The organism is Moorena sp. SIO4G3 (assembly GCF_010692305.1).
Taxonomy (GTDB): domain Bacteria; phylum Cyanobacteriota; class Cyanobacteriia; order Cyanobacteriales; family Coleofasciculaceae; genus Moorena; species Moorena producens_A.
Map to the genome: position 1 here is coordinate 57,672 of NZ_JAAHIG010000007.1, position 57,671 is coordinate 115,342.

The following is a 57,671-nucleotide window of genomic DNA, read 5'->3' on the forward strand; positions in this document are numbered from 1 at the left end:
AGATATCCAGCAAATGATTGATGTCGTGGGGCAATCCACCGTGGATATTCACCGCCAAGAAATTTCTAAAGCGATGGGCGTTCGCGAAGCGTGGCCAAAGGCCTCAGCCCCGCTTTCAGCGAACGCTCTTCAGAGCGCGCCAAAGGCGAACGCGTCTGCGATAGAGCAATCAAAGGTAACCCTAGAATCCAACTCAGAAAGACAGCCCTGTTCCTATCCATCCAAAGGGTCAATGAATTTTCCGGTTGTTAAGGCATCTCCTGTTACAAACATTACAGCCATCTGTGGAGCTGTGGTTTTGTCATTGCTTTGTGGACTAGGAGCGGGTTGGGGGCTATCTGAGTTAAGTCAGCCAAAATTAGACCCCAATGGTTCTAGACAACTTACCCTAGACGAAGCATCTACCTTAAATTGGGCAATCAGTAAAGAGGGCAAATTAGCCAGAAATATAACCAAGTGGAATGCGGGCTATTTGGATAACTTAGAGTGTCAAAAGGATGCCATAGACGCAGGAATCCGGTTAAACTTTGGGGGCAAAAAAGCGACTAGCGGCTATTGTCTACTGTGGGTCGCCCCTCCGAGCCAGCGCAAGTATATAGAGGACAATAAGTGATACCAAGTCTGGTTGAATACCCATAATTAAGCGGAGTGTGGGGCGGGGGCGCGGGGAGTGTGGGGAGATGGGGAGATGGGGAGATGGGGAGATTGGGGAGGTTTTTATTAAGCGATGCAGCGCGGTCTTGGGAAGGCAGCGCGGTCTTGGGGGTCTCCCCCATGAGCGACTGCCGTGGTTTCCCCCATGAGCGACTGCATCAAGACAGGGTAATTATCCTGATATGATATGAACCCTATTTTATCGGTATTTTGATAGAGATCAGTGTCGGTGTTTTGGGAATGGCTAATAGGTAAGAGCCTTATCCCCACCAGAATTACCATTTCTCTTAGGGATTAGTCAGTGCTAAATTTTTATGATGGTACTCCATAGCTTTGGTGTAGTTTCCTTGAGAGTAATAAGCGGCTTTCAGACTAGCTATGGCTTTTTTTGCTGCCTTCCGGTCACCGATGGCTTGGGCAATACTCAAGCGTTGTTCATAGTATTCAACCGCTTGGCCATAATTGTCTAAGGCATCATAAGCCTTTCCCAAGCGACCTAAGGCTTGTTGTTCTAGACGGCGATTACCTATTTGTTGAGCTTTAAGCAATTGCTGCTGAATATAGTAAATCCCTTGAATATAATCTCCTAGTGCCAAGCAAGCATTACCCAGCTTGCCCAGAATCTGTCCTTGTAGGGGACGATCACCCATCTGCTGTGCGATCGCAAAACGCTGCTCGTAATAGTCAATAGCTTGAGCATAATCACCGATGGAGTAGCAGGAGTTACTGAGATTTCTCAGAATTCGCTCCTCTAGCTCAGGTAACCCAAGAGTCTGGGCAACATAGAGGCTCTGTTGCTGGCAAGCCATTGCTCGGGGGAAATCTCCTAGTGCCTTATGGGCCAATCCTAGATTGTTCAAGGCAGTGACCTCTCCCAGTCGGTCTTGGAGTTGCCGCATAATAGTTAGGCTTTTTTGACCATAGTCAATGGCCTTGAGGTGATTTCCTTGGTGACGGTAGGCATTTCCCAAAATTCCCAAAACCTGACCCTCAAGACGCTGGTCTTTGATGTCTTTTGCGATCGCAAGACTTTTGTTACTATATTTTATCGCTTGTGGAAAGTTGTCTAAGGAATAAGCAGTTAGTGCCATACCACTCAGAGCTTTTCCTTGACCCCGTCTATTTCCCAATTGCGCATATATTGCTAGTGCCTCTTGGAACGACTGTCTTGCTGCGAAGAATTGACATCGCTGGTGCTGCTCAATCCCTTTCTCTAAAAGTTGAGCAGCTTCACCGGCGCGAGGGAACCGCGCAAGGTCATCAACATTATCTGGAATGTTGTTTGGTAATGTAGGAACGAAAGTTTGGCGTGCTGCCTCTGCTAGACGCTCCCTATATTGGCTGTCATCACACGGCAACCGGCTCTCCATTCCTATTGCCTCTTACGGATCATCAAGAGTTTTGTAGTTTTCTAAGTTTGCGCAATCGAGTAAAATCCTTTGCCATATATTCCCTTGTTTTCAATTGCTCAAGGTGGTATCTCATCCTTTGAGTGAGATACCACGGGGCAAAATACGTATAAAGGCTTTTGGATTTAGCGCAGCTCGACCTAACAGTACGAGTGCGGGTACTTGACTACCATGATAACCGCATCAATGCTGGTTACGGCAACTTTACCCTTATCATAACAAATGATATACTAACTCTAACTTATGGATGATTTAATCTCAGCAAATAAAAATCCCTAGGTCAGCATTCAACCTAGGGCTAATGGGCGTAGCCCATGCTACGCTTGCCAGCTATTGAAAGCAGCCCACCGCCCATCAAAGATTTTTAGGTGGGGACTGGTGTGACATACTCCCACACTGACAAGCGCGGTTCAGTGTGGGCTTCTTACCAACTCCAGCTATTGCTTAGGATACACGGGTTACTTTATTAACGATACGGTCAGAAGTTACCGCAAGAAGAGTGGAGCCTTTATGGTTAGCAGGCTATGCATAACAGGGTTAAAACTTTATGATTAAGGCTCCACTCTTCTAAGGTTTCCTCTCCGGGATGCCCCGACCCACCGGAACAATACAAAAAGTTCTATTTTTAGACACGCAGGTGGCGGTTAGCTCTTAATTTGTCTTCCCTGCTATTTTTATTATAACGTTTTTCAGGCTGTTTATCAGAGTTACAGCTCCGCGATTCATCCCGGAGATGAAACCTGTTTATTAGGGCAGCCTTAATCATAAAGTTTTAACCCTTTTACCCATAGCCGACCAACCATAAAGGCTGCCCTATTCTTGCGGTAACTTCGTTCCCACACTCATGCTGCGCATTGAGGTGTGGGGCATAAGAGCGGAGGAAGCTAAATCAAGGTCAGCAGCGTTTCCCTAGATGATGTTGCTGCTGACTTGGTAGTGTCTGGTGTGCAGTAGACTTCGCAGGAGTTATTGGGACTTTCAATCAATTTCACCTTATGAAGTTGGACATCCAATTCTTGAATTGGTTGTTGCAACAACTGACAAATATAGATAGCAATATTTTCGGCAGTAGGAACAACCCGGGCAAAGTATGGAATGTCTTTATTGAGGAAAGTATGGTCAAAAGCTTCCAAAACATAATCATCCATGACTTGCTGCAAGGAGTCTAGATCAACAATCATGCCAGTGCGCGGATCCATTTCACCCTTAACCGTCACTTCTATGTGATAGTTATGTCCATGTCCGTTGGGACGAGCACACTTACCGTAAATCTGGTAGTTTTCCTGGTCACTGAGGTCAGGATGAGCTAGTCGGTGAGCAGCGCTAAAGTGGTTACTGATAGTCAGATATACTTCCATACCGTTTCCTTGATAGTCAGCCCAGAGTTTTGGATGTTCAAATAGCTGAATCTTCAGTAGTGGTAGGTAAGTAACCAAGTGCTGCCAAATTACTCGTGCTATGTTTTCGGTAGTAGGTAAGGTTTGCTGAAATTCTGACCAAACCTCATTGAGATAAGCGTAGTCAAGTTGGCTGGTGACCTCTCGTTGGATCACCGTTTTGACTTCAGAAAAGTTTTCCACCATGCCATACTTATCCAACTGAGCGGTCAGGAAAACGAACAGAACGTAGTTGTGTCCGTGTCCAGGAAATCTGCTCCCCAAACCAAACCGCTGAAGGTTCTCAGCTTCACTCAGTTCTGGTAACCAGTATCGGTGGCTGGCTGAAAACTCAGCACGGCGCTTAATCACGCATTCCATGTCAAGTTACGTCAACTAGACTTATGTTCAGCTTGACACTCCCCGGCCTAAAGGCGTGGGGATTCCTAGATCGACGAACCAGCCGTAAACCGACGTGTCCTCGGGAAGAGGCAATGCTTAACCAAAAAACCGGTAGTGACCTACCAAGTTCCCAGTCAATTCACGAAAGACCTAGAGGGCAGTTCTCCTTAGGCGTTCGGGTACTTGTTTGGAAGTGCCGAAGATTTTGTTTCCCAACATTCCCCCATGTTCCGGTGTGCCCCACCGTACATTGCAGTGCGACCCGTGGCGAATTTAATTCTTAATAGGTCAAGCGCACCGAGTGTTTTTCTCAAAAGTGTAACTTCAACGGTTCACACGCCAATTGTTGGTTGACGATTGGGTTTTTAGAGAGGACTTTCCCTACCCTCTGAGCATTACTACTTTATAGGCGGTCAGACATGGTTCCCTTCCAGCTGTCCTAACGGTTTTTCAGCCTGTACTCTATACTTGATTCTACATCTAGTTGCAACGACGATTCCGCAAACGCCAAAACTTTTTTAAAGCTGTCCTAGAAGGACGGGGTTTTAGACCCATTTTTTTCAACTAATTTGGATTAGTGGTCGTTGGTAAGCTATAAAAATCCTATTGCTTACCCATTACCAAAAATCTTTAACTGTGTCTTTAGCTTCCCAGAGCAGATGGGAAGCAATTCTGAACAGTTCTTGACCTGTGTGTAGGTGGTAGTCGTCGTAGTTAAGGGTAAACAGCTTTAATTCTTCTATTCCATCTGCTAACTGATTAAGACAGTAGTAGAGGTTAGCAGCAGCACTGGCAACGGTGGCAGGATTAGGTTGAGAATGAAACAGGCTCTGAGCTTGATGGAGATGATCACCACACTCTTCCAGATAAGCTTCAAACTCTGCCATGAGTTCATCATCAAACGGGTCAGCGGAGAGTTCATCGAGTTGAGCCTCTAGAGGCTCAAGGATATGACTAATCCGGTGGTTTACAGGTTGATAAATTTGCTGCAACCAGTACCCTAGCTGGGCATCAGTCTTTTTTCCCTTTTGCCGATGATGCTGGTAATGTCTTTGGGCATGAGCTGTTCGCTGTTGTCGATTCTGATGCTCTAATGAATCCTGAAAGTAATTCCTCTTTTGGTCATAGGAACGCCGTCGCTCAGGGTTACTGAGTACCTCATAAGCAGCATTAACTTGGATAATTTTTTCGGGATCAGCGGTGGGGCTGTTGCTATCTGGATGAAAGCGCTTGGCTAGCCGTCGGTAGGCTTGTTTAATTTCTAGGGTCGTAGCGTGGGGGTGAACATCCAGAGTCTGGTAGTGATTGGATTCTGACATGGGGTACACTAAACCTACTTAAACCGGCAGCGATAGTATAATTAAGGTACCAAGTAAGCTCAATCCAATATTTCCATAGATTTCCAGAGGTTTTAGGATAACTAGTGAATGGAAATGCCTTGCCCCATAACACTAATCCGTGGTGGCCGTCGGCTCTTGGAACAGGGGGGTGCTTAGGTAGCGTTCCCCAAAACTCGGTTGAATCATCACAATCAGGCATCCCTCATTTTCTGGACGTTTGCCAACTTGAATCGCTGCTGATAGTATGGCTCCAGTGGAAATTCCGGAAAGAATTCCTTCTTCACGGGCTAAACGACGACCGTATGCGATCGCATCATCATCCGTAACTGTAATCACCTCGTCAAGAACTTCAACCTTGAGTACTTCTGGAATAAAACCCGCACCGATACCCTGAATTTTGTGAGGTCCTGGAGACCCTCCAGAAAGTACAGAACTACCAGCTGGTTCAACTGCGATCGCTTTAAAACTGGGCTTGTGTTTTTTGATCGCTTCAGCCACCCCAGTAATTGTACCACCCGTACCAACTCCAGCCACCAGGAAATCCACCTGTCCTTCCGTATCCTGCCAAATTTCTTCAGCGGTGGTATAATGATGAATTTTTGGGTTAGCTGGATTACGAAACTGTTGCAGCATATAGGCATTGGATGTGGTTTCTACAATTTCCTGAGCTCGCCTAATACAGCCACCCATCCCTTCACTACCTGGTGTCAGTTCCAACTGAGCACCATAAGCTCGCAACATAGCCCGTCGCTCTATGCTCATTGTCTCTGGCATGGTTAGGATAAGTTGGTAACCCTTGGCTGCCGCTGCCATTGCTAGAGCAATACCTGTGTTTCCCGATGTCGGTTCCACCAAAATAGTTTTGCCGGGGGTAATCCACTGATTCTGCTCCGCTGCATTGATCATGCTAACACCAATCCGGTCTTTGACAGACGAAGATGGATTCATTCCCTCTAACTTGGCTACAATTCTAGCCACACAGCCTTCTGCTTGAGGAATACGGTTCAATTGTACTAGAGGCGTCCGACCAACCAGTTCTGTAATATTTGGAGCAATTCGCATAACTGTTGGAAATTCTGAGTTATTAGTTGTTCTCCATCATCCTAGTATTTTTTGACACTTTCACCCCTTCAAACAAAAATCCCCGCCTCGGGGCAGGGAAAAGTCAACTAACTAATGCTCAATACTCCTTGCGGTGCGACCCATGGGGAATTTAATTCTTAATGGATCAAGCGCACCAGGGGCAATTAGCCAAGGTCTCTAGAACGTGAATGTGGTTCTGATGGTACCAATCACAGCATCATCATTATCATCACTCTGCTCTGGATTAATCACCCAGATCACACCAGGAGTGATAGAGATATTATCGGATAGCTGATACTTGTAGAAGCCTTCTATGTGAATGGGGGTCTCAATCTCATTCAAATCCGAATAGGGCACTGCACCACCAAAGAAACCTAACACACTACCTTCTTTTCCAAAATCGGGGAAGGCTAAACCACCGCCGTAACTCCAAATTTCACCACCACCTTCACCAATGACAATCACATCGGTGTAGTTGAAAAATCCACTAAAGGAAATCTTGTCGGTGAGGCGAAAGGCTAATTCTGCTCCGTAGGAGTTGGTTACCTTGTCAGCTGAATCATTTAGACGACTAGCAAGAAGTGCTTCTTGATTTAAGTTGGCAGCACGGGTACCTACGATACCATCTGTTCCCGCGCCTTTGCTGAATATGGCACTATCCTCTTTATGGAAACCATGGACGTAAGTAAAGCCCACACCAATCCGGTCGTTGACATTGAAGTTCAACTGACCCAAGGCAGAATAATCACCATTAAACAGACCTGCCCCTTCATCAGGATCTGACGCATTCCCAGCTAGGTAACCCAGTGTGACAGTACTTGGTCCAATCACGCTCTCTAGTAAACCAAGTTGGAAGCTAACCCCTAAACCAGCACCACCACCAATCCGATAGATGGGGTTTTGTTGAGAAAACGTGGATAGAGAGCCACTACCACCATCGAAGTCTTGGAAATAGGGATTGAGTGTAGGAACGTAATCATCATGCCGACCACCAAAGGCAGCAATGTAAGTTGATACTTGACCAAACGGACCAATAGGAATGTCACCGTAATAGGCTAACCAGTCAACCCCTATATCGTTCCCGTCACCAGTACCATCAATCTCAGTGTTAAAGGTCTGGGTCAGTTCTGGGGTAATCTCACCCCCCGCTGTGAAGGCATTCAGGTTACCAGCACTCAGACGAGTTACCAAACTGTCTTCACCAGTGAAGCTGGTGTCGAGAACTAAACGAACCCGGTCACCAAAGACAACTTGGTTATTGTCATCTTCCCCAAAATCACCAAAGTTATTGGTCAGGGCGAATATCACTTCCCCTTCCAGTTTCGTAGTAGTGGAGAATTGGTGATCCTCTAGGAATGCGACTCGACCTTCGAGGTTATCGACCCGTGCTCCGAGGGTAGCCAGTTCTGCCTCAAACTCTTGAATCAGCCGTTGCAGCGTTTCTAAGTCTTCACGGGTAATAAAGTCAGCAGTACTAGCAGCAATTAAACGCTCAATCTGGTTCAAACAAGCGTTCAAGCCAGCCGCAAATTCATAACGGGTGGTAGCACGGTTGCCACGGAAGGTGCGGTTTGGGTAACCAGCGATACAACCGTAGCGCTCTACCAGACTACGCAGAGCTTCATAAGCCCAGTCTCCAGGGGAAACATCCCGCAGTTGGGAAACGCTAGTTACCTGATCTTGGCTGTTACTGCCTTCTTTTCCGTAGCGTTGAATTTGATTTAACAGCTGGCTGTTATCTGAGGCTGAGGGGACGGCTTGGGCTATTTTTGTTTCTGCCTCCGGTAAGTCTACCTTAGGAACTAGGGTATCGACTTTTAGGGTTGATGTTGCCTCACCAACGCTGGAGCCCATCTTCGTGGAAAAAACTGCCGTATCCTTTACTTCTGGGGCAGTGGGTGCCGCCGCGTTCGCTGAAAGCGGGGCTTGGCCCATCGCAAGTGTCTTTACTGGGACAGCTTGACGTGGGGCAGCTTCTGTGGTAATTTTACTCTCAGCTGTTAACGAGTTGGCATTGTTGGCTGCCTGTACCTGATTGGTACCAAAGGCGAGAGCAGCACCCACTACAGCAGGACTTATCAGTAGGGACTTCAACAGTAGTTTAGACATCTTCTCTTAATCCTCACACCTTTACAATTATTGTATTGAACTCTCCCCCGGATCAATCACGAAGGATGGTGACATACTCCCAACGCTGACAAGCACGGGACAGCGCGGGCTTCTTACCAACACCAGCTACTGCTATCGGGCTTTGCCCGACGCGGGGCGCGTATCGGCTTTCGCCGACGCTGCGCGAACGGTTACTCGGTAAGCTTTATTAACGACACGGGATGCCCCTCCGCACCGGAACAATACAAAAAAGTTCTATTTACTTTGTACTGCTGGAATTTTACCCATCCACAGATAACTCAAACTATCAAGTTTTTTCTGAAGGTCACCCCATAATATTCGGTGGTTGTCAAGGTTCAGGCGCGTAGGTCGCGGTTAGCTCTTAATTTGTTTTTCCCTACTATCCCTAGTACATCGCATCATGAAGCTCTGTTCCGACCCTTGTCCCGCGCTCCATCCCTACACTTACGCTATACGGTAAAGTACGGGGCTTCTCGCGGTTTAGATAAGAATCAGCGCCCGCAGCGATGAAACCTATTAACCTATTACAGGAACAATTTATTAGAGGAACAATTCTTATACTATAGCCTTTATGGACAAAGTGCTACACCAACTTTTTCGCCAATGCCTGTGAATGAACTTCTGCTGGGGAGCGGGTCTATTGCTAAAGCAATTGTCACTTACGCAAGAGTTATTGAAAGGATATTAACCCAGCTCTGAAATAACTTGCGCTAGGTCAAAATCTTTTGAGGTTAAGCCACCACTATCATGAGTAGTTAGAGTAATTGTTACCTTATTGTAGGAAATCTCTAGGTCAGGATGGTGTCCTGCAACTTCAGATGGTTCAACAAGTTTATTCACAAACGCGATCGCTTCTACAAAACCCTTGAATGTCTTTTTACTACGCAGGGTTTGCCCTTCCACACTCCAGTCTTTTAGCTGACTCGCCTTGGCTTGAATTTCTGCATCGCTTAGTAGTTGAGCCATGATTTTTAGATGCACTGATTAAACAATCCCATACAAAAAACTATCCGCTCTCACGGCTAGTGTTTTGGCTAATCCATAACACGTGGTGTGAGAGCGGTCTAGCGGGTCTTCTGATTGAAACCAGGCTGCCGAGAGGAACTCTTAGGTAGCCCTGCCGAAGCAGTCATATAGATTCTCCGTAGAGAATCCAGATAACTCCTAGAGAACAGCCCCGGCGCACAGCCGGCTAACTCCAACCAGATGACCCATGATTTTACTACTATCTTCCATGGGCATCACCTCCTTTAATCCCTAAGCGGTTTTTTGTACCTTTCCAGGATCATTACCTTTTCTTAGAATAACAGAGTATCCCTCAAATGGCAACCGATACTTTTTAGCTACCAAAGTCTACCAATATCAACTTTAGCCCGCCAATGCAAGCTGATTTATCAGCCAGGGGGTATCTCCGCGCTTCACGGATAAATATTCCTCGTGGGCCATTAAAGTTCTAGAACCAGATCCAATGTCACTACAAAACCCTTGGTTTTCGGGAAATTTATTTAATTGACACAAGGTCGTGGCACTAAAGTCATAGTTAAAGTATAGCAAATTACTTGAGGCAATGGCCAAGCTTTGTGATAATTTTGCCTACTGTCCACTAACCTCTGCAAACTAGCATGATGATAAATTCGCCTGTCTATTGCTCACAACATTCCAGTTTTTTGTTTCTAGAACTGCTCAAAGCCCCACCTTCTGGCGGGGCTTTGAGCAAATCCAAGCGCTAATTTTAATTCGGGATCAGCCTTGGAGTCTTACAGAGCGTTACCGCGAGGTAGTACTTCCTCAGGAAACTCAAAGTTTTGGTGAGGTTGGTCTGCTGGAGCCATCCAAGCCCGCAAACCCTCGTTCAGCAAAATGTTCTTAGTGTAGAAGGTTTCAAATTCTGGATCTTCTGCTGCCCGGATTTCCTGGGACACGAAGTCATAGGCTCGCAGGTTCAATGCTAAACCTACAATTCCTACTGCACTCATCCACAAGCCAGTTACTGGCACAAACAACATGAAGAAGTGTAACCAGCGCTTGTTAGAGAAAGCAATTCCGAAGATTTGAGACCAGAAGCGGTTGGCGGTGACCATGGAGTAGGTCTCTTCCGCTTGGGTCGGGTTGAACGCCCGGAAGGTGTTGGCTTTGTCCCCATCCTGGAACAGGGTATTTTCCACCGTTGCCCCATGAATGGCACACAGCAGAGCACCACCGAGTACCCCAGCTACCCCCATCATGTGGAAGGGATTCAGTGTCCAGTTGTGGAAGCCTTGCAGGAACAGGATGAAACGGAAGATACCCGCTACTCCGAAGCTAGGAGCAAAGAACCAGCTCGACTGTCCCAAAGGGTACATCAGGAACACGCTGACAAATACTGCAATCGGCGCACTGAATGCGATCGCGTTGTAGGGTCTGATGCCTACTAGACGAGCAATTTCAAATTGCCGCAGCATGAACCCAATTAGACCAAACGCTCCATGGAATGCCACAAAGCTCCACAACCCTCCTAGTTGGAACCAGCGAGTCAAGTCTCCTTGGGCTTCTGGACCCCACAACAGCAGCAGGGAGTGTCCCAGGCTGTTGGGAGGAGAGGATACTGCTACGGTCAGGAAGTTGCAGCCTTCTAGGTAGGAAGATGCTAAGCCGTGGGTGTACCAAGAGGTAACGAAGGTGGTACCAGTCAACCAGCCGCCCAAAGCCATGTAGGCACAGGGGAACAATAGAATGCCGGACCAGCCGACGAATACAAAGCGATCGCGCTTGAGCCAGTCATCGAGGATGTCAAACCATCCTCTGGTGCTGGGGGCGCGTCCTACTGCTACTGTCATAGCAAGGATCTCCAGATATATATAAGTACGGTAAGGCGACTTACTTTCTTTATTAAAGGCAGTCTAAGTAAAGAAAAGTAAACTTCGTCTAATATAACTATCATAATATGTCATAATTCTTAATTTTGCTACCCCTTAAAAAAAAATTAGGTAGTAACTGCACCCAAGATACTGCTCTTACGGTGCTTTGGGCTGGGGTCTAAGATAAGAAGAAGTACATTTATAGAACGCGCTACGGCTTGATACTCCATGTTCACCATTGACTTGATTCTAAGAAATACACCCATGCCACTGTCTGTCCAACGTAAGTCAGAAGAAGAGGCGCAAGCAACCTACCAGGAAATTTTGACAGCCATGCGCTCTGGGCATCCTCAGTTGTTAGAACTCAGCTGCGACCACCAGCCAGAGAAGAAAATTGGCGTTCTCAGTGATCAGATCAGTGCAGCAATGATTTCTCAAAAATCTGGAGCCACAGGCTCAGGACGTACTCCCGGCTTCTTTGCCATGGCTGAATAAATTCATCGAACAGCAAGATATATAATGACTCAACCAGCAATTCAAGTAAGAGAGGTTGGCTTCAACTGGCCTAAAGGGGGGACAGTTTTGCAATCTTGCTCCCTGGAAGTCCCTAAGGGAGAATTTTGGATGCTCTTGGGAACCAATGGCAGTGGTAAATCAACCTTACTTAGATTACTGGCTGGTTTATTGTCCCCCCAATCCGGTGAAATTTACCTGGCCGGTTCAGCAGGTTTTGTTTTCCAGAATCCTGATCATCAGCTAGTTATGCCTAGCGTAGGTGCTGATGTAGCCTTTGGACTGGTAGCCGAAAAGCTCGACCTAGCTCAAGTTCAAGCCCGGGTAAAAGAGGCTCTAGCTGCGGTGAATTTACTAGAGCTAGAGCGACGCCCGATCTATGCCCTCAGCGGTGGTCAGAAGCAGCGAATTGCGATCGCTGGTGCGATCGCAAGACAGTGCGAGATTTTATTGTTAGATGAACCCACTGCCCTACTGGATCCAGATACCCAGATGGATTTAGTGTCACAAGTACGAAATTTAGTCAAAAGTCGAGGATTGACAGCCATTTGGGTTACCCACCGTTTGGATGAGCTAGATTATTGCGATGGAGCATTTTTGTTAGACCAGGGTCGGGTGATTGATCAAGGTGAACCGGAACGCCTGAAGCAAAGACTGGTAAGTCCTAATCGCTGATTCTCGGGAAGTTTCCGGAAAGTAGTAGGGTTTGTAATCGGCGTAGTGTTAACTAATAATTGTTAATTATTACACTTAAAATGTGTTAATACAACATGAGATGTTTTAATAGCTAAAGGCTGAGTGTCATTTTTGCTCAATCCTTTTGCCTTTTTCTCAAGTGCAATTTACACTAGTATAAAGAAATGTTAAATTTATTGTGGGCGATATGAGCAGTCCATAGGGACTGTAAATAGTATAATCCCATGGAAAATGTCTTGTTCTTCACCGCTGGCTATTTTACTAGTTGATGGCTATAACGTCATTGGCTCTTGGTCTTTCCTGAAAAATACCCGTGATCGTGATGGTCTCCTGAGTTCTCGCCAAGAGTTAATTGAGACCCTAGCCAATTACAGTGCCTTTGTCGGTTATGACACTGAGATTGTCTTTGATGCTCACTCACTCAATACCCCTAACAGTCGTGAGGTGATAACTAATCACTTATCGGTTTACTACACAGATTTCGGGGAGACAGCAGACACTTATATCGAAAAATTTTGTGCCTCCTATAGAAACAAGCTTGTTCAACCAACTAAACGTCTGATCGTCGCTACCTCAGATCGGGCACAGCAATTGACAGTTGTGGGGTATGGTGCTCAGTGCATATCTTCCCAGCAGTTGCTCAGCGATGTTGAATGCACAGCTCGTCGAACCCGCCGCAAATATCGACCACAGAAATCCTCTCGTGGTCGTTTTTTAGTCAATTCCTTGGATGCCAAGGCTCAGCAGCGCCTAGAACAGTTGCGAAATAGTATCAAGTAAGGGGACTGGAAAAAAATTTCCTGATCAAACACTTGACACAAACCAAAATATCCACTATTATTATAAAAGTGAAATCAATAAGCCCCCATCGTCTAGAGGCCTAGGACACCTCCCTTTCACGGAGGCGACAGGGATTCGAATTCCCTTGGGGGTATCTAAACAAGCAAAAAATACAACAGAAAAAATTCAACAGCTTAAGGTAGGCGATTTCAGATAAGATTGCCTACCTTTGAGCTAATCTATCCAGTCTTTCTCTAATGGCTAAGTTAATCAGAGAACGCAGCAAAATCAAAAACCAGAATCCGGAAAAGGCAAAGGCGGCTATCGCCCATCCACTATGAGGACCTGACAGGAAAATAGTACCAGCTACCAGAGTAAATCCAGTTAAACTAGCATAAATTAGGCTTTTTAGAGCAAGGGTGATCTGCTTGAGAGTGCGATCGCTTTCTACAGAACGCACGCGCAATTGTAACTCTCCCAGCTCGAGCCGCTCTTCTAAGCGTCGAATTGCTAGTTCGGTAGCGCTAGCCTTACGTAAGTTATATTTCACAAAATCCCTAGCTTGTTTAGCTAGTTCCCCCACTATATTCCCCCGCCCTTGAAAAACAGCCAGGCTTTTAACAAAAGGCTCAGTAGCAGCTAACAAATTATACTGGGGATCTAGGCCACGAGCGATCCCATCAAGAGTTGTTAGTGACTTTAAAATAAATGTCAGTTGTGCTGGTAGGCGAAAAGGTTGCTGCTCAAACATTAAGTAAAGTTCGCTACTGATTTCCTCAAAAGCTTGTAATTCTATGGGCTTTTCGGTAAATTTTTCCAGTAGAAAAGCAACTAATCGCTTGACTGGCTTAAGATCTGACATGGGTTCAATTAACCCCATGTAAGTTAAACTATTAACGACCTGATCAGTGTCCTTACGGAGTACAGCAAAAAAAGTCTGGAGCATTTGGTCTTTAGTCATGGACTTGACCTCCAGCATTGTGCCAAAGTCATAGAAAATCAGACTGCCCTCTGCAGAGACTGCCATATTTCCAGGATGAGGGTCAGACTGAAAAAAGCCATCTTGTAATAACTGCTTGAGGTAGCAACAAATTCCCAGCTGAATAATTTCTTTAGGATTTATGCCGAGGGATTCTAGGGTCTGACGGTCATCAATTTTAATTCCCGGCATATACTCCATAGTCAAAACTTTTTTAGTTGTATATCGCCAGTAGACTTTCGGGACACTAATGCGAGGATAATTGCTGAAATTTTGACGAAAACTCTCAGCATTCTTCCCTTCATGGATGTAGTCAATTTCTTGATAGAGCAGGTTAAAAAACTCATGGGTTATGGAATCCAAATCATATTTTCTGGTTCCCGGAACAAATCGATTGGCAAAACGAATCAATCGATGGATAATCTCAAAATCTAGGTTAAATAGCTTTTCTAAGCCAGGACGCTGAACCTTAACGACTACATCCTCGCCGGTGTGCAATCGGGCTTTATGAACTTGTCCCAAACTGGCAGCGGCTATAGGAAAATGCTCAAAATCCCGATACAAACCATGAATATCTTCACCCAGTTCTGATTCAATTAGACTTATAGCATCGGTTACACTAAATTCTGGGATCCGATCTTGTAATTGCGCCAAGGCATTCACATATTCTAAGCTAAGTAAATCAGGGCGTGTGGATAGTGCTTGCCCAATCTTGATGAACGTTGGACCTAAGTCTAAGAGCTTTCTAACTAACCACTGGGCTCGACGATTTCTTTGCTTGGGGGAATTATTAGCCGATACCTTGTCCCACCATAAATAAACCATAAACTGCGCTGCCGCAGTAAAAATATCGATCTGGCGAGCCAGGGGGGAATAGTTAGGTTGTTGCCAACGTGGTGGCTTGGGCGCATCAGTTGTGAGCATACTCAGCTATTCATAGTTACTCCGATCCAATCCGGGAGTATAAATCAGATCATATCCGCTTTAATACCTATTCTTCCCAGTTAGTCTTCCGAGCTATTAGTCATTAGTTTTGCCTTCTTACTTACTAATGACTAAGTTTTACATAAAAGATTGAACCTGGGGCAGAGTAATTGTGAAAGATACCCGAGACGTACGAGGAGTGTCAGACGGGCCAGTGGAGACATCTACTGTGCCATTGAGATGCTGCACTAAGCATTTTACTAGCGCTAGACCCAAACCAGTACCCTGAACTGCCTTTTGGGTCATCCCCTGACCGCGATGGAATTTATCAAAAATATGTCTGAGGTCTTCTGGAGAAATCCCCTGACCAATATTGCTCAAACTCATCACAATCTGCTTAACCGATTGCTGGATTTGCTCAGTTACCTCGATCACCACTGTAGTATTTGGGTGAGAATACTTACCAGCATTGGTTAAAAGTTCCAGCAAGATACGGTTAAGGCTCTCAGCGTCGGTGTTGATAAAGAGCGATTTTAGTGAACTATTGATTGTTAAGGTTAAGCCTTTCTCCGCCCATCTGTACTCAAAGGATTTAGCCAAGTGCTTAATCATCGGCATCAGGTCAATTTTTTGCAGCTGCAATTGGGACTGGTCAGATTCCAGCTGCTGTAGACTCAACAGGTCGTTAATTAGCTCAATTTCTTGATTACACTGTTGCTCAAGGATTTCTAGATATTTGGCACGACGCTCAAGATCAAGTTTGGGTTGACGTAACATCCGAATCGCTAGACTCATTGCAGTCAAAGGTGTCCGCAATTCATGATTCATGCTACTGAGAAATTCGTCTTTGAGCCGATTTAATTCCTTTAACTGACCCATTTGCTGGCGAGTTCTTTCGTATAACTCTGCCTGAACTTTCAGACTATGTTGTAACTGAGCCGTGCGTTCTTCAACAAGGGATTGTACTTGCTGGAGAGTCTGATTTTGGATAATAGTGCTACTAACTTGTCTACTGACCCACTTGACCAAGTTGATTTCATTCTCTAGCCAAGGGCGAGGTTGACTATTTTGCAAGACCAAGAACCCCAAAACCTTAACGGATAGCAAACCATGATTATCTGCCCCAACCAGAGGACAGATCAGTAACCCTGGCAATAGGAGCTGATCTAGGAGTGAGATGCTCTGGTGGTCAGATTTACCAATCGGGTGATCTGGTCTATGGGTAATGACTATCGGTTCAGGGGCTTGCTTGAGAGCCTGTTGGTACCAAGAACACTCAGAAACTGGGAAGGATTTATTTAACAGTGCGTCTCCTGTTGAAAATAGATCAGTAGTCGAGGTTTCCTGTAACCATTCACAAACCACTGTCAGATCATGTTTTGGTGAATGCTGTCCTGGTAGAGAGCAACACAGGGGATTCGTTTCATCTAACAGTAGCAGTAGTGCCCGTGACACCTGAAGTGCTTCAGCAACAGCTGTGGTAGCTATCTGGAAAATCTCCAGGAGATTGAGAGAGCTATGCATCACTTGACTCAATTGGTTGAGCAGAGTTTGGTCTCGAGTAGCCGCCTTCACTTGGTGGGTTAGCTGAACTTGAGAAATTGCTACCGATACCCATTGGGAAACAACAATTAACTGTTCTTGCTCTGTCTTTGTCCATTGGTAAGGCTGGGCTTTTCCTAAAACAATTACCCCGTTGACTACAGACTGAAACTTTGTGGAGGTCTTCAGTATTGCCCTGGCAGATAGCACTTCTTCACCCAAATCTAAGTTAGACCAAGCATCGGATGTTTGCCAATCTGAAATTGCCAGTACTGGGCCACTGCCTAAGTCATCCTCTGTGGTTAAGAGTTCAAGCAGTTGCACTGGATTTTTATGGTATCGGTGTTCTGGGTCGAGGTGTTGATCAGCACGCCACCAGGCTAGTTGGGGTGTAGTGCTAGGGTTAGCCAGTGCCCCAATTAAACAGCTATCCACCTGAAAACTCTCTCCTATAGCCTTGGCGAGTATCGCCAACAGAGTTTGCGTGTCTGAGGTATTTAGTATCGTGTTAGCAATTTGTTGCCCGATCTGAGCTAACTCTGTCGGGTAAGGCATGAGTGAACCGTGATGCTCCTGGCTAAAGGTTGGTTCAAATGATGTACCTGAGAGACGGGACTTGATGGAATTTACTCTTGGGGCAAAAATCGCGCTTTCTGCATCCATTATGCTTGTTGCACAACTTGTGAATACTGGTCTTGACTAGAGCAACTGTTAAAACAGTAATCTCGCTAGGATTAGTGTTCCCGGCATCAGAGTGCTTTTGATCAAGAGATTGGAGTTTTTTACGACAACCGACCGACACACCCGTTCAATCATCACTCTGGTTAGGACTCGTGTCAAAATAACCATTACAGTTTTTTTTATAAAAGCTATATCTCACAATTTATTTCAGATAAAATTTGTACAACTTATTTTGACATGGCTCCTTAGAGGAGAAGCTGTGGGTCGGTGGCACAACTTCCATCATGTAATCGTCACAGTTGAGTTAAACTTTCCCCCGGTGCGCTTACAGTCGTCGAATTTAATTCCCGTGATTGTCGCGCCTCCAAGGCCGTGAGCAATCCCTCACGGCCTTGGGTCGCGCCTATCGGCTTTCGCCGACGCGGGGCGCGAACGGGCGCGCACCGCGATATCAAAATGGTTACTGCTCAAGATTCGTTTACCCAATTAATTGTGATCGGTAGATTGGGTGAGGGCTTTTTGGAGTTTCGACCTAAGCACAGAGCGTAAAAATCCCAATCAGTTGGGTAGACTACTAGTACCTGGAAACCCAGGAGAGAATTGAGAAACTCCAGATATCTCCCCTGGGATTGAAATCGATTCACTTTGAACACCTTAAACACCTTGAGCACCTTTTTATACCGTTTTTTAAACAAAACTGATTTAAAACTTCAATTCAACACCACTAGGAGCGCTTATTTCTAGCTTGTTTTTGAGCTTCCTCACTGTTTTTTCGATAAAGTATAACCCGATAACGAGCTATCTGGTAGCGTTGGTCATCAGGTTTTACCGTCTCCATTAGATTTGATGCCCGTTCCCACTTAGCTGCCACATCTAACCATTGAGCTGAGGTTTCGACACTTTCCCCTGCTGCGGCTGCTTCTTGAGCTAGGCGCATTGCCTCAGTAAAGGGGTCCCGAGTAAAGGGGGGGTCTGGATTACTAGAAGATCCCTCGGAAGAAGAATTGGCTGGGTCTTTTGCCCAATGGTCGGCTTGAGTTGGGTAATGGGATTCGATTTCCCTCCCAAACCAATCATTCAGTAACCAACCTACTAGGATCAGGAATAAACCCAAACCTAACCCAATCACAACACCTTGCCGCAATCGACCTTTTTTACGTAGTTGACCGTAAGAAGCTGGCGGTAAGACCAGTTGCTGAATCGGTAGTTTTTTTTGGCTCAGTTGACGGGAAAATCCTGGTGTTAGAGCCAGTTGCTGGCTTGGTAGGTTTTGCCGATTGTTGAAGGTTTGAGCCAGTTGCTTGAAGAAATTTGGCCTAGTAAGGGTGATGTCTTCGTACCACAACAGCTGATTGTCTGGGTCACGGCTAATTTCTTCTAACCAGAGTAATTGTTCCTCTCGCACGATGCGGCTGTTGATCCTGACACGACGAATGTTACGCGGTGAAATCTCTTCCAGAATTTCCTGGATTTGACTGACTAGAATCGATTGTTCCAGCTGTTCTGGTTTTGCTGCTTCACACAAAACTTGCAATACACCATCAGCCAGAATGGCTCTAGTTCTCACCCCAAAATCGGCTAATCGTTCATTCAGTGTTTGAATAATTGCCACCACGCTACCCTGGTGGGCTTGTCTAGCAATATCTTCCATGGTACCAGACATTTTTTTTAGCTATGACATTGGATTAGTGTGTTTGACTTTACTTAATATAGTTTTTCCCTTTAGAGTACCAGGATCTTCCATTAGTGCATGTATTGTTAATTTTTCTTCCCCCGTGGAGACCGCCGCTAAAACCCAGGTTGCTCTAGTAATTATCATAATCATGAGGTACATTTTTTGATTAACCCTACCAGTAACGGAAAACAATACTCGATTAACTATTATTAAAAACACTCCTGAATTCCGAAATAATTAGGTGCGCGTTCACGGTTAGCTTTGAAAAAGCGCGGGGTCGCACCGCTGCATACTCCGGAATAATTTGTACCTCACAAAAATGATAAAGACAGAGTTAAATCACATCGAGTAGGGCCAATGGCCCCCACAGTTCGAGTAAACAGCGGCTTCGGACTGCTGTCAAAGGTTGTAGGGAAACCTACTATGAAAGTAAGTGACTTTTTGGTAATGTCTGTAAAATCTCATGCACGTGGTTGTCAGACCATTATCTCCTTCAAAACTGACCGGTGCGCTTACAGTCGTCGAATTAAATTCCCGTGGCGGGGCGCGAACGGGCGCGCACCGCAAATCTTTGATGGGTTTGCCGGGAATTCACATGGTGACCATTGACTACTGCCTGAAAAGATGAAAAAATAAAGTCTGTGAGCAGGAGGTTTCTAGATGCTGTTAAAGTCCACCACTCGTCATATCCGAATCTATACAGCAGAGGTTAAAAACAACGAACTAGTCGGGAGTGATAACGTTTTAACCTTAGACATTGACCCCGATAACGAGTTCAATTGGAATGAAGATGCTATACAGCAGGTTTACCGGAAGTTTGATGAGTTGGTTGAATCCTACAGCGGATTTGATTTAACCGAATACAACCTGCGTCGTATCGGTTCTGACCTAGAACACCTTGTGCGATCGCTTTTGCAAAATGGACAAATTAGCTACAATACCGAAAGCAGAGTGATTAATTACAGTATGGGGTTGCCCCAAGTAGAACCTCATAATTAAGCAGTAGGAGATAGGCAGACAAGCTACTTTCAAACAAACCAAGTCACGACCGGATCAAATAACTAAAGCCCATGTCTGCCTTGATACCCAGCCACAATTTAGTCGGTTGGCTTGACCAAACCATGCTTTTATTGATCAATCCCGTGCTTAGTAAAAGGAAGTCAGACGTGGTAGTTTAGATGTGGTAGCTTAGAAGGTTAATCTTGTCTACAGAAAAAAAATTCAATCCCTGGAGTTATAAGCCTTGGTGGTGCCAACCCTGGTCAATACTATTGACCGGATCTGTCATCCTATTAAGTATATGGGTAGTTTTCAAAACCATCTGGATCACGCTACTCGCTGCTATGCCAATTATGCTTTGGTGGACGTACTTTTTGCTGATCTGGCCTGAGTTAATCAAGAGTAGTGTGATGAGTGAGGGGACGGCATCAATATTGCGCAATGATTAATACATAAAACGTAATCCTGACCTTCCCCATAGACCCGCTCGGTAACCATTGCTGCGAACGAATGTATCGCGCGCAACTCATTCATGATAGAAGTAAATCATTAACCAGCCCGTAAGTCAAGCGCTACAATCTTTAATCAATGGGCTGATTTTGGCACTTCCTTTGTGGGCACATAATTCCTTCAAAGAAAGCTGTGCTAATGTTAACCCGGTTCCATCAGGCTATCTTTAGCAGCAAAGAGTTTCATGGACAATCCGGCGGCAACGCTCCACTGCCCAAATCATCAATGTCAGGCTCCCAATCCCCAGACCAACAAGTTCTGCCAAAAATGTCGCACGCCGCTGCTCAGACGATACTTGTGGGCTATTGGGTCAGGCATAAAAGCCGCTCAACCGGGAGAACTTATTGCTAAGCGCTACCTCGTGATTCACTCTCGTGTTGTTTTAGATACTCAACCAGCGGTACCGCCAGAGACCCCACTAGAGATTCCTCAAACCATAACCCCATACTTGAGACTGGTTTCCTATGGATTACACCTGCCTCAAGTGTATGGTCTGCTAACACCGAAGCCAAGGCATAACAAAGAGATTTGGTTACTCGAAGGAGTACCAATTCAGGCAACAGGGAACATTAATAATCTAGGACTTCTGTCACCAGAACTGACCAGCGTCTGGAAAAATGCCTCACCAATACGCCAACTCAACTGGCTGCAGCAATGGGCTTCACTATGGCAACCTTTGAGCCGAGAAGGAGTAGGGTCTAGCTTACTGAAATCAAACCTGGTGCGGGTGGAAGGAGCCTTGCTAAGGTTATTGGAATTGGAGCGTGATCAAACGCCAGCACCAACCTTAAAACAGCTGGGTCAGCTGTGGTCACAACTGCTTCAGGGAGCTTCCCCTGTTATTAGTGAGTTTTACCAAAAACTTTGTTCCCAGCTTACAAAAGGACAGATACAGACATCAGAGCAGCTGTTAGCATTACTGGCGAAAGGGTTGTTTGAATGCCGGTCATGGCAATCGAGAACCTATAAGACTCTCACTCGTACCGATACCGGTCCGGGTCGTAGCCACAATGAAGACGCTTGCTACCCTCCTAATGGTAAGCTAATTAGCTCTTCAAGAGGGAAAGAAGCGATCGCAATGGTTTGCGATGGCATTGGTGGACAAGCAGGTGGTGAAATTGCCTCCCAACTGGCAATTGACACTCTGCGACAACAGCTCAAACAACTGCCAGCTAAACTGGAGGTGTGGAACCCAACCACTCTAAGCCTGGAATTGGAAAATGCTGTCTGTGCTGCCAATGACTCCATTAGCCAACGCAATGATCATGAGAACCGATTTGATCGGCAGCGTATGGGAACAACCTTGGTCATGGCTAGAACCCATGCCCATGAAATATACATTACCCATGTCGGGGATAGCAGAATCTATTGGGTGAGTCGCCATGGTTGTCACCAAGTTACTCTAGATGATGATTTAGCCTCTCGAGAAGTGCGGCTTGGATATACCCTTTACCGACATGCTCTACAACAACCAACATCTGGTGCCCTAGTGCAAGCTTTAGGGATGGGTTCATCAACCACACTACACCCCACTGTACAGCGCTTGGTGTTGGATGAAGATTGTGTGTTTCTGCTGTGTTCTGATGGTCTTAGTGACAATGACCGAGTCGAGCAGTACTGGGAAACAGAAATCCTGCCCATTCTCGACGGTCAAATTGATCTCAAGAAAGCAGCAGAACGAATCATTGAGCTTGCTAATACCAAAAACGGACACGACAATGTCACGGTGGGGTTGATTTACTGTCAAGTCACACCAAGCCAGCCTTCGATGCCCATCCAACTATCACCCCCACGGCTAGAATCCATTGGCAATCTCGAGACCAACAATACTCTAATGTTAAACGTTAAGAGTGATCAGCAACCCGCTTCTATTGATGAACAAAAAACAGCGTTGCTCACACTTAACATCATCGAAGATGGGGAAGCCTCTGGTGACCAAAATCCTAATTATTCAGCTTCAACCTCTCCTGAGAAGACTGGGAGACTGTTGTTGGGAATATTCGTGCTTTTGGTGTTAGGGGGGGTAGTCGTTTATCTGTTGAGTCCAGTGTTGAGTCTAAAGGCGAGTGGACAGATAAATCGCTTCCTGAGTGGGGTTTTTAGTCTTGGTAAGGGGCAAGAACTAACCGGTTCTAAAACCACCCCTACACAGAGTCCAGAAACTAAAGCTATCCCAGGACAAACTCCTGAGTCCGTGACCCTTGCTAAGCCAGCTGCCTTAATTAAAAACCAAGATATTATTAGAACAGTGGGTCAAACTGTACAACTTTTGGTTAACCCTGAAAAGCAATCAATCCTTGGGAGAGTTCCTGCTGGTAGCGTTTTGCAGGTTATTGCCAGAAAAAGGTATCCTCAGGAAGAGACTTGGTGGATTAAATTAAGAGTTTGCTCACCCGGAACCAACACAACTGATATTTCATCGGATCAAATGGCTAGCTCCCCCAAAGTTGGCTCATCCTCAGTACCGTTAAACTCTAAGCAGACTAAACCCTCTGCTACCTTGGTGTCACAGGGACAGGAAGGGTGGATAAGAGAAAAGGAGATTTTACCTATGATGGCTCGTGATTTTACACCAACCCCAACACAAGCCAGTCAATGTCAGAAAAATACCCCTCCGTCTAATTCCCCTAGACCTATTCAATCTCCGTAAGTCTTGAGCAAGTAGTCAAAAGCTTATCGCTTTTAAGTTAATGCTCACCAAAGCTTTCTGACTAACCACTCAACTGCTCAACTAAGAACTGAAAACTAATGATGTCCTATTAATGACCAATTCCTCATTATTGATAGCGCCAATACCACCCAACACTCGATAGACTGATCCTCACATCGGTATATTCCCTATAATGATGAACCTTTAATGTCTGGTATCGAAAATCCTTGCCTCAGTTTAGCGATCGCTCGTCTATCTGCCGCTGGCAGAGAAAACTTGGCTATCTGGGTGCTGAAAGCTCCTTACCCAGGGGGTATGGTTCATCATGATTCTACTTGGTCTGAATATATGACTAAGTCCTGGCTGGCTTGGCAGGACATGTTTTCTCCATTTTCAAACCATGTGCCGATTAGTGGTCATCACAACCAGTATCCCACCACTTTGCCCTCACAGAATCAAAACGGTGCTACAGGTCCGGAGATTAGCTACAGTGGTCGTTTGATGCAAGGTTTGGGCATTGACCTCTGGCAGTGGCTGTTTCAAGGCTCAATTCGCAATGCCCTCGAACGAAGTCAAGGCATTGCCTTGGGACAAAATAAACCCCTTCGCCTGCGCTTGGAAGTTCGCGCTCCAGATTTCATTCCCCTCCCCTGGGAAATTATGCAACCCATGGCGGGTAAACAGGCAATTTCCCTCTCTCAGCAAATTCTGTTTAGCCGCACCACTAGTGATGTAGACGCCCTCGAACCCCTGCGCTCCCACCAGGCTCTCAATATTTTGTTAGTTCTAGGAGAGAAGGTTCAAAAATTAAATGGTTCGACTACCAATTTGGATCTCGAAAAAGAAGCGGCTACCTTGGTAAATGCCCTTCAAGCTGGTAGAGCCGCTCAAACTTCTAGGAACCAATCCGTTCCACCAGTTACCTGCAACGTCTCAAAACTAATACAACCGACACCAGGTGAACTGATTAAAGCACTCGAAACTGGTGCCTATAACATCCTATTCTATGCTGGTCATGGTGAAAGCGCACCAGACGGAGGTTTGCTATTTTTACGCTCGGATGCGAAAATTAGTGGTACGGAATTGGCTCAGGTTCTGGTGCGCACCCAGGTTGCCTTAGCTGTATTCAATGCCTGTTGGAGTGCCAAACCTGACCAAGTGAATTCCCAAACCATTCCCCGTAGTAGTTTAGCTGAGGTGCTTATTCACCACGGTGTCCCAGCAGTTTTGGGGATGCGGGACTCCATTGCTGACCAAGAAGCCGTGAGTTTTATTCAATCATTCGCCCAAGCCTTGGCGGAGCGCATGCCAATTGACCATGCTGTAGCTGTGGCCAGACAGCATATGTTGACCCTTTACAAGTTTAACCAACCAGCCTGGACCTTGCCTATCCTTTATATGCATCCTCAGTTTGAAGGGGAGTTAATCCAACCGGTGGGAGAAGGAATTACAGAACTGCCCACCATCACCTCAAGCTGGCTTGAAAATCCACCCCCAACTGCGTCTTTGCGTTCCATAGGAAAAACCGATCAGGTCTGGCCGATTCGAGGTGGATTGATGCGAGTGGGACGCCTACAATCTCACAACGATTTGGTGATTCCCGAAGTTTGTGTGAGTAAGCAACATGCTGAAATTATCTGCCGTGATGCTTTCACTGACCAAGGCTCGGATCCAACTTACTTCTTGAGGGATTTTTCTCGTAATGGTACGAGAATATTGATCGATAATGGTTGGAAAACTGTTCATCATCAGGAAGTTCAGCTAAGGTCGGGTATTCAGCTTAAGTTTGGTGGTCCTCGTGGTCAGATCTTTGAGTTTATTATTGACTCCCCAGAATCTTGAGTAGGACTATCCTCGTGCCGAAGATAAACTCAAGCTTATGCTGTTAACTATGCTGTTAACAATGGGAGTTTCACAAGGATACTGGTTAGAGTCAAATGGCAACTAGTGGCTGTCTACCTAAGGGAGCCTCTCAATAGCTCACTAATATCACACATAAGTTGATGAACGAAAGTGCTGTTGCCATGGTAATTAAACACGCGCTGAGAAGTCCAGATTATTTTTTCAGCTGTTGCGGAACTTCCTCAAAAATTGATGTAGCTATTTTATGTCAGGTTTCATCTACTAACCCAAACAGGAGGGGCATTATGAACAGCCAAGCTATTCAATATCAAGAACATCAACAATCATATTTTGAGGATACTTCGGTTCAAATCCAAGAAGAACTACTAGAATTATTACAGTCAGAAGAGGAGTTTTATCCTTGGGATCCAACTGATCCAGAAGCAGAAGCTTATTTTGCTGAGCTAGAAGCAGGTTTTTCCCTCAACGAAATCCAAGATGACCAGGAAATTGCTCAGGCTTCTCTTGCCTTTTTTGAGCGACTAAATCAGTGTTGGGAATTACCTCTCGAATCGAGCCTCGAATCGAGCCTCGAATCGAGCCTCGAATCCACCATTGACTCGTTGAAGGCAGCTTTAGCTAACGGGTGTGCGTCTTGCATGCCTCCCGAATGGCTCGAAGCGATCGCTTCGAGAGCTCAAGAGGTTGTTCACAAGAACTTGTCCTTAGCAGAGCAACTTGTGCTTTGTGTCAAGCCATTGTTACAAAACTGGACAGAAGACGATCTATTGGTGTTAGCTCGTCCGTGGGCTTACGCCATGCGCAGTAGCTCAGACTCCATGAATGTCAGTGCTTCAGTTAAATCTGAACAGTGGCACTCTTTGTCTTCTATCCAACAAGTCCGCCTAAGCCTAGAAGTAGCTCATTCGGCTCTGATCGAACTAAACAATCACACTAGTAACTAATCATCTGACTAATCATCTGACTAATCATCTGACTAACCATCGATATTAACATATTAGTGTCGTAACTGGTCTTAGTGATTAGCGTAATTACTGATTAGTCATCACCGCCAAGCTGGGTTTGAACCGAAAAACCGTTTTCCGGTTCTGTATTTACCTAGATTAATTGTAATCCGGACATGATAGTTATCCCAAGTTGCATTGATATGTAGCACCATTACCTCCCATCTTCGTAATCTGTGGTTTCTGACGTCTACCCCATCCAGAATGCACTTTTATAGCGGTTTTCAGGTTTTTATTCCGATTATGACAGCCGGTGATTGCACTCGGAATTTCCTAGAGGCGTGCTGTGTATTCTACGCTCGCTGGAAACCGCTATAAATTTTTAATCTACTCCAAGGTAGCTTAACGGGTTAATGCTATCAATAGATGGCTTTTTGCAATCAAGAAAATCAAAAAATTTTGAACATTGACACAAGACTACAGGTAGCTGGGTAACAGTGGTAGTAAAAGCGTGACAAAATAATAAACCAAAGGGGCAGTGAACACATAGCTGTCTGTTCGGTCTAAAATGCCACCATGACCAGGAATTAATTGCCCGGAATCCTTGACACCAGCATCCCGTTTCATTAAGGACTCCGTTAAGTCTCCTAAGAGGCTAGCTACACCAATGATTACTCCGAGCATCATGCCACTCAACTGCCAGCACGGCCAATTCAGATACCAAGCTCCTGCGATTCCTACAGCAATACTACTGACAAGGCCAAATATAGCGCCTTCCACAGTTTTTTTAGGACTGATCATAGAAAGGCGAGTGCGACCAAAAAATTTGCCGAAGGTGTAAGCTCCGATATCTGCTGCCCAAATACAGCTAAATGCTAGGAGAGTTGAAGTTAACCCAGCAGGTAAATCACTCAGATTAATCGAAAAATTAGACCAGTATCCACTGCTGGGTAGGTTCGTAGCGGCGACTGTAGCATCTCTAGCTAGGGAGGACGTTTCAGTCAAATCAGTCAAACCCACTCGCAGACGGACCCAATACCCGGGCAGATAACCACCATAGAGTAAACCTAATATGGAAGCCCCAATATCCGCAATGGTTGCTATCTTGGGTTGGAACAGTAAGTAAAAGCAAATAAATGTTCCAGCAATGGGAAACACCGCATCAGCCAGGGTTGGTGAAATGGTAGCTGTAATTAGTAGTAGCTGAGACACAAACATGGTGCTTTTGGTTGCTGGCACCATGCCTTTTGCTTTTACTAGTTGAAAAAGTTCTAACTGACCTAAATAGACAATGACACAGAAGCCGATGGTAAAATACCATCCCCCAAGTAAGATCATCCCCATCGCCAGGGCGATCGCAACTATTCCACTAAAAATCCGTAACCAGGGCATATGACGTTTTTTTTTGACACTCCTGTTCTCACACAAGAACAGGTTATTTATATTATTATTGTTAATTTTGTTCCCTGAAGGGGTCTATTCCTTACTCTAACTTCTCACCACTAAGAATAAAAATGGGGTTAACTGCTGCAAATGTTTGATAATTCCCCCGTGTCTCTAGGCGATTGACGGCTGACTGAACGACTTCGATATTGCGAGCCTGTAACTCCGCTAAGCCTTCTGAGATGGCATAGAGTCCTTCTAGATTGTTGGTGGTTGCTACTATCCTCCCTGGAGATTCTAGGTAGGGCCAGACTTCTTTGAGTAGAGTTTTGATTGGTCGTCCTCCTTCAAGGCAAACTCGGTGGGGTTTTAATGGTAGATCTTTGAGACATTCTGGGGCGTTACCTTCGATGACTTCTACGTTGGTGACATTAAAGCGATCGCAATTGTATCGAATCAGGTTGGCTACTTCTTCATCCCGTTCTACAGCAATAATCTCACTTTTGGGACACAGTAGTCCAATTTCTACAGGAATGGTACCGGTTCCAGCACCGATGTCCCACAACCGGTCTTGGCTTCCTAGTCGTAGAGCAGAAATGATCAGCAGCCTGACTTCTCGCTTACTTAAGGGAATACCGGGTAGGCGTTCAAAGAGGTGATCTGGGATTCCAGGAGTAATGTACGGCCAAATTGGGGATGACATTTGTGGTATTTAGGTTTCGGGGTATTTTTTTTACTTTAGTTATTTTGATTTATTAAACTAAGCAATTCAGGTATATAACACATAAAAGTTTGAATAAAAAGTATTATAAATACAGCGATTATTTACCTGTTAGTCTATTTTTATAAGTTTAATATCATCAAAGGATTACTGTGTCTATTTTTGATAGTTTTAGATTTTATTGTTTATCATAAATAGGATATAAATTTTATTACAAATTAGCATCCCTTTGTCCGAAATAACCATAAATATTTACAAAGATTATAACCTTGATCATACTTATGAGGTACATTCAATTTTATTCCCTCTTTATTAAGGGGGTAAACCCCCAATAAGCTGGTATTCATTTAAATTTTATCGTTATGACAGCAGGGGAGCTCGAATCCCCCCTAACCCCCCGCTCGTAAGGGGGGAATGGGAGCAGGGGAGAGGGTTTGACGGTTTTTTTATAACTGAATAATACCCAATTTAAATGGGCAAGAGCTTACCTCTGTGCAGCGCTACTCCCGACTCCGTTGGGCTTGCGCTTACAGTCGTCGAATTAAATTCGCCACGGGTCGCACCGCTCCCGACTCCCTCGGTGCGCTTGACCCGTAATTAAATTCGCCACGGGTCGCACCGCTCCCGACTCCCGACTCCCATTAAGCCAGCACGAGGTACCTGATCTAATTGAGAACTACTATACTAAATAATCTTTAGGGTTTGGAGGCTGGGGTCGCTACAACCGGTAATTTGACCACCTAAGGTTAGAATTTTTTGGAGGTATTCAATAGTAGTTGATTTGATTTGTTCTCCTGGCATTAGGGCTGGTATTCCTGGTGGATAGGGACAGATTAATTCGGCACTGATCCGGTTGATGGTTTCGGTTACCGGTAGGGTTTCGGTGGGAGCAAAGAAGGCTTCACGGGGGGAGAGTAAGGGTTGCAGGTTACAGGTTGCAGGGTGCAGGTTACAGAAGGCAGGTTGCTCAGTGGAGGAATTGCGATTATTTTGGGCAACTTTGATGAAAGCTTGTACAAGTTGCTGAATATCGGTTTGGGTATTGCCTAGGCTAATGATAAAGGTTAAGTGGTGAAGTGTGGGTAACTCCGCTGTGACACCAAACTGTTGATCAAGAATTTCATCGGCTTCAAACCCACTTAATCCTAATTCGGTCACTCTTACGGTTAAGCGAGTTGGGTCTAGGGCTTGGAATCTTCGGGGTTTAATTAGTTCTAAACCTGGAATTTGGCTGATTTTACTTCTGGCATCCTGGGCTAGCTGCAAGGTATGACTCATTAGTCGTTCTCCATGGAGTGCCATTTGTTGTCGTGCGGCATCTAGGGAAGCGAGTAGTAAGTAACTGGGACTGGTGGATTGAACTAGCTGTAATGCTTTACTCAACCGCTGAGCATCAATGCGATTGCCCTGAATGTGCAACATCGATGCCTGAGTCATGGCACCGAGTACTTTATGAGTTGATTGTACGCTTAAATCGGCTCCGGCTGATAGGGCATCTAGGGGTAAATCGGGATGGAAGGCAAAGTGAGGTCCATGGGCTTCATCCACCAGTAGGGGAATATTATGTTGGTGAACTATTTTTGCGATCGCTTTTATGTCACCACAGATCCCCTGATAGGTTGGATAGACCATCATTACTGCTTTGGTGTCCGGATGCTGATTCAGGGCTTGTTTAACTGCAGTTGGGGTGATGCTATAAACCAAGTCAGTGGATGGGTCGTACTCGGGGTTAATAAAGATCGGGATAGCACCACACAAGACTAATCCTGCGATCGCGGATTGGTGGATATTGCGCGGTAACAGGATTTTCTCCCCGGTATAGCAGGTGGCTACTATAGCAGCCATCACCCCACAAGTAGAACCGTTGACTAGGAACCAAGTTTTGCTAGCACCAAAGGCTGCTGCTGCTAGGTCTTGAGCTTCTTGGATTACCCCTTCTGGAGCAAAAAGATTATCTAACTCCGGTAATTCTGGCAAATCAGCCCGAAATACTGATTTTCCTAGCAAATCCGCTAATGGCTCAGGTATTCCCTTCCCTTGTTTGTGTCCTGGTGCATAAAAGGCTGCATGGGGCTTCTGGGCTGATGCCCGCAGAGCGTCTAATAAAGGTGTCTTTTCCTGAGAAGGTGGTCGATTGTTCACAAATTTTTCCCAATGGCTCTAGCTTATCAAAAATCGGGCGTTGCTGATTCTGGTATGGCGCACGCCCCCCTAACCCCCCAATTCTGGGGGGAACAAAACTATGAAAGTCCCTTCCGGTGCGCGCCTCGTGGCGAGTAAATCGCCCTTGGGTCGCACCGCAAAGTTGGGGGACCCACGGGGGCTTTAGCAAAACCGGATGATCGCGCATTCATTCCTTTATTCAGCAACGCCAAAAATCGAGCCAATTTTAAACCTTTGTCAGAGAAGGAGGGATTAAAAACCAGTGGACTAGGGGAATCGCAAAAAGCTATATCCTTGATCAAACTATAAAGGAATTGGTCAGCTAATGATCTCAACTATTACTGACTCACTAGTTTTTTAAATTCCGTTTATTGCTAGTAACAAATAATTAACTAAATTGTCCATGCACGGCTAGATACGGGCAGGCATAAATTGCTTGCTGATTGATAACCAGGATATCGATAATTTTTAATTTATATTATGTCCGAAAGTTTGGATCACTGATAGCTTAGACGTTTCAGATCACTTTATAATCAGAGATAGTCTCTATCCACACCCTTGCTCCACAATGTAAGGGATTATCAGGACGATACATTACTCTACATGGTCCATTGACTTCCACGGTATGACCATAAGTGTTTTTAGACCCTCGTTTTACGGTAATCACAGGGTTGCGCTCTCCGGTCTTGAGATTTTGGCGAATCACTTTCTGGTTAACGTGAATCACTGCAGGAGTGTAATTTGTACGCTTTGACCAGTTCCGCTTTGGACCGCGAGTGCCGGGCGTGACCACTGGCATGCCATCAAACAGAGGAATCACCCAAGTTCTACCCACTTTATAGGCTCCTTTGACTCTGCCTTTACCCAGAAGGTAACGGACGCGAGTGGCGGAAACACCTAGTAAATCGGCGGCTTGTGCAGTGGAAATCATCATGGCAGTTTAACCATTGCGTTTACTATACTGTTTAATTTAGCATAATTTTAGTTAAAATGCAAGCTTTAAAAAAAACTATTGCACTTTAGCAATGTAAAATACTATCAGTGAAGTAAATAAGGTAATAGTGGTAAATAGGGTAAGTGTGGGGAGGTGGAAAGAAAGTGCTAGGTATGAATGGAACTGGAGTACAGAAAAACTATTGCACTCTAGGAATAGATTGAGTTAGTGGTTGTTCAAGGCTTGATACTGATGACTGATATGGTAAAAATGCGATGCTCGGTAGAGCCGCTAAGCGAACACAGTATCTTGTTAGAGAATGGAACTTGGAGAAATAAGAACTATTGCACTGTCGCAATCGACTGATTCCGTAGGTGATCAAACCTTGGTCTGTTCGACTCAAGTGAAAAAAAATACCAATTAACGTAGGGTGGGCAAAGCCATCATTTAATTAATACTCATTGGAACCAAACTGTTTTTGCCCACCCTACAAGTAAGACAAATACCAATTAACGTAGGGTGGGCAAAGCCATCATTTAATTAATACTCATTGGAACCAAACTGTTTTTGCCCACCCTACAAGTAAGACAAATACCAATTAACGTAGGGTGGGGAAAGCCATCATTTAATTAATACTCATTTGAACCAAACTGTTTTTTGCCCACCCTACAAGTAAGACAAATACCAATTCAAGTAAGGTGGGAAAAGCAATCATTTTATTAATACTCATTGGAACCAAACTGTTTTTGCCCACCCTACAAGTAAGACTTCCCCCGATTCCCGATTCCCGATTCCCGATTCCCGATTCTTGATTTCCTGTTCAAGACTAATGGGATTAAGGACTAACGACCAAATTCTAATCGTACCATCCTCCCCACCACTAACTAGAGTGTTTCCATCTGGACTAATCGCAACTGACCAAACCCAGCCATCATTTCCAGAGAGAGTGCGCAGCAATTGTCTACTGTCTACATCCCACAACTTGATAGTTTTATCACTGCCAGCACTAGCGATAGTTTTGCTATCGGAACTAATCGCAATGGAGAGAATTGGTGCGGAGTGACTTTCGAGGATAGCTAATTCTTCGCCACTGTTGATATCCCACAACTTGACGATTTTATCAACACTAGCAACTAGGATGTTGCTATCTTCACTAATGGCAATATCAGAAATCTGACCAGGTTGTTTTGAGATGGTTTTCCGCAATTCTAGGGTGGATAAATCCCAAATCTTGATAGAACGATCTGACCCCCCACTGGCACTAACCAAATGTTTTCCATCTGGACTAATCGCAACAGCAGTAACCCAGTCGGAATGCTCGGTAATGGTGCCTAAACTTTGGCCAGTGAGGACATCCCACACCATAACGGTTTTGTCAGGAGAGCCACTTACTAGGATTTTGCCATCGGGACTAATTGCTATTGATCTGACTATACCCGTATGTCCTTTCAAGGTACGAGGTGGTGCTCCAGTTTCTAGGTTCCAGATATTAATTTGTCTTTCTGTTGCGGCAGCGAGACGTTTACCATCAGCACTGATTACTAGAGCACTGGGCGTTCTGGTAAAGTCTTTGATCGTCTTCTGTAGCCTACCATCCCTGAGATTCCAAAACTTGATGGTTTTGTCTTTACTGCTGCTAATTAGGGTTTGGCTATCTGGACTAATGGTAAGAGAATTAACATCTGACCGATGACCTGAAATTAGTTGAGTCAGCTGAGCCTCTTGCCACGACTGGGCTAGCAATGGTTGTTGATAATGTGAGCGTCCTAGGGTTACCGGATAGACTATCCCTGTAGCCATAGTTAAGATAACCGTAGTGCTAGATATATAGGACTTACGAAGTTTATTTGGTTTTGCCCCCCTAACCTCCCAGCGAGCAATCCCTCGCTGGGGGGAACTACTCTTAAAGTCCCCCAAGTTTGGGGGATTTAGGGGGCAATGGGTAAGTCCTGATATAGCCAACAGCGCTATTAATCCTTCCCTAAACATTAGTTGGATTTTTATCACCCCTTCACCCTACCAACGCTAATCCATCACCACGGGGTTCAGATGCCGCTACCAAAACCCCTGACTGACGCCAGATAACTTGACCTTTACCAAAATTTATGCTATCTGCCATAACCTGAATGTCATGACCCATCTCAGCTAGCTCCAGAGCAATATGATGGGGTACACTCTGTTCCAATAGGACTTGTGACCCATCCACAAATCGCCATCTGGGAGCATCTAGAGCAGCTTGAGGATTCATCCCGTAATCTACCAGATTAACCACTACCTGTACATGTCCCTGAGGCTGCATGGAGCCTCCCATCACTCCAAAGGGCCCTAGAGGTTGACCATTTTGAGTCAGAAAACCGGGAATAATGGTATGATAGGACCGCTTACCTGGTGCAACTTGATTAGGATGACCGGATTCTAGGGTAAACCCTAAGGCTCGGTTTTGCAAGGCAATCCCAGTGCCAGGAATAACAATCCCACTCCCAAAGCCTTCAAAGTTCGATTGGATAAAGGATACCATTAATTCCCCATCTGCTGCTGCTAGATAAACTGTGCCACCTTTGGGTAAACCGGGTTTTGCTAACGCGATCGCGTTTTCCCCAATTAACTTGCGGCGTTCCCTGGCATACCCATGGTCTAATAGCGTTTCGATTGGGACTTCCATAAACCGGTGGTCAGTGATATGGCGGTGAACATCAGCAAACGCTAGCTTCATGGCTTCGATTTGTAGATGATAGCTTTGGGCTGATTCACGGGGATAGTGGCTTAAGTCAAAACCTTCGATTATATTTAATGCCATTAAGGCCGCCATCCCTTGGGTGTTGGGGGGAATCTCCCATACGGTCAGCTCACGATAGTTAGTTGAAATCGGGTTTACCCACTCAGCTTGGTGGCTAGCTAGGTCAGCTTTGGTCAGCACGCCACCAGTATTAGCCGCAAAGTTTGTGATCGCATCAGCAATTTCCCCTTGATAAAAGCTTTCACCACCACTGTTTGCGATCGCTTTCAAGGTCTCAGCATGATCCTTACTCCCCCATACCTCCCCAGCTACTGGTGCGCGCTGGTTAGGGAAAAATACCTGTTTAAATGGTTCAAATTCTCGTCCAGTCAGGGGAAGATACAGAGCTTCCGCCCGTTTCCAAGCTCTTGCTGTGACTGGGGAGACCGGAAATCCAGCTTCCGCGTATCGAATGGCTGGGGCAAACAATTGCTCAAAGGGTAGTTTTCCCCACCGTTGCCATAAACTACGCCATCCTGATACCGCTCCTGGCACCGTTACCGATAACCAGCCGATAGCAGGAATTTGACTCATGCCAGCAAAATGCTCAAGGGTCAGGTGTTGAGGGCTTTTGCCAGAGGCGTTGATGCCATGGAGTCTACCATCCCATACTAAGGCGAAGGCATCAGAACCGATACCATTAGAGGTAGGTTCAACCACTGTCAATGCGATCGCTGTGGCTATAGCAGCATCTACAGCATTGCCTCCAGCCCAAAACATTTCCATACCAGCTAGGGTGGCTAGGGATTGGCTAGTGGCTACGGCAAATCGATTACCCATGACTACCCGTCGTCTTGATGGGTAGGGATAATGGGTTAAGTTACCCTTGAGCATAATTTTCGATTATCAAATGTTCTGTAGTTATTTTATAGACAAGCTGCATAACCCCTAAGCTTGAGCACTAAGTAAATAATGAGGTTTCCTTCTAATTAGTTGTTTGAGCGATGAATCGATTTAAGTTAGGAGTTAAGGTAAAGCGCTACTAGAAGCTAGGGTAAAGAATCAATGCCTACTAACAACTCAGGTATCAAACCGTTTTCGACATCCATTTATTTCAAAGACCCCCAAGGTGATAGGGGGATCGAGCCGGTTTTTCAATCTAATTCTAGATTAGAGGGTTTCATGGCACATCTAGTCGAGTCTGAGCCAGACAGGAGCGAAGCCGATTGGGCTGCTTGCTTCTTATATCAGTTGAGACAAGCATCTGGTATTTACCGGATTTTATCCATGACTAATCCTGCGATAGTGGTGATCAGAGCTTATCTGTTATTGTTAACCTTATCTGATCAGCTCTTATTCAATTACCTACAGTTTGTTTGTTGGTCTGCATCTCAAGCGATCGCCCATCAGTTGAGTAAATCTCATAATCTTGCCTTACATTATCCTGTAGAGGAATGTTTCATCATTGCTAGTGAAGCAGCCAGCCAGCCAGCTAAACTCCTCAGAGGATTTAATTTTTATGCTAAGTCTTCTATCAATGCCTATGCTTTCAATGCCCTCAAGCGAATTATTAGAAATCAAGTCGCCAAGGAACTCAGGTTAAAATCTATCAAATTTTCTGATTATGGCTTGTTGCGATATTTGGATAAAACCGAACTTGAGCAAGCACTTAATAACTATGGAATCACTAATCAAGATTTCAACTATTATCGTCTGGCTTGGCAATCGTTTAAAGACTACTTTAACGAAATTTATCCTCCCAGCAGCAAGGGAAAGTCTCGCCATCATTCCCCAATTAAATTCCTAAGCCAGCAACAGCTTCACCAAATTGCTATTCGTTACAACCAGCAGTTAAATCGGTTAACTCAAATGGTTAGTTCTGAGTTAAAAATTGCTGATTTTAAGAGGAATAACCCTAAAATAAGTGATTCAGATTGGTTAAGACAAGTAGTACGTTACTCAGCATATGGGCCACGCCCACCCTACGGGAACAGCAATCAGCAATCAGCAATTAGCAATCAGCAATCAGCATATGGGCTACGCCCACGCTACGCGAACAGCAATCAACACTCAGCATATGGGCTACGCCCACGCTACGGGAACAGCAATCAGCATATGGGCTACGCCCACGCTACGGGAACAGCAATCAGCACTCAGCACATTGAAGAAATGCTAGCCATTTGCATCCAAGCGGTGCGGATGTCTCAACACAGGAATTCAGTATCCTTAGATGAGTATGGGGAAATTACTGATATAGCATCTAATCCTTTGGAGGTGGTAATCCAAGAGGAAGAAAAGGATGAGTTGGCTCAAGTTAGGACTATTATCTTAAGAGAATTTACGGCTTTAGATCAGCTAGCTCAAACATCCCTAAGACTTTGGCTTGGTCTAGGCATCAATCAACAAGATTTTATCGAGCTTTTCGGGTTTAAAAAGCAATATCAAATTGCTCGCCAGTTTCAACGTTATTTTAAACGAATTTTGAAGGCAGTCGTCACCTTTTATTTTCAGGATGCTATGAGTACCAGTCTAACCTCTAAAGACATCAAGCAGCGCCTTAATGCAACCACTAAAACTAACTATATTAATAACTATCTAAAAGCTTACTTAAGTGCTGATAGCCAAGACTTATTTTCTAAAGTAATTTATACAATTTATGATGAAGAGATTGCTAAATTAATGACTATTAATTTTAGTAATATAGAAAAAAATAAACTAAAAAAAATAAACCAGAGTTTACTTGAATTAATTCAACCAAGGTTTGAGGTATTAATTGAAAAAAAAATGTCTATAGAACTGATTGAATTTAGATCAGCTAAACCAGCGATAACTAAATTTATTGAGCGGTGGATCCAGCAAAATCAGGCACTACTAGGGCAATCTCGATCAGGAAATAGGGCAAAACCAATGTAGCCAAAGTAAAACCTGAAACCTGAAACGTGAAAACACCAAATATCCCAATATCCCAAATACCAATTAACGATTAACCAAACAAAAAGGAGATGAGTCAATGAAATTAAGTTTAGAGGATGTAGCTTTCCTACACCCAGACCAATTGTTGATAGAATTCTCCCCAGAAGAACGAGAACAAGCATGGCACCAAACCCAAGCTCAAGGTTATTCTAATCAAGCTGCTCGTTGGCGAGCGTATCTGAATTGTCTCTGTCTGAATACGTTTTTAAGCTATCTGGACACAGAAGCAAATTTAACAGAAGCAAATTTAACAGAACCAAATTTACTAGAAACAGGACTAGACAAAGCACTAAAGAAACCACTAAACAAAGCCTTAGTATGGCCAGAGTTGGGGGATTTACCAAGTTTCTGGGAAGTAGTGAATGGTACAGCTGTTGAGCTAAACCAGATGCGACTGGTATTAATTCCTAGTGAAGAAATCAAGTTTACAGCGTTGCGAGTACCGCGAGAGTGGGTTGATATTCCTGAGTGGGCTAGTCATTATTATGTGGCGATGCAACTGAATTTAGAAGAATGCTGGTTACAGGTGTCGGGATACACAACTTATCAACAGTTACGTGATCATGGTAACTATGACATCATCGATGAAACCTACGCTGTGGATGCAGTAGATTTAATTGAAGATTTGAATGTGATGTGGGTAACGGAGGAACTTGCTCCTAGTCCCAAACTGGTGGTAAAGCCAATGGCAAGATTATCCTGTGATGAAGCAACAACGTTAATCAAGCAATTGAGCCAGGAAACTCCTTATTCTCCGAGGCTAGATATTCCTTTTGCTAAGTGGCAGGCACTGGTATCAAATTCTAGATGGCGCAAGGAATTATATAAACAACGTTCCCTAGTTTACTCTCGTAAGCCATCTATAACCTTACTCTCATGGCTGGATAATTTCCTGGAGGCTGGTTGGCAAACTGTTGAGGAAATTCGAGCACGTAATGGTGAGCCTAATTTAAGCTTAGCTTACCGGTCTCAACCGACTCGTTTGAAGGATCGTTTTAACGATAATTCTTCAGCATCTTCCCCTTTTTCGGAAAATATCCCTGAAGCTGTGACCGCAATTATTAAACTATTAAAAACCAATAGCAGTAAAGATACTAACTTACCCGCTATAGAATTATTGGGTGAAATTGGTCATAGTAACTTAGAGGCGATCGCATTGCTTGCTGACATGATCAATACTACTGACGATCATGACTTACGTCGCCAAGCCGCTGTCAGTTTGGGAAAACTTGACCCAAATCATCCCCAAGCTGGGATTAGGCGAGTTAAGATAATTGATTTAGAAATGCAACTCAATGAGACCAAAGTAGCATTTATGGTTACTTTCATACCTGAAGCAGATGGGGAAATTAATGTTCACTTACGGGTGTATCCTACTAAGAGTAAATATCTAAAACCTAATCTCGACTTGCTAGTACTTGATCCCCAGGGAGAAATTTTCTTGTCGGCTCAGTCGAGAAGTGCTGATAATTGGATTCAATTAGAGTTTAATGGTGAAAAGGGGGATAGATTTATGGTAAAACTGGTACTGGCAGATGCCAGCTTCTCCAAAGAGTTTGTCTTGTAATCTATCTTGGATTGAAACTTTAGGGTTGAAAGTTGTGAGGTTGAAAGTTGTGAGGTTGAAAGTTAAAGGTTGTGAGGTGGAAGGTTTTCAGATAGCGTTTCTGATACTTATCAGGTACCTTCAAGTTTATTACCCCGACTCCCGACTCCCGACTCCCGTTCCCCTCCTGGGAGGGGTTAGGGGTGGGTTCCGACTCCCGACTCCCTATAACCAAGGACTTTCTCTGCCACCCAATTGAAAAATACTATTAATAAATTGAATACTAGGGGATTAAAAATGACGAAACTAGTAACCTTTAAAATAGTTGATGGTGATTTTAAAAAGGGCTTTCGGGTAATCCTAAAAATTGGGATTGATGCCAATGAAAATAATTTAATGGCTAGAGAAATTGACGGTTGGTTACCGCCAGCACCTGAGATTAACCAATTGTGCAACAGTTGGCTCTTAAGCTATCGTGCTCAAGGGAGAATCAAACTGCATCCACCGGATCGGAAACTGACAGCTCCCTCAGAACAGATAACCAACTATTCAATTATCAACTCAGCTCATGATTTAGAAGAGGCGATCAATAATTGGCTAAATTCAACCGATAGAAAGTTTCAACGCTTCCGGGATCAAGTGTTAAAATCTTTATCGACCAATGACCAGATTCGGTTTATTATTCAAACTAATAATATCAAACTTTGGCAATTGCCTTGGCATCTCTGGGATGTCTTGTCCGATTGTGATATTGAGGTTAATTTCAGTACCTCAGAATTTCCCTTACCCTCCCAAGCAATCGACCAATCTAGAAATAAAGTCAGACTATTGGCAATTCTAGGAGATGACACGGGGATTAATATCGAGAAGGATTTGGCATTACTCCAGGAGGAATTACCGGATGCAGAAATTGTCCCTTTAATCAGTCCCCAAAAAAAAGAATTAAGCCATGAATTATGGGATAAAAGGTGGGATATATTGTTTTTTGCTGGTCATAGTTTTACCCATAAAGATAATTTACAAGGACGATTTTTCATCAATGAAGATGAAAGCCTAACCATTGAGGAGTTAAAGTATGGTCTAAGCAATGCGATTGAAAATGGTTTAAAATTGGCTATTTTTAATTCCTGTGATGGGTTAGGATTAGCAGCAGAATTGGTTAGTTTACCAATCTCGACAACCCTGGTCATGCGGGAACGGGTGCCAGATGAGGTAGCTCAGACGTTTTTAAGGTATTTTCTCAACGCATTTGCCACAAAGCAAAAATCCTTATCGGATTCAGTTTGGGAAACCCGGAAAAGATTGCAGGAGGAGGTAGAAGATAACTATCCCTGTGCCAGTTGGTTACCAGTGATATTTCAAAATCCTGCTCTGAAACCGCCAACTTGGGAAGACTTTATCCCAAAGCCTATTCCTCCAATCCCCCCAATCCCCCAGAATCCCAAACTCTCAAGGGTTTTACTGGTAAGTTTGATTGTCACTATCGCAGTGATCACCATGCGATCGCTTGGGTTGTTACAAGGATCAGAATTACGTGCTTTCGACCATCTTATGGGTCTGCGACCACCTGAAAAGCCGGATGAGCGGGTTTTAGTAATTGCGGTGGATGAACCAGATATTCAGTATCAGGAAAAGATGGGTTGGTCGAGGAAAGGGTCATTATCCGATACAGCCTTGGCAGAACTGTTGCGAAAACTCAACCGTTATCAACCGCGAGTGATTGGCTTAGATATTTATCATGACTTTGAGTTTGAACCTAACTTAGGGACTCAATTGAAACAAAATCCCCGTTTCATTGCGGTGTGCCAAATGAAAAGTAATGATCACCCTGGTATCGCTTCACCACCGGGTATGACATCACAACAGATCGGCTTTAGTGATTTCCCTCGTGACCCAGATCATATTATCCGTCGCCAACTTCTAGGGATGGGCTATCCGGATAATTGTAATACTCGTTACTCTCTAAGTTTACAAGTGGCTCTGAATTACCTAGCCGAAGAGGGAATCCCGCCGATGAAGAGAAATTCAGCAGGGGATGTAGAAATCGGTGATGTGGTGTTTCGGAAATTCGCACACAATGCTGGTGGATATCAGTTAAAGCCAGAACATGCAAGGGGATATCAGATACTCCTTAATTATCGTGCCAAGAATCCCAAACAAGTTAATCTCCAAGACTTACTCAAGGGTAAACTTGACTCCCAACTGCCGGATTTAGTCAAAAATAAGATTGTCTTGATTGGGGTTGGTAAAGATTTAAAGGATGTACACCAGACTCCCTATACTAAAGGGCCATGGTCTGACAAAATACCTGGGGTTATGGTTCAAGCTCAGATGAGTAGTCAGATTATTAGTGCCGTTTTGAAGCAACGACCCTTGCTCTGGTGGTTGCCACAGTGGGGGGAAATGCTTTGGATTGCTAGTTGGTCTGTGGTGGGAGGCCTATTAGTTTGGCGTTTACATTCCCCATCCTACTTGGGAATTGCTGTTTTTGTTGGTATCAGCCTTTTATCTGGAGTCTGTTATGGTCTGTTACTCCAAGGGGGATGGATACCTTTTATACCATCAGCGTTGGCCTTAGTGGCAACCAGTGGAGCCATCGTAGTTTCTAGCATTTTTAAATCAAATGTAAACAAGGATGACAGTTTTTTATATTACCAAAAATCCCTAGATACTTGATTATATCTTGCCTTTTGCTTCTTGCCTCTTGCCTTTACTAATCGCGATTCTGTTTACATCTCAAATGTAAAGGCTATATTTATCATCCAATTCTTTTAAAAAATTTTGATAAAAAGGTTATTTGTTAAAGATTGAATGAATTTTAATTCAACTATAGAAATGAGTTGGGATTGATATGTAATACTGTATTTTGGTCATTGAACCTCCCCACCCTTAAGAGGGATGGGGATTCCCCGGCACAACAACTATGTTGCTGTTATCTCCAAGGGCGTGACTTTCCCCCGCACCGGAGGTAGCTGAGTGGGGTCAATTCCCAGTTTTTTGAGACCCCTTAGTTTTATGTTTACTGCCCCATTCACATCAGCATCATCATGATATCCACATTCAGTACAAACGAATTTTTCTTTCTTTCTGTTGTTTTTGCTGACGTGATGACATTTTGGGCATCTTTGAGACGTGTGCTTGGGATTTATTTTAACTACTGGTATGCCTGACTTCGCAGCCACGACTTCTATCTTTTTAACCAGTTCTCCCCAAGCTGCATTGGATATTGACTTATTTAAACCTCTTTTTGCTGACTGTCCATTACGTTCGCGAAGCGTCGGCTTTGCCGAATCGTAACCACCGTTCTCATTGGGTTTAGGTTTACACCGAGATTTCATTGCTTTAATATTGAGATCTTCAAATACTAAAGCATCTGTTCCGTCAACTAATTGATTAGCAACATTCCAATGGTAGGCACTACGATTATTTGTTATCCGCTCATGAAGTGAAGCAACTTTAGAGTAAGACTTTCTTCTGTTACTAGACCCCTTCCTCTTTCGACTAGCAGTTTTTTGCCTTAATTTCAAGCGTCTTTCCCTGCGCTTAAAGGATTTTTGCTTAGCTGGATTAGCTATTGTTTTCCCATTAGAGAGGCTTACCAATTTATTGATACCTAGGTCGCAACCCTTGACTCTCACAGGGTCGATTTCGGTATTATTTTTTACTGGAGCAGGTAGAACCGATTTATCTTCGATCTGAAGACTAGCAAACCACTCACGAGCTTTTCTACGAACAGTGACGGACTTCAAGGCAAAACCATCAGGGATAGGACGGGAGTTATAAAAACCCATCCATCCAATTCCTGGAAGGTATATCTTGTTTCCATCAAGCTTTACCTGACCAGGAGCATATTTGAAACTCCTAAATCGTGACCTTCTTTTTGGTTTCGGATAACCAGTCTCTCCTTTGAAAAATTTGGCAAATGCAACATCTAACTGTCTTAGGGTTTGTTGTAAAACAGTTGAATGGATCGATTTGTACCAGGGTCTTTCTTTCTTAAGTATGGGAAGATTGGAACTTTGAGCTTCGTAGGTACTTCGTCTTGGATTTTTTTGGCTTTTCTTCCAAGGGTAGCCCACAGAGTGATTTTTACTCACTGAACAGGTCAACGGACACGCTTCTCCACCACTTTTTAAATCGCAGTAATTGCCTAATCTGGGAGCCTTTACTTGATCGTAAGAATCATTTCTGTCTCTGAGTAGGTAATTATACTGCGTTCGCGTAGCGGCTCCTACGGAGCATCTCAACATATCCAGCCACCGATTCATTACGGCTTTTTGTTGTTGATTGGGTTTTAGTTTGTAAGAATATCCTAGTTGCATCTGTCCGACCTTTTTCAGTGCTAATCTAATTATAGACCCCTAAAATTATACTATCAAGTAAATGTCTGAACAAATTACAATAAAAGTAGGAAGACCCAGATTGCATGAGGAAGCAAAAAAAAGCTACAGCATCAAGGCTACTGAGACTGGTTGGCAGGGATTGAAGCGCCTAGCCGCTTGTTCTGGATTAAGTCTTTCTGAATACTTGGAGTTCTTAGGAAGGACTGGGACTTTGCCTAATTGAGGGGAAATTCATCCCCGGAGACGAAACCTTAGAATAGTGGAGCCTTTATGGTTGGTCGGCTATGAGAAAAAGGGTTAAAACTTTATTATTAAGGCTCCACTATTCTTACGGTAACTTTAAGCCCGTCGCAGGGATGGGGTATTCTTTCCCCTGGCCGTAGGCCACGCTACGCGAACAAACTCCCCTGCCGATAAATCAGTCATGAAGGTTATAGCGCTAAGGGCAATGGCATTGGCAAGAGCGATGCAGCGCGGTCTTGGGGAGCCAGTGCGGTCTTGGGGAGCCAGTGCGGTCTTGGGGAGCCAGTGCGGTCTTGGGGAGCCAGTGCGGTCTTGGGGAGCCAGTGCGGTCTTGGGGAGCCAGTGCGGTCTTGGGGGTTCCCCCCATGAGCAACTGGCGTGGTTCCCCCCATGAGCAACTGGCGTGGTTCCCCCCATGAGCAACTGGCGTGGTTCCCCCCATGAGCAACTGGCGTGGTTCCCCCCATGAGCAACTGGCGTGGTTCCCCCCATGAGCGACTGCATCAAGACGGCAAGAGGCAAAAGTTAACTAAAACACCTGTTGCAGCTTGTATCAATGTAAAACACCTTAATGGGTAGTCCTATAACTACCTCATTCTTCTCATAGCTACCAACCTAAAGGCGTAAAGCACAAGACACCCAGGTTGAGGTCAGCAGTTGAGATCTAGCCTTTCCCGATCTATTTGGAAATGCTCTATATCCGATCGGTGTGATAAGAAATGTAAAGGTTTGCAGAAAATCCCTCATTAAGGACTGATAAGGATTATGGAATCCTTTAAAAAAATTAACGTTTGTTAAAGCTCTGAGTATGTATAACAAAAAGCTAGCCTTGTACAAACCTTCTTTGATCTTGACCCTGGTCTGGGTACTACTTAATTTCACCATTTACCCTCTACGAGCGCGTTCGCACTCTGTTGCCCTAAACAGTAACTCCCCCGCAAATAGTTTCTCTAAATCCGATACCCAATCAGCTGAAACAGATCTAGACTTTGACGGTGATGGTAGACCTGATCAGATTACAACAGCTGGAGGACGTTTATATTTCCTCCCACCAAATGCTACAGAACAGGAAAGCTTTGATGATGTCGGCAGACCACCGAAACGGACATCAGGAGGATCACGTGGTCTGTGTTCGGATCAGCTGATTGCTATAGTCCCTGGCAGTAGCGAGATTGTCGAGGCAACTGGCAACTGTAGTAATGACTCGAAATCTTTCTTAGCACTGACCTTAGCTGAGTCTCCTACTTTTTGGTTTTATGTTCCTAAACAGTCTACTCCTGAACTGACGGTGGAGTTTGTACTGCTCGATCAGAACCAACACTCTCTACTAGAAGAAACGATTCGGTTATCTGGAACTCCTGGTATTGTCCGTGTTCCCTTGAGCAAACCTCTAGAAACTGACCAGGTATATCGATGGCAGTTCTCTGTTGTAGTTAATCGCCGCCGCTCTGGGAATCCCAAGGTGGAAGGATTAGTAAAACGCATCATACCAGACTCTACCCTCAGTAGTAAGCTCAAGGCTGCTACTTCACCACGGGAGCGTATTGCTGTTTATGCCAGTCACGGTATTTGGCATGATGCGATGACAGCCTTAGCTGAACTACGGTACCAGAAACCAGATGATTTGAGGTTAGAACGGGATTGGCAGGATTTCCTAGGTTCGGTGGGTTTGCGTGCGATCGCAGTCAAACCTCTAGTTGATTGTTGTACAGCACAGGGAGTAGGGAGTAGGGAGTAGGGAGTAGGGAGTAGGGAGTAGGGAGTAGCGATGCAGCAAGGTCTTGGGGAGAGGCTATGTGGTTGACCCACCTCCCCACCTCCCCATCTCCCTAGCTCCCCACACTTCCCCCGATTCCCGATTCCCAATTCCCGATTCCCAATTCCCGATTCCCGATTCCCGATTACAGCCAATTTCCCACTAAAACATAGGCTCCCCAGAAATATGGAGCTTGATAACCACGGCTTTTTAAAAGCTTAACTTGAGCACGGCGCAAGGCTTCAGCTTTGGTAACCGTTGCGCCAGAATCAGCTAATTCTTGGTAAAAAGATGCCATCAGTTTAGCCGTAGAGTCATCATCAATGAACCATAGGGAAGCCATAGTACTCCTGGCTCCTGACTGAATCGCTACTCCGGCCAAGCCTAAGCTAGCACGACTATCACCATCGGCAGTTTTACAAGCACTGAGCACTAGTAATTCAATTGCTTCTAAACTATTGTCACTTCTGTTCTGGATGACATTGCTTAAATCCTTGAGATTGATTCGCTTATCCCACGCCAGCAGAAAGGTCTCGTCTGGATCTGAACTAAACTCACCGTGAGTAGCTAAATGCACCACAGGAAATGCCACTGAACTGATTAACTCTTGCCATTTTTGACTGGTAAAGTCTTGATTGAGCAATTGCTGACTGGGAATTTGGGATTTAATTTCCCCTAATTCTGTTTTAACATTGGGTAGGTTAGCGAAACCTTCATGATCAGGAAAACCCTCGCGCATGTCTGAAAGTCCAAAGGCTAAGGCATTTAACTCTACTTGAGCTAAGGGTTTGGGCTCCAGTAGACTCAAACCAGGAATGAGTGCGATCGCATAGCCTTTTTCTACTAGATACTGTTCACCATCATGAAGGGTAGCCATGGGAACATTGCGAAAGCCACCATCAAGAACAAATACTAAGGTTTTAACTTGATTGGCTTCAAGCAACCCTTCCGCCCGTCGAATTAACCAGTCATAAACCTGTTGGGATAAGGCTAGACTTTCTTTAGAAATAAAAGGTTTTTCTAGCTCTATACGGAGACTTTCTAAGGTTTGCTCAAGTTTAGCTTTAGGTAAAGCAGCGGTATAGTGAATAAATTTTCCTGATTTTGGTAATTTCACGATCACCGCTAAGCGGTCATCGAGAATAATCGGATAAACTAATGCTGCACTCGGATCGATTTGCTGCTCCCTCAATTCCACAATGTCAGAAAGGTTACACCCCAGAAAATTTTCAATTTGGGCTAGCTGGAGAGAGTCAATTGCTGCGGTAGCTTGCTTGAGCTTGTTTTGTGGGAGCCGGTTATCTGCGATCGCTTTCTTTGCGATCGGTTGAGCGGTTTGATCGTCTTTCAAGAGTAAATCGACTAATTCTCGATAGACTTGCTCAACATTTTCCCGAAAGGAAAACTGCACATCTGAACTCAGAGCCAGTAAATCTTGGCGAAGAGAATCTAGGGTTTTGACCGTTGCTTGGTAAGCGGTGATTGCTTCTTCAGTTTTTCCCAGAGCTTTATAAATTCGTCCTAACTGCCATTGCCATTGATAGGCAATGTCATCGGCTTGAATTCCTTGAGCTATGGTCAGGGCTTTTTCGGTAAATTCTTGAGCTTGATACCATTGCTGAGTTTGTTCATATAGCTTACCAAGGGTACCAAGGGCATAGGATTCGGCTCGTTTATCGTCTAAAAGTTGAGCCTCTTGGAGAGCTTTGACTAATGTATGGGCAATTTCGTAAGGCTGAAGGATAAAGGATGACCGCTGAAGATTGTCTTGATGCTTGTTTGATTTTAGATCATAGGTGATCAGACTTTCGACAAAATTGATTTGAGCATAGATTGCGGTTCGACTAGCTGGTAATTTAGTAATCTCGCTGTTGAGTAATTCCTTGACTTGGTCATTAATTTTAGATTTTAATTCTTGGAGCCTTGTCGTTTTGTTTTGATCTTTGTCTTCATCCGTTAAGGTCTCTAACCAATTGTGGAAGTCAATGAGTAGACTTAATCGCTGTAGTTTCGGTTCAATATCTAAGCTGGTTGATGCTGATAATTTGCTTGACTCTTGAAGAGATTCTTGATAGTAGTTTAGAGCATACTTAAACTTATCATCAACTTTTTTTTGAACTTTTTCTTGTTGTTCTATCTGGTTATTTCTGGTGTATAATTGTTTATAGTGGTTGTACCAAGAACGTTCTGTATCTCCCAAACTCAGTAAGGTCTCTCGTTTTTCCAGAGGAGGTTGAGCTACTTTCAAACTTGCCTTAAGCACTTGCTGAGAGTGCTTCAAGTACCCAAGGAGACGGAGACTATTCCCAAGGCTACGTAAGCCAAGGATTTTAATCTGGGGATCAGGGGTTTGTTGAAAGGTTTGCAGCACCGTTTCAAACCTTTCTTGATTGGACAAATCGCAATTATTGTCCAGGTTTAAGGCTTGTAATAAGGTTTTACAGGTGCGACGGTGAAGTCCTAAGGCTTCCATCGCTTGAGCTTGATTAATTAGGGTACCTGTAATGCCAATGTCATCCTTTAATTGTTGATAAATCTCAGTAGCCAATTGCCAGGCTTCTAGAGCAGTGTCTGGTTGTCCTAAGGCTAATTCTAAACTACCTAGGGTGTTGAGAGCTTGGGCTTGGATTTGCTGGTAGTCTGGGCTATCCCTGAGATCTGCTCCGGTCTCTAACAGCTTGAGGCTAAATGCGATCGCATCTTCCGCATCAAACCACTGTTGCAGTTTCTGGTAAGCCAAAGACAGATAACTCAATGCCATCGCCTGATGTAGTCTATCCCCTTGGGATTCATAGGCTTGTGCTGCCTGTTCCCAAGTGGTTGCTGCTTGATTAAACTGACCTTTGGTGTAGAATGCTCTGCCTTGTTCCACTAAATCTGACGCTGACCAATCTTGAGGAATTGGCTTAACAGTTGTGGGATAGGATAAGACCGGAAGGATGCTAATGGGGAGAACTAAATTTAGGAGAAAAAAAATTAGGGTTTGTGTGCCAATTAGGGTCGCGCGAAGCATGAGGACGCTAAATCTAGGGTTTCTATTAAATTATCTCTTGAATGGAGTATGGTGTTTCATAGTAAGGCTGAGGTATATCTAAATTTTTCTCATTGCTGAGGGGCGGGATGACTATGAGTGTGGTGGGCATCTTGTCTGCCCGGAAATGAAACAGGCAAGATGCCTGTTCCACCCCTGATGCCCCTGGGAAATGAAACAGGCAAGATGCCTGTTCCACCCCTGATGCCCCTGGGAAATGAAACAGGCAAGATGCCTGTTCCACACCTGATGCCCCTGGGAATTGTAACAGGCAAGATGCCCGTTCCACCCCTGATGCCCCTGGGAAATGAAACAGGCAAGATGCCTGTTCCACCCCTGATGCCCCTGGGAAATGAAACAGGCAAGATGCCCGTTCCACCCCTGATGCCCCTGGGAATTGTAATGGGCAAGATGCCCGTTCCACCCCTGATGCCCCTGGGAAATGAAACAGGCAAGATGCCCGTTCCACCCCTGATGCCCCTGGGAATTGTAACGGGCAAGATGCCCGTTCCACGCTGCATCTGTGTTCCCGATTCCCGATTCCCAATTCCCTGCTCCCTGTTCCCTAGGGCAAATAACAAGACCCAGGCACCTGCCGAAATCCATCCGGTGTCACGGTAGTGGGATAAGCAGTCAGAAAGATATTGCCATCAGCATCAATCATCAAGCCTTGAGCTTCTATAATCCGTTTTGGCTTAGGAGTAGTGGGGGGCTGAACGGGGGGCTTCACCAGTGCAGTCCGGGAGCGATAGCGTCCACGGGCAGTGGGACGGCGTATATCTTCCCAAAGGGTATTGCTGCTGATTTCACCTGGGCGAGGAGGTAAGCCGCCACGTCCAGTATTGACAAAACTACTGCCAGTACTATTACCCGGTTAGAAAAGTGTTAGTTGAGATAAATCGATGGTTCCCCAGTTCTAAAACCTGTTCTAATTGCCATTATCGAATCAAAGAATTGCCACTAGACGTAAGGACTTGGACTTGTCCAAGTTGTGGAACTTGTCATGACAGAGACGGTAATGCGGCCAAAAATATTAGAGCAGAAGGGATCAGAATGCTCTCCTCCTCTGGGACGGGGGAGGATAACGCCAGTGGAGAAGAAGTAAGACCAAGACGTGGGCGTCCGTCCAAGTTAAGGCATTCTTCCGTGAAGCTGGAAGCCCCGGCCTGGCCTTTGGCCACGCTTCGCGAACAACAAAGTAGGCTGGGGTAGTTCACTTAGTTCTTTTGTTGACCTAGGCTCCTGTGAATTGAAATGATTTTATTCATAAACAAAGGTTCAATAGACTCTTGTCAATTTTAACCAGATCAAAACTGTTCAAGAATACCTATTTGTATAACTAAGGATCGTATTATTTAGTAGCATAGCCACTGTCATCGGTCCGACGCCACCAGGGACAGGGGTAATATATCGGGCGGTTTCCTGAACAGAGTCAAAGTGGACATCTCCTACAAGACGAGATTTTTGTTGTTGATCACTAACACGATTGATACCAACATCAATTACCACAGCACCTGGTTTTACCATGTCCCTGGTAATCAGTTGAGGTCGTCCCACAGCTGCTACCAAAATATCAGCGCGACGTGTCAGCTCCCCCAGATCTTGGGTGCGCGAATGAGCAATTGTTACTGTAGCGTTGGCTTCTAGTAGCATCAGTGCTAGAGGTTTACCTACTAAAATACTACGTCCTACCACTACTGTCTTTTGACCAGACAAATTAATCTGGTACTCTTGCAACAGGTGCATTATCCCTGCTGGTGTACAGCTACGTAAACCAGGCTCTCCCCTGAGCAGACGACCTAGATTAACAGGGTGTAATCCATCAACATCTTTATCCGGATGGATTTGGTGCAGTAATGAAACAGCATCTAGGTGGTCGGGTAAGGGCAGCTGGACCAGAATTCCATCTACACGCTGATCTTGATTGAGGGCGTTAATGGTTTGCTCGAGTTCTGCTTGGGACGTGTTACTGGGAAAATGACGACCAAAAGAAGCAATCCCCACCTGACCACAGGCACGTTCCTTATTACGAACATAGGCAGCGCTAGCAGGGTTGTCACCTACCATCAACACTGCTAATCCAGGAGGTCGTCCATGTTTCAAGGTCAGCTTATGTGTCTGTTCTTGCAGCTGGGTCTGAATTTTTTTAGCTATGGTCTTACCATCAAGTATGTTGGTCATTGGTCAATTGGGTTAAACAGTGTAGAAGGGTGTACAGATGCTGCCTACTTGGGTTAAAACATTGTAGATGCATGGAGCGACTTACTCTAGGCTGGGGAACGAACATTTATGTTTCAACCTACTTCCTTTTTCACTCCTCCAACTAAACGGGCAAGGGGTCTCCCGTTATAATCTCCGATTTAACGGGAGGGGAATTGCCCGACAGCGTCTGGAAGTTCTCAACAGATTGGCCAGAGGCCACGCTTCGCGAACGTAAGTTGTACAATAGCAAAGTGATATTAACGTACTGCTACAAAATCAAACCAAGTCCCGAACAGATAGCCATCATGGAAAGGTGGCTTGAATTGTTGCGTCGTCACTGGAACTATGCTCTAGGGCAACGACTTGATTGGCTCAATCGGACTCGTTCCCCGATTGATAGATGTAGCTTAATCAGTGAGCCGATCGGTGAGATCCCAGAACCGGTTAACTATTACACTCAACAAGCGGCTCTCAAGGAAACTAAGCGACTGTTTCGAGAGTACAAGCAAATCTATGCAGAAACTCAGCAAGTCAACTTGCAACGACTCAATAAAGCGTGGGATAGATGGAGGAAGCCTGACGCTAATGGTAAACGTGGTGGTAGACCTCGATTCAAGAAAGCAGGAGAACTTCGATCGCGCAGCGTGACCAAAGGTCAATCATTCGTTTTTCCTAGGATCAATAGTTCAAAGGCGGGAGCACACCTGGCTGATGGGATCTTAAAACTAAGCCGAATTGGGTCAATACCTGTGGTAATGCATCGGTCATTACCCATTGGCTTTACCCTTAAGCAATGCACTATTGTCAAGAAGGCCGATGGCTGGTATTGCTGTATCTCAATGAAAGATGATACAGTTCCCGAACTTTTGCCTATTGGCTCTGTCAAGTCTGCCGTCGGAATTGATGTTGGGCTAGAAAAGTTTTTGACTACTTCCGATGGCGAGGCGGTACCTATCCCGCAGTTTTACAGAAAAGCTCAGGATAAGCTGGCTCAAGCTCAAAAAGCCATGTCGCGCCGTGTATTGGGCTCTAATAACTGGAAAAAAGCCAAGCACAAAGTCGCCTTAATGCACCTTTATCTGACTCGTTGTCGGAAAGAGTTTCATTATCAGGTTGCTCATTGGTTGTGCGGTAAGTACGACCTAATTTCTCACGAAAATTTAAACATCAAAGGGCTGGCTCGAACTAGGGCACGCAAAGTCAATAAATGATGCAGCTTGGGGAGCTTTTTTGGAGATATTACAAGCAGTGGCGGTCAAACGCGGTTTGTTAGTCCAGGAAGTCAACCCACGAGGTACAAGCATTGAGTGTTTTAATTGCGGTTCCAGGGCCCTTGAAAAGTTTAAGCGTACGCGTTCATTGTTGTTCGAGCTGTAATATCAAAATCGATTCGGCGTTCGCGAAGCGTGGCCTTCGGCCTCAGCCGACGCTGCGCGAACGTGATTGGAACAGTGGTATCAACATTTTGAATCGTGGATTATTGGCGGTTGGACTGCCGCTCAATGGCTGCGGTAAATCAATACAGGATATTGAGGAACAGCAAGTCTCATTTGTGAATTTGAGAAGCCCACATCATAATCTTTGATTTGATGTGGGAGTAGTCACACAGAGTTCATTGGCAACTGACAACTGAAAACATCATAGGATTTCAATATGCCAACTAAGTATTGGTCAACTCTTTTACCGTTTTGGGTTTTACTTGTAGGAGCCGGGACTGTTGGCTGTAGTCCCTTAGCCCATAATGGCATTCATCAGCTTAATATTAGCTACCCTGGTGTAAAGGTCACAAAAATCCTTGATATACCACAAAATCAGAATACTATCGATACCGTTTACCTTCGGGGTAAAGTTACTAATCAAGCACCACTTTTAGATGCGAATGCTTATGAACTCCAGGATGCCACTAGTACCATTTGGGTAGTCTCTCAGGGAACTTTGCCCAATATCGGTGATCAAGTCTTGATCCACGGTAAGGCTCAATTTCAAAGCATTCCCATCGCTGGACAAGATTTGGGTGAATTCTTTATTCAAGAGCTTGAGCAGCTAAAACGGCAAGTCTATCAACCCAAGTCCCCCTTACTTCCAAGACCAACAGATGAGCAGTAAGCAAGTTCAAGTAGCGATCGCTATTCTCTATCGGCAAGGTCAGTTCCTGATGCAGCTACGGGACAATATTCCTAGTATTCTTTACCCTGGTTTGTGGGGTTTATTTGGGGGACACATTGAACCCGGAGAAACCCCAATCGAAGCTCTCAAGCGGGAATTGCTCGAGGAAATTAGCTATGCACTACCCTCAGCATCTTTGTTTGGCCACTATCCTGAACCCCATGTGTTCCGTCATGTTTTTGCAGTACCCCTGACCGTGGAACTCTCACAGTTGGTCTTAGGGGAAGGCTGGGATATGGGGTTGTTGACTCCTGAGCAGATTCGTCAGGGCGAGTCTTATTCTGCCAAGGCTGGTCAAGTGCGACCCCTTGGTCCTGCTCATCAGCGTATTCTACTGGATTTTCTGGAGAAGGGATCCAGCTTGGTATAAGCTACTCTATACCGGACGCCTGGGCAAGAACAACTGGATAACCTACCCTAAACCGAGCGCCAAAGGCGAACAACTGGATAAGCTTAAACCTTGAACCCTTCACGGACAGCAAAGCATTATCAAGCATGCTTGTTGTCCTTTTTGTTATATTGGGCATTTCTCTGCACAACTGCCACTGAAATGCGCTCGCGTAGCGTGACCTACGGTCAATCGCTTTTTAGTAGTCGCTGATTTGATGGTGACGCACTCCCCCCGCTAAGCTAACACGCTTAGCGGGGGCTTCTTCGTTTTTGGCCTTTGGCGTGGCCATAGGCCAAAAACGAAGAAGCAAAAGTGTCCGTGCCGTCCCTTAGGATAGACACGATTTGCTTTGTGGTACTATCGTCCATATCACCAGATATGACTAGCTTCCCACTACGCCGTTTTATACTGGGGAAAACGCCCAGCCCCAGTCGTTTTAGGTTGATTGCGGCATTCACATCCCGGTCAACCAAAACTCTTTCAACCGAATCGTAATACTCTCTGATTGAGCAATCGGTAAATATCACTTCGTTCCGATAACTCAATATCATTGAAGAATACGCTGGTTTTTGTTTGATAACCACTGCTCCAGCTTTTGAGGCTATGTAGTCCAGTGTTGTTAGAAATTCGCCAAACGCGGCATCTAACCAAGATTTGTTGATTCCAGATTTAGCTGACTGCCCATTAGGTAAATACGTCCCATCAGCGGCTTGCTTGGGCTTATTTCGCTTTGTCAATCCCTTGATATTTAAGTTCTCAGGGAAAAACACTTTTTTTTCGGTTCTAATCAGTTGATGAGCCAGATTATAACGGTGATCTTTGCGCTGTCTGGCAATGCGTTGGTGAATCCTTGACTCACGCTTAGCTAGTTTACGACGGGATTTAGACCCCTTGCGCTTTGATGATTTCTTGGCAGAAACAGTTTTAAGTTTGGGTAACGACTTGCGTAACGGCTTAGCTGACTTGTATTTAGTGTTTTGAGACGTTGCAATGTAGTCATCGCCTCTTAACACCGCGTCAAGACCCATTGAGTTTTCCCAAGTGGGAATAATTTGATCAGGTGTAAACTCAGGAACCGTGGAGTCTTCTACGATCAAATTGATATACCAACCATCAATTTTTTTTGTTAGACTGACCCGTTTCAAAACCGCGCCATCTGGTATCGGTCGATGCATCCGAACCTTGATCATTCCTAGCTTAGGAAGCCTTATATACAGCCAATTTTTACGGACAAGGTGAATCCACTTTGGCTTTACCATCGCAAATGCCATCGTCCGATAACTGGCCTGATTCTTGAACCGTGGCTTACCGCTACGCTTGCGGTCACAGTCACCTGATACATAGCGCTTGAAGGCGTCATCAACTCGTTTGCAGACATCCTGTAACACGGTTGAATCCAGTCGCGTAAAGTCTAACAACTCACCGCTATGAACTACCTTGATTAAATCTGTTTTGAGGTTTGGTAATTGTGATTGTTGACCGTATCTAGTCGGCTTTTCTCTGAGGGATGGCAACGCGCAAACCAGCGGACAAGCGTTGACATAGGTACGATTATTATCCCACCAGTCAAATCGATCTCCGAGTTGGCGGTTATACCAATATCGACACACTCGAAGCCAGTAATTAGCCTCAAGCTTTTGATTAGTGTCTAAGTAAGCGCGATACTGAAGCGTTAACTTCATAACGGTTTCAATCATTGCTGCTGACTTAGAGTTATCTTAGCACCATAATGGTAATTAGTGTCAACCTATGCCAAAAGATGATATTCACCGCGCCAGAGGTGTTTCAAATTTAAAAGCTCCTCAACGTGTTAGTCCCAAAATATAGGCGTAAAGTTTTTACTGGGGCGATGTTAACCCGCGTAAAAACAATATTTTCAGAGTTGATGTCTAAATGGGAAGGAAGTCTGATTGAGTTCAACGGTGAAACAGATCATGTTCACCTTTTGATCCAATACAACCCCCAAACGCAACTGAGCAAGCTAATCAACAACCTGAAAACCGTTTCCAGTCGATATTTACGAAAATAATTTCCAGATGAAGTCAATAAATATTACTGGAAAAAGGTGTTTTGGACTAGCGGTTACTTCATTGCTAGCTGTGGAGGAGTTACTGTTAATCAGGTCCAGGAATACCTTCAGAGTCAGGATAGACCTAGCTAAGACAAGGCGACGGGCTATTTAACCCCGTCGCCTTGTCTGGCTTTCATCCCACGCTAAGCTAATGGTTATAGCGCGGGAATTACCGCCGACCTAGTTAAATAATTAATTCCTTTAATGGGCGTTATTGGTACTTCAATTAACCTGCTTCCGCAATAGTTTTACGCAATATTTTCATTGATGAACACAACCAGAAACACACATTTATTATGTTGGCACTAGGGTAGGCAATCCGCACAGAGTCCCACCTCTTTTGTTATTTTCTGTATCACACTGAAAGACAACAAAAAGCGAATATGGAAGCTTTTTCAGCGATAAAACGTTTCGGCAAAGCCGACGCTACGCGAACGCAAAGCGTGGCCTACGGCCTCAGCTTCCCCTGCTAAAAATCGTGTTTGTAAACTGCTTACTACACAACCATCTACCATATACAGAATTTCTCAACTAGTGATGTATCCTTTCCGGAAAGCAATAAGGGAATTCTACACGAGGGTTGACTGGTTATGATTCATATATAGTAAAAGATACAGTAAAAATCAATCCTATAAACTATTTCACACTTTCCGGAAAGCAATCTAATAGTGGAGTATAGGCAAACCACCTTGATACTTAACCCGATGGCTGCGATCGCTCTTAGCGGAAGCTTTGCTTCATCGCCTTTGGTGCAGCTTTGCTGATCGCGTAGGGTGACCAAAGGCGATCGCTCTCACCAAAATCAAGGTCGCTGGTGCTCGGGTAAAGTGTCACGGATTCGTCTCAAGAACGACTGCGAAGGTTCGTGCAGCGGCTAACGAGGTTGCTTGGATTTTAGGACTAGAAGGCGACTTGGCGGATTGTTATGACGAAGAATATTTTGACGGGGAGGTTTAACGTGAAAAAAGAAAAATACAAGCAAATTGCAGCATTTAGTGCGATCGCTGGAGTAGTTGGTGCGGGAGTAATATATACCCAAACAAATCAATTGTTTGTATCTATAGGTTTGGGTGGAGCAACGGCGGGACTTTCTGTTCTGGTGGGATGTACCGACGACCGATTCATGAACTCGTAATGTAATTAAAAATGGGGACAGCAACATCACCTGTCCCCTCGTAAAATAGCCAAATTGATTAATGATTAACCTGCAAATAAAGCGATGGCTAAACAACAAATAACTCTGTCAACTCCATACGAATCTGTAACTTACACCAAAACCGAATTGATGACCCTCTGCCGGTACATCATCAACGATTACTGCGATCGCAGTAGCAATTAAGTTAACTTGGTGTTGATGAACTACCCCGCCCTGAACGAGAATGTTTATAGCCCCAGGTAATGAGCTACAGTGTAAAATTTCATCCTGTCAAAACCCTGTTGCAGATGAACTACAGAGGTCAGTTTTACCCCTTCTCTGTCTTTTACTTGCTGCCCCCTTACCCATGAAACAACATAGTTTTTACTTCCATCACTCCATTCCCATTTTCTTGCTGGTGAAAAATCAAAAAAACCACTAAGGTCTTTTGGAGACTGAGTTATTATCCTGTCATAAAGACGAACCGTTATGATGTTCTTCCTAAACCTAAAATCAATCTCTACCGTGTAACCAGTGTTATTCATAAAAATACGCCTATTAGCACTGTAGCTTTCCTTTATTGGTGGATTTATTGAACGCTCAACCACCACAGAGATCAATATATTTAACTGGTTTGATTTTTCCCGTTTACTTATCATGGATTTGGCTCAAACGAGATGGAAAAAGAATTCAACGATTTGTCATTTATACAAAACGGATGAAAGGCTCAACAATCACAAGATGGGGCAAGCGAAGATGGCAGATTGAGGGATTCTTTAAGACTGTTAAGTACCAATTTGGTTTGGCTAGTTTTGGACAAAAGACCTTATTAGGGGTTTACCGATGGTTGATTCTTTCTTTAATTTCTTATTTATTAGCCTATTGGGTTTATTTACATTTAGGTAATTCTGAGGATTTAGATTGGTATCATTGTTCTGAACAAGCCCTTATTTTACTATTTTATCATATTTTTATTCTTTCTATCCTGAAGCAATTAGAGTTACTTTCACCCTGGTTAAATGAGCGAGGTTTTGAATTTTGTTTCCTGAGGTGCAAGATCTGAGGAATGGAGAACCCCAGCCTTTTCAAAAAGCCAGGGTTCTCGGATAGCACAACCTATTTAGGGCTTGCTATATTGCGATTTGCTTCTGAAGGAAAAAAGATGCAGTTACGGGAAATACAGGACATTTCATCTGAGTGATATACACTTATGTAGGACAATATGCTTACCCCATAAGAGTTTTACTGTACCTCATTTACCTGCAATATGCTGTATTCATCTAGCCAGCACTTACTGGATATTCCTCTCCTTTCTCTTTCAGATGATTCGCATAGTCCTCGTGCCATTCTTGGGGCAACGCCTCCAAAACAGCCGATGAAGTATATTTGTAGAGGCGGTTGTACTTAAACTGCATTTGGTTGTCGCCGATAATAATACCATTGGCATAGAATGTAGAGCTGTCATCGCAATTCCCTTCTTGCCGCGGACCAACATTTAGGTTATAGACATAGCCACCATAGGATTCCTGGCTAGCTTGAGTGATAGTCGCATTACCTCCGTCAGTTACGACTTCCCCGCGCACCTTGAGCGATTTGGCCAGCACTACGCCAGAAGGTGTGACTACTGGATGTCCCTGTGACAGTAGTAAGTCATGACCAAAGTTGGTTTTCAGGCGCACCATTGGTAGTTCCTCTGTCCCTTTGAGAACTCCTTCAATCTCCTTGACTTTGCCCTGTAAGTTTGTAATAACCTTGTCCCCAGGCTCGATTTGCTCGATTGGCTTGGTCGTGCCATCATAGAGTGTGACCTGTGTCCCTTCTGCCACACAACTATAATAAACCATCAATGGTGGAATTTGCTTGGTTGTCGGACCATAATCTGCTTCTGGGGCATTGGTAATGCTTACAAA

General features: G+C 44.7%; 46 protein-coding genes, 1 tRNA gene and 4 pseudogenes (2 of these 51 cut by a window edge). 25 read left to right on the forward strand and 26 right to left on the reverse strand.

Translation table 11 applies throughout. From position 1 onward, the window contains the following. Together F6J99_RS02300 and F6J99_RS02305 are read left to right on the forward strand one after the other, a co-directional pair. Positions 1-613 carry the 3' portion of a DUF6753 family protein gene (locus F6J99_RS02300; protein ID WP_293111544.1) on the forward strand. 326 nt of this gene lie to the left of the window's left edge, so 613 of the gene's 939 nt are visible here — the last part of the coding sequence; the start codon falls outside the window, past its left edge; it ends in the stop codon at positions 611-613. A 59-nt stretch (positions 614-672) separates the two neighbouring features. Beyond that, positions 673-840: a hypothetical protein gene (locus tag F6J99_RS02305; RefSeq protein WP_293111545.1), complete on the forward strand. Its 168-nt coding sequence runs from the start codon at positions 673-675 to the stop codon at positions 838-840. A gap of 101 nt (positions 841-941) precedes the next feature. Here the strand turns inward: F6J99_RS02305 and F6J99_RS02310 are convergent, their stop codons facing one another. The 7 genes from F6J99_RS02310 to psbD form a co-directional block, all read right to left on the reverse strand. After that, a complete protein-coding gene (locus F6J99_RS02310) occupies positions 942-2,024 on the reverse strand; it encodes a tetratricopeptide repeat protein (protein ID WP_293111546.1) in 1,083 nt (360 codons plus the stop codon). Positions 2,025-2,947: 923 nt separating this feature from the next. Beyond that, positions 2,948-3,820 (reverse strand): 6-carboxytetrahydropterin synthase, encoded by an 873-nt coding sequence (locus tag F6J99_RS02315; RefSeq protein WP_293111547.1) that lies wholly within the window; start codon positions 3,818-3,820, stop codon positions 2,948-2,950. 638 nt (positions 3,821-4,458) lie between these two features. Then, positions 4,459-5,160 carry a DnaJ domain-containing protein gene (locus F6J99_RS02320; protein WP_070391381.1) on the reverse strand — a complete coding sequence of 234 codons (702 nt, stop codon included), beginning with the start codon at positions 5,158-5,160 and terminating at the stop codon, positions 4,459-4,461. A 132-nt stretch (positions 5,161-5,292) separates the two neighbouring features. Next, the gene (cysK, locus tag F6J99_RS02325) at positions 5,293-6,243 is read right to left on the reverse strand and encodes a cysteine synthase A (protein WP_293111548.1); all 951 of its coding nucleotides are present in this window, start codon (positions 6,241-6,243) and stop codon (positions 5,293-5,295) included. A 198-nt stretch (positions 6,244-6,441) separates the two neighbouring features. Beyond that, positions 6,442-8,373 carry an iron uptake porin gene (locus F6J99_RS02330; protein ID WP_293111549.1) on the reverse strand — a complete coding sequence of 644 codons (1,932 nt, stop codon included), beginning with the start codon at positions 8,371-8,373 and terminating at the stop codon, positions 6,442-6,444. A gap of 705 nt (positions 8,374-9,078) precedes the next feature. Then, positions 9,079-9,360, reverse strand: a complete 282-nt coding sequence (locus tag F6J99_RS02335; RefSeq protein ID WP_293111550.1) for a 4a-hydroxytetrahydrobiopterin dehydratase — start codon at positions 9,358-9,360, stop codon at positions 9,079-9,081. A 791-nt stretch (positions 9,361-10,151) separates the two neighbouring features. Next, entirely contained in the window at positions 10,152-11,210 is a 1,059-nt protein-coding gene (gene psbD, locus F6J99_RS02340) for a photosystem II D2 protein (photosystem q(a) protein) (protein WP_008183309.1), read from the reverse strand. 249 nt (positions 11,211-11,459) lie between these two features. Here psbD and F6J99_RS02345 point away from each other — a divergent pair, with 249 nt between their 5' ends. The 4 genes from F6J99_RS02345 (at position 11,460) to F6J99_RS02360 (ending at position 13,374) form a co-directional block, all read left to right on the forward strand. Then, positions 11,460-11,726 (forward strand): hypothetical protein, encoded by a 267-nt coding sequence (locus F6J99_RS02345; RefSeq protein WP_008177880.1) that lies wholly within the window; start codon positions 11,460-11,462, stop codon positions 11,724-11,726. A gap of 24 nt (positions 11,727-11,750) precedes the next feature. Then, entirely contained in the window at positions 11,751-12,419 is a 669-nt protein-coding gene (locus F6J99_RS02350) for an energy-coupling factor ABC transporter ATP-binding protein (RefSeq protein ID WP_293111551.1), read from the forward strand. A gap of 252 nt (positions 12,420-12,671) precedes the next feature. After that, entirely contained in the window at positions 12,672-13,220 is a 549-nt protein-coding gene (locus F6J99_RS02355; protein ID WP_293111552.1) for an NYN domain-containing protein, read from the forward strand. 81 nt (positions 13,221-13,301) lie between these two features. Beyond that, positions 13,302-13,374: transfer RNA gene (locus tag F6J99_RS02360), tRNA-Glu, on the forward strand. Between the two features lie 69 nt (positions 13,375-13,443). Here F6J99_RS02360 and F6J99_RS02365 read toward each other — a convergent pair. From F6J99_RS02365 to F6J99_RS02375, 3 genes are all read right to left on the reverse strand, one after another. Then, positions 13,444-15,123, reverse strand: coding sequence for an AarF/ABC1/UbiB kinase family protein (locus F6J99_RS02365; RefSeq protein WP_293111553.1), 1,680 nt, complete (start codon positions 15,121-15,123; stop codon positions 13,444-13,446). Between the two features lie 138 nt (positions 15,124-15,261). Next, positions 15,262-17,328 carry a GAF domain-containing sensor histidine kinase gene (locus F6J99_RS02370; protein ID WP_293111554.1) on the reverse strand — a complete coding sequence of 689 codons (2,067 nt, stop codon included), beginning with the start codon at positions 17,326-17,328 and terminating at the stop codon, positions 15,262-15,264. Positions 17,329-18,070: 742 nt separating this feature from the next. Continuing rightward, positions 18,071-19,009: a hypothetical protein gene (locus tag F6J99_RS02375; protein ID WP_293111555.1), complete on the reverse strand. Its 939-nt coding sequence runs from the start codon at positions 19,007-19,009 to the stop codon at positions 18,071-18,073. Positions 19,010-19,681: 672 nt separating this feature from the next. Here F6J99_RS02375 and F6J99_RS02380 point away from each other — a divergent pair. The 5 genes from F6J99_RS02380 (at position 19,682) to F6J99_RS02400 (ending at position 25,987) form a co-directional block, all read left to right on the forward strand. Next, entirely contained in the window at positions 19,682-20,020 is a 339-nt protein-coding gene (locus tag F6J99_RS02380; protein WP_070391392.1) for an NAD(P)H-quinone oxidoreductase subunit M, read from the forward strand. Positions 20,021-20,292: 272 nt separating this feature from the next. Beyond that, on the forward strand, positions 20,293-20,469 hold the full coding sequence (locus F6J99_RS02385) for a DUF6737 family protein (protein ID WP_365972461.1): 177 nt from the start codon (positions 20,293-20,295) through the stop codon (positions 20,467-20,469). Positions 20,470-20,714: 245 nt separating this feature from the next. After that, a complete protein-coding gene (locus tag F6J99_RS02390) occupies positions 20,715-23,180 on the forward strand; it encodes a protein phosphatase 2C domain-containing protein (RefSeq protein WP_293111556.1) in 2,466 nt (821 codons plus the stop codon). Between the two features lie 207 nt (positions 23,181-23,387). Then, positions 23,388-25,022: a CHAT domain-containing protein gene (locus F6J99_RS02395; RefSeq protein ID WP_293111557.1), complete on the forward strand. Its 1,635-nt coding sequence runs from the start codon at positions 23,388-23,390 to the stop codon at positions 25,020-25,022. A gap of 305 nt (positions 25,023-25,327) precedes the next feature. Next, positions 25,328-25,987, forward strand: a complete 660-nt coding sequence (locus F6J99_RS02400) for a hypothetical protein (protein WP_293111558.1) — start codon at positions 25,328-25,330, stop codon at positions 25,985-25,987. A 477-nt stretch (positions 25,988-26,464) separates the two neighbouring features. On the opposite strand, the gene F6J99_RS02405 is transcribed toward F6J99_RS02400, so the two are convergent. From F6J99_RS02405 to F6J99_RS02430, 6 genes are all read right to left on the reverse strand, one after another. After that, entirely contained in the window at positions 26,465-27,379 is a 915-nt protein-coding gene (locus F6J99_RS02405) for a phosphatidate cytidylyltransferase (RefSeq protein ID WP_070391395.1), read from the reverse strand. A 91-nt stretch (positions 27,380-27,470) separates the two neighbouring features. After that, positions 27,471-28,073 (reverse strand): precorrin-6Y C5,15-methyltransferase subunit CbiT, encoded by a 603-nt coding sequence (cbiT, locus tag F6J99_RS02410; RefSeq protein WP_293111559.1) that lies wholly within the window; start codon positions 28,071-28,073, stop codon positions 27,471-27,473. Positions 28,074-28,775: 702 nt separating this feature from the next. Beyond that, positions 28,776-30,233: an aminotransferase class I/II-fold pyridoxal phosphate-dependent enzyme gene (locus F6J99_RS02415; RefSeq protein WP_293111560.1), complete on the reverse strand. Its 1,458-nt coding sequence runs from the start codon at positions 30,231-30,233 to the stop codon at positions 28,776-28,778. 538 nt (positions 30,234-30,771) lie between these two features. Next, the gene (locus F6J99_RS02420) at positions 30,772-31,188 is read right to left on the reverse strand and encodes a helix-turn-helix domain-containing protein (RefSeq protein WP_070391398.1); all 417 of its coding nucleotides are present in this window, start codon (positions 31,186-31,188) and stop codon (positions 30,772-30,774) included. 726 nt (positions 31,189-31,914) lie between these two features. Next, entirely contained in the window at positions 31,915-33,105 is a 1,191-nt protein-coding gene (locus tag F6J99_RS02425) for a WD40 repeat domain-containing protein (RefSeq protein WP_293111561.1), read from the reverse strand. Positions 33,106-33,199: 94 nt separating this feature from the next. Next, positions 33,200-34,798: a gamma-glutamyltransferase family protein gene (locus F6J99_RS02430; RefSeq protein ID WP_293111562.1), complete on the reverse strand. Its 1,599-nt coding sequence runs from the start codon at positions 34,796-34,798 to the stop codon at positions 33,200-33,202. A gap of 171 nt (positions 34,799-34,969) precedes the next feature. On the opposite strand from F6J99_RS02430, the gene F6J99_RS02435 reads away from it, so the two are divergent. The 4 genes from F6J99_RS02435 to F6J99_RS02450 all read left to right on the forward strand — a co-directional run bounded on the left by F6J99_RS02435 (position 34,970) and on the right by F6J99_RS02450 (position 41,099). After that, the gene (locus F6J99_RS02435) at positions 34,970-36,817 is read left to right on the forward strand and encodes a hypothetical protein (protein WP_293111563.1); all 1,848 of its coding nucleotides are present in this window, start codon (positions 34,970-34,972) and stop codon (positions 36,815-36,817) included. A gap of 97 nt (positions 36,818-36,914) precedes the next feature. After that, a complete protein-coding gene (locus tag F6J99_RS02440) occupies positions 36,915-38,444 on the forward strand; it encodes a DUF1822 family protein (protein ID WP_293111564.1) in 1,530 nt (509 codons plus the stop codon). A 49-nt stretch (positions 38,445-38,493) separates the two neighbouring features. Further along, positions 38,494-38,682 carry a hypothetical protein gene (locus F6J99_RS02445; RefSeq protein ID WP_293111565.1) on the forward strand — a complete coding sequence of 63 codons (189 nt, stop codon included), beginning with the start codon at positions 38,494-38,496 and terminating at the stop codon, positions 38,680-38,682. A 38-nt stretch (positions 38,683-38,720) separates the two neighbouring features. Continuing rightward, positions 38,721-41,099: a CHASE2 domain-containing protein gene (locus F6J99_RS02450; protein WP_293111566.1), complete on the forward strand. Its 2,379-nt coding sequence runs from the start codon at positions 38,721-38,723 to the stop codon at positions 41,097-41,099. Between the two features lie 245 nt (positions 41,100-41,344). Here F6J99_RS02450 and F6J99_RS02455 read toward each other — a convergent pair whose 3' ends face one another. Continuing rightward, on the reverse strand, positions 41,345-42,745 hold the full coding sequence (locus F6J99_RS02455; RefSeq protein ID WP_293111567.1) for a transposase: 1,401 nt from the start codon (positions 42,743-42,745) through the stop codon (positions 41,345-41,347). Between the two features lie 61 nt (positions 42,746-42,806). On the opposite strand from F6J99_RS02455, the gene F6J99_RS02460 reads away from it, so the two are divergent. Then, positions 42,807-42,989 (forward strand): hypothetical protein, encoded by a 183-nt coding sequence (locus F6J99_RS02460; protein WP_293111568.1) that lies wholly within the window; start codon positions 42,807-42,809, stop codon positions 42,987-42,989. A gap of 116 nt (positions 42,990-43,105) precedes the next feature. Here F6J99_RS02460 and F6J99_RS02465 read toward each other — a convergent pair whose 3' ends face one another. Next, a complete protein-coding gene (locus F6J99_RS02465) occupies positions 43,106-43,501 on the reverse strand; it encodes a hypothetical protein (RefSeq protein ID WP_293111569.1) in 396 nt (131 codons plus the stop codon). 316 nt (positions 43,502-43,817) lie between these two features. On the opposite strand from F6J99_RS02465, the gene F6J99_RS02470 reads away from it, so the two are divergent. Continuing rightward, a complete protein-coding gene (locus F6J99_RS02470; RefSeq protein ID WP_293111570.1) occupies positions 43,818-44,747 on the forward strand; it encodes a DUF928 domain-containing protein in 930 nt (309 codons plus the stop codon). On the opposite strand, the gene F6J99_RS02475 is transcribed toward F6J99_RS02470, so the two are convergent. Beyond that, on the reverse strand, positions 44,695-44,826 hold the full coding sequence (locus F6J99_RS02475) for a hypothetical protein (RefSeq protein ID WP_267876485.1): 132 nt from the start codon (positions 44,824-44,826) through the stop codon (positions 44,695-44,697). The two genes, F6J99_RS02470 and F6J99_RS02475, sit on opposite strands and share 53 nt — an antisense overlap. Between F6J99_RS02475 and F6J99_RS02480 the strand changes: the two genes are divergently transcribed. Beyond that, the gene (locus tag F6J99_RS02480; RefSeq protein ID WP_293111571.1) at positions 44,806-44,931 is read left to right on the forward strand and encodes a hypothetical protein; all 126 of its coding nucleotides are present in this window, start codon (positions 44,806-44,808) and stop codon (positions 44,929-44,931) included. The two genes, F6J99_RS02475 and F6J99_RS02480, sit on opposite strands and share 21 nt — an antisense overlap. On the opposite strand, the gene F6J99_RS02485 is transcribed toward F6J99_RS02480, so the two are convergent. From F6J99_RS02485 to F6J99_RS02495, 3 genes are read right to left on the reverse strand one after another with little or no spacing between them, the layout of a single operon-like run. Then, positions 44,911-47,778: a CHAT domain-containing protein gene (locus F6J99_RS02485; protein ID WP_293111572.1), complete on the reverse strand. Its 2,868-nt coding sequence runs from the start codon at positions 47,776-47,778 to the stop codon at positions 44,911-44,913. The two genes, F6J99_RS02480 and F6J99_RS02485, sit on opposite strands and share 21 nt — an antisense overlap. Positions 47,779-47,803: 25 nt before the next feature. Further along, positions 47,804-48,343, reverse strand: a complete 540-nt coding sequence (locus tag F6J99_RS02490; RefSeq protein WP_293111573.1) for a hypothetical protein — start codon at positions 48,341-48,343, stop codon at positions 47,804-47,806. A gap of 18 nt (positions 48,344-48,361) precedes the next feature. Beyond that, positions 48,362-48,526, reverse strand: coding sequence for a hypothetical protein (locus F6J99_RS02495; RefSeq protein ID WP_293111574.1), 165 nt, complete (start codon positions 48,524-48,526; stop codon positions 48,362-48,364). Positions 48,527-48,675: 149 nt separating this feature from the next. Here F6J99_RS02495 and F6J99_RS02500 point away from each other — a divergent pair. Next, a pseudogene (locus tag F6J99_RS02500) lies at positions 48,676-49,008 on the forward strand (zinc ribbon domain-containing protein); the annotation flags it as partial. 105 nt (positions 49,009-49,113) lie between these two features. Here the strand turns inward: F6J99_RS02500 and folD are convergent. Further along, on the reverse strand, positions 49,114-49,977 hold the full coding sequence (gene folD / locus F6J99_RS02505; RefSeq protein ID WP_293111575.1) for a bifunctional methylenetetrahydrofolate dehydrogenase/methenyltetrahydrofolate cyclohydrolase FolD: 864 nt from the start codon (positions 49,975-49,977) through the stop codon (positions 49,114-49,116). A 326-nt stretch (positions 49,978-50,303) separates the two neighbouring features. Between folD and F6J99_RS02510 the strand changes: the two are divergent. The 3 genes and pseudogenes from F6J99_RS02510 (at position 50,304) to F6J99_RS02520 (ending at position 52,534) form a co-directional block, all read left to right on the forward strand. Further along, positions 50,304-51,583, forward strand: a pseudogene (locus F6J99_RS02510) (transposase). Positions 51,584-51,651: 68 nt separating this feature from the next. Then, positions 51,652-52,104, forward strand: coding sequence for a hypothetical protein (locus tag F6J99_RS02515; protein ID WP_293111576.1), 453 nt, complete (start codon positions 51,652-51,654; stop codon positions 52,102-52,104). Beyond that, positions 52,094-52,534: an NUDIX hydrolase gene (locus F6J99_RS02520; protein ID WP_293111577.1), complete on the forward strand. Its 441-nt coding sequence runs from the start codon at positions 52,094-52,096 to the stop codon at positions 52,532-52,534. Before F6J99_RS02515 ends, F6J99_RS02520 begins: the two co-directional genes overlap by 11 nt. A gap of 269 nt (positions 52,535-52,803) precedes the next feature. On the opposite strand, the gene F6J99_RS02525 is transcribed toward F6J99_RS02520, so the two are convergent. Then, positions 52,804-54,252 carry a transposase gene (locus F6J99_RS02525; RefSeq protein WP_293111578.1) on the reverse strand — a complete coding sequence of 483 codons (1,449 nt, stop codon included), beginning with the start codon at positions 54,250-54,252 and terminating at the stop codon, positions 52,804-52,806. A 52-nt stretch (positions 54,253-54,304) separates the two neighbouring features. Here F6J99_RS02525 and tnpA point away from each other — a divergent pair. Next, positions 54,305-54,716 (forward strand): annotated as a pseudogene (gene tnpA / locus F6J99_RS02530) (IS200/IS605 family transposase). Positions 54,717-55,551: 835 nt separating this feature from the next. Further along, positions 55,552-55,761: a hypothetical protein gene (locus F6J99_RS02535; protein WP_293111579.1), complete on the forward strand. Its 210-nt coding sequence runs from the start codon at positions 55,552-55,554 to the stop codon at positions 55,759-55,761. Positions 55,762-56,009: 248 nt separating this feature from the next. Here F6J99_RS02535 and F6J99_RS02540 read toward each other — a convergent pair whose 3' ends face one another. Next, complete coding sequence (locus F6J99_RS02540; protein ID WP_293111586.1) at positions 56,010-56,420, reverse strand: hypothetical protein; 411 nt, start codon at positions 56,418-56,420, stop codon at positions 56,010-56,012. Here F6J99_RS02540 and F6J99_RS02545 point away from each other — a divergent pair. Further along, a pseudogene (locus F6J99_RS02545) lies at positions 56,384-56,656 on the forward strand (transposase); the annotation flags it as partial. The gene F6J99_RS02540 and the pseudogene F6J99_RS02545 sit on opposite strands and share 37 nt — an antisense overlap. A 385-nt stretch (positions 56,657-57,041) precedes the next feature. Here the strand turns inward: F6J99_RS02545 and F6J99_RS02550 are convergent. Then, positions 57,042-57,671: the final stretch of a Hint domain-containing protein gene (locus F6J99_RS02550; RefSeq protein WP_293111580.1), read on the reverse strand. The gene runs 999 nt beyond the window's last position; 630 of the gene's 1,629 nt are visible here — the last part of the coding sequence; the start codon falls outside the window, past its right edge; the stop codon is at positions 57,042-57,044.

What these genes read in the sequence shown, in the direction of transcription:
- F6J99_RS02310 (WP_293111546.1), bottom strand. Translation starts at nt 2,024, where the DNA reads ATGGAGAGCCGGTTGCCGTGTGATGACAGCCAATATAGGGAGCGTCTA.
- F6J99_RS02315 (WP_293111547.1), bottom strand. Translation starts at nt 3,820, where the DNA reads ATGGAATGCGTGATTAAGCGCCGTGCTGAGTTTTCAGCCAGCCACCGA.
- F6J99_RS02320 (WP_070391381.1), bottom strand. Translation starts at nt 5,160, where the DNA reads ATGTCAGAATCCAATCACTACCAGACTCTGGATGTTCACCCCCACGCT.
- cysK (WP_293111548.1), bottom strand. Translation starts at nt 6,243, where the DNA reads ATGCGAATTGCTCCAAATATTACAGAACTGGTTGGTCGGACGCCTCTA.
- F6J99_RS02330 (WP_293111549.1), bottom strand. Translation starts at nt 8,373, where the DNA reads ATGTCTAAACTACTGTTGAAGTCCCTACTGATAAGTCCTGCTGTAGTG.
- F6J99_RS02335 (WP_293111550.1), bottom strand. Translation starts at nt 9,360, where the DNA reads ATGGCTCAACTACTAAGCGATGCAGAAATTCAAGCCAAGGCGAGTCAG.
- psbD (WP_008183309.1), bottom strand. Translation starts at nt 11,210, where the DNA reads ATGACAGTAGCAGTAGGACGCGCCCCCAGCACCAGAGGATGGTTTGAC.
- F6J99_RS02345 (WP_008177880.1), top strand. Translation starts at nt 11,460, where the DNA reads ATGTTCACCATTGACTTGATTCTAAGAAATACACCCATGCCACTGTCT.
- F6J99_RS02350 (WP_293111551.1), top strand. Translation starts at nt 11,751, where the DNA reads ATGACTCAACCAGCAATTCAAGTAAGAGAGGTTGGCTTCAACTGGCCT.
- F6J99_RS02355 (WP_293111552.1), top strand. Translation starts at nt 12,672, where the DNA reads ATGTCTTGTTCTTCACCGCTGGCTATTTTACTAGTTGATGGCTATAAC.
- F6J99_RS02365 (WP_293111553.1), bottom strand. Translation starts at nt 15,123, where the DNA reads ATGCTCACAACTGATGCGCCCAAGCCACCACGTTGGCAACAACCTAAC.
- F6J99_RS02370 (WP_293111554.1), bottom strand. Translation starts at nt 17,328, where the DNA reads ATGGATGCAGAAAGCGCGATTTTTGCCCCAAGAGTAAATTCCATCAAG.
- F6J99_RS02375 (WP_293111555.1), bottom strand. Translation starts at nt 19,009, where the DNA reads ATGTCTGGTACCATGGAAGATATTGCTAGACAAGCCCACCAGGGTAGC.
- F6J99_RS02380 (WP_070391392.1), top strand. Translation starts at nt 19,682, where the DNA reads ATGCTGTTAAAGTCCACCACTCGTCATATCCGAATCTATACAGCAGAG.
- F6J99_RS02390 (WP_293111556.1), top strand. Translation starts at nt 20,715, where the DNA reads ATGGACAATCCGGCGGCAACGCTCCACTGCCCAAATCATCAATGTCAG.
- F6J99_RS02395 (WP_293111557.1), top strand. Translation starts at nt 23,388, where the DNA reads ATGTCTGGTATCGAAAATCCTTGCCTCAGTTTAGCGATCGCTCGTCTA.
- F6J99_RS02400 (WP_293111558.1), top strand. Translation starts at nt 25,328, where the DNA reads ATGAACAGCCAAGCTATTCAATATCAAGAACATCAACAATCATATTTT.
- F6J99_RS02405 (WP_070391395.1), bottom strand. Translation starts at nt 27,379, where the DNA reads ATGCCCTGGTTACGGATTTTTAGTGGAATAGTTGCGATCGCCCTGGCG.
- cbiT (WP_293111559.1), bottom strand. Translation starts at nt 28,073, where the DNA reads ATGTCATCCCCAATTTGGCCGTACATTACTCCTGGAATCCCAGATCAC.
- F6J99_RS02420 (WP_070391398.1), bottom strand. Translation starts at nt 31,188, where the DNA reads ATGATGATTTCCACTGCACAAGCCGCCGATTTACTAGGTGTTTCCGCC.
- F6J99_RS02430 (WP_293111562.1), bottom strand. Translation starts at nt 34,798, where the DNA reads ATGCTCAAGGGTAACTTAACCCATTATCCCTACCCATCAAGACGACGG.
- F6J99_RS02435 (WP_293111563.1), top strand. Translation starts at nt 34,970, where the DNA reads ATGCCTACTAACAACTCAGGTATCAAACCGTTTTCGACATCCATTTAT.
- F6J99_RS02440 (WP_293111564.1), top strand. Translation starts at nt 36,915, where the DNA reads ATGAAATTAAGTTTAGAGGATGTAGCTTTCCTACACCCAGACCAATTG.
- F6J99_RS02450 (WP_293111566.1), top strand. Translation starts at nt 38,721, where the DNA reads ATGACGAAACTAGTAACCTTTAAAATAGTTGATGGTGATTTTAAAAAG.
- F6J99_RS02455 (WP_293111567.1), bottom strand. Translation starts at nt 42,745, where the DNA reads ATGCAACTAGGATATTCTTACAAACTAAAACCCAATCAACAACAAAAA.
- F6J99_RS02460 (WP_293111568.1), top strand. Translation starts at nt 42,807, where the DNA reads ATGTCTGAACAAATTACAATAAAAGTAGGAAGACCCAGATTGCATGAG.
- F6J99_RS02465 (WP_293111569.1), bottom strand. Translation starts at nt 43,501, where the DNA reads ATGGGGGGAACCACGCCAGTTGCTCATGGGGGGAACCACGCCAGTTGC.
- F6J99_RS02470 (WP_293111570.1), top strand. Translation starts at nt 43,818, where the DNA reads ATGTATAACAAAAAGCTAGCCTTGTACAAACCTTCTTTGATCTTGACC.
- F6J99_RS02485 (WP_293111572.1), bottom strand. Translation starts at nt 47,778, where the DNA reads ATGCTTCGCGCGACCCTAATTGGCACACAAACCCTAATTTTTTTTCTC.
- folD (WP_293111575.1), bottom strand. Translation starts at nt 49,977, where the DNA reads ATGACCAACATACTTGATGGTAAGACCATAGCTAAAAAAATTCAGACC.
- F6J99_RS02515 (WP_293111576.1), top strand. Translation starts at nt 51,652, where the DNA reads ATGCCAACTAAGTATTGGTCAACTCTTTTACCGTTTTGGGTTTTACTT.
- F6J99_RS02520 (WP_293111577.1), top strand. Translation starts at nt 52,094, where the DNA reads ATGAGCAGTAAGCAAGTTCAAGTAGCGATCGCTATTCTCTATCGGCAA.
- F6J99_RS02525 (WP_293111578.1), bottom strand. Translation starts at nt 54,252, where the DNA reads ATGATTGAAACCGTTATGAAGTTAACGCTTCAGTATCGCGCTTACTTA.
- F6J99_RS02535 (WP_293111579.1), top strand. Translation starts at nt 55,552, where the DNA reads ATGACGAAGAATATTTTGACGGGGAGGTTTAACGTGAAAAAAGAAAAA.
- F6J99_RS02540 (WP_293111586.1), bottom strand. Translation starts at nt 56,420, where the DNA reads ATGATAAGTAAACGGGAAAAATCAAACCAGTTAAATATATTGATCTCT.